Source organism: Acinetobacter sp. GWC1_38_13, from assembly GCF_001767535.1.
Classification (GTDB): domain Bacteria; phylum Pseudomonadota; class Gammaproteobacteria; order Pseudomonadales; family Moraxellaceae; genus Acinetobacter; species Acinetobacter junii.
Window position 1 is genome coordinate 966 of the sequence record NZ_MELG01000046.1, and the last position, 45,864, is coordinate 46,829.

Annotated in this window: 41 protein-coding genes and 1 pseudogene; 14 read left to right on the forward strand and 28 right to left on the reverse strand. The window is 38.4% G+C overall.

What is annotated here, in order from left to right:
• On the forward strand, window positions 1-623 hold a 623-nt coding region (locus A2003_RS04500), incomplete at its 5' end, for an RnfABCDGE type electron transport complex subunit B (protein ID WP_286686873.1).
• Window positions 624-1,310 carry an endonuclease III gene (gene nth, locus A2003_RS04505; protein ID WP_039048254.1) on the forward strand — a complete coding sequence of 229 codons (687 nt, stop codon included), beginning with the start codon at window positions 624-626 and terminating at the stop codon, window positions 1,308-1,310.
• Here nth and A2003_RS04510 read toward each other — a convergent pair.
• The 4 genes from A2003_RS04510 to A2003_RS04525 all read right to left on the reverse strand — a co-directional run bounded on the left by A2003_RS04510 (window position 1,307) and on the right by A2003_RS04525 (window position 4,178).
• Window positions 1,307-1,489, reverse strand: coding sequence for a hypothetical protein (locus tag A2003_RS04510; protein ID WP_004956301.1), 183 nt, complete (start codon window positions 1,487-1,489; stop codon window positions 1,307-1,309). The genes nth and A2003_RS04510 overlap by 4 nt on opposite strands.
• Before the next feature lie 60 nt (window positions 1,490-1,549).
• Window positions 1,550-2,203 carry an adenylate kinase gene (adk, locus tag A2003_RS04515; protein WP_004912504.1) on the reverse strand — a complete coding sequence of 218 codons (654 nt, stop codon included), beginning with the start codon at window positions 2,201-2,203 and terminating at the stop codon, window positions 1,550-1,552.
• An 82-nt stretch (window positions 2,204-2,285) separates the two neighbouring features.
• Complete coding sequence (locus A2003_RS04520; protein ID WP_004912505.1) at window positions 2,286-3,599, reverse strand: DUF445 domain-containing protein; 1,314 nt, start codon at window positions 3,597-3,599, stop codon at window positions 2,286-2,288.
• Between the two features lie 60 nt (window positions 3,600-3,659).
• Window positions 3,660-4,178: a hypothetical protein gene (locus A2003_RS04525; protein ID WP_004956295.1), complete on the reverse strand. Its 519-nt coding sequence runs from the start codon at window positions 4,176-4,178 to the stop codon at window positions 3,660-3,662.
• Window positions 4,179-4,419: 241 nt separating this feature from the next.
• Between A2003_RS04525 and mrdA the strand changes: the two genes are divergently transcribed.
• Window positions 4,420-6,417, forward strand: a complete 1,998-nt coding sequence (gene mrdA / locus A2003_RS04530) for a penicillin-binding protein 2 (protein ID WP_112987196.1) — start codon at window positions 4,420-4,422, stop codon at window positions 6,415-6,417.
• Window positions 6,417-6,965, forward strand: a complete 549-nt coding sequence (rsmD, locus tag A2003_RS04535) for a 16S rRNA (guanine(966)-N(2))-methyltransferase RsmD (protein WP_004912511.1) — start codon at window positions 6,417-6,419, stop codon at window positions 6,963-6,965. The genes mrdA and rsmD overlap by 1 nt, the downstream gene beginning before the upstream one ends.
• Here rsmD and A2003_RS04540 read toward each other — a convergent pair.
• A pseudogene (locus A2003_RS04540) lies at window positions 6,962-7,369 on the reverse strand (hypothetical protein). The gene rsmD and the pseudogene A2003_RS04540 overlap by 4 nt on opposite strands.
• A 276-nt stretch (window positions 7,370-7,645) precedes the next feature.
• Here A2003_RS04540 and A2003_RS04545 point away from each other — a divergent pair.
• Both A2003_RS04545 and A2003_RS04550 read left to right on the forward strand, forming a co-directional pair.
• The gene (locus tag A2003_RS04545; protein ID WP_004963179.1) at window positions 7,646-8,014 is read left to right on the forward strand and encodes a hypothetical protein; all 369 of its coding nucleotides are present in this window, start codon (window positions 7,646-7,648) and stop codon (window positions 8,012-8,014) included.
• A gap of 21 nt (window positions 8,015-8,035) precedes the next feature.
• Window positions 8,036-8,677: a DUF2238 domain-containing protein gene (locus A2003_RS04550; protein WP_286686874.1), complete on the forward strand. Its 642-nt coding sequence runs from the start codon at window positions 8,036-8,038 to the stop codon at window positions 8,675-8,677.
• 15 nt (window positions 8,678-8,692) lie between these two features.
• Here the strand turns inward: A2003_RS04550 and A2003_RS04555 are convergent, their stop codons facing one another.
• The 6 genes from A2003_RS04555 to A2003_RS04580 all read right to left on the reverse strand — a co-directional run bounded on the left by A2003_RS04555 (window position 8,693) and on the right by A2003_RS04580 (window position 16,522).
• On the reverse strand, window positions 8,693-10,369 hold the full coding sequence (locus A2003_RS04555) for an Ig-like domain-containing protein (protein WP_039048251.1): 1,677 nt from the start codon (window positions 10,367-10,369) through the stop codon (window positions 8,693-8,695).
• Between the two features lie 210 nt (window positions 10,370-10,579).
• Window positions 10,580-11,542 (reverse strand): protease SohB, encoded by a 963-nt coding sequence (gene sohB, locus A2003_RS04560; RefSeq protein ID WP_004912525.1) that lies wholly within the window; start codon window positions 11,540-11,542, stop codon window positions 10,580-10,582.
• 147 nt (window positions 11,543-11,689) lie between these two features.
• Window positions 11,690-12,604: a phosphate ABC transporter ATP-binding protein PstB gene (gene pstB / locus A2003_RS04565; RefSeq protein ID WP_004912527.1), complete on the reverse strand. Its 915-nt coding sequence runs from the start codon at window positions 12,602-12,604 to the stop codon at window positions 11,690-11,692.
• Between the two features lie 14 nt (window positions 12,605-12,618).
• On the reverse strand, window positions 12,619-14,013 hold the full coding sequence (gene pstA, locus A2003_RS04570) for a phosphate ABC transporter permease PstA (protein ID WP_005402278.1): 1,395 nt from the start codon (window positions 14,011-14,013) through the stop codon (window positions 12,619-12,621).
• Entirely contained in the window at window positions 14,010-15,389 is a 1,380-nt protein-coding gene (gene pstC / locus A2003_RS04575) for a phosphate ABC transporter permease subunit PstC (RefSeq protein WP_004912533.1), read from the reverse strand. The genes pstA and pstC overlap by 4 nt, the downstream gene beginning before the upstream one ends.
• Before the next feature lie 101 nt (window positions 15,390-15,490).
• Window positions 15,491-16,522 carry a substrate-binding domain-containing protein gene (locus A2003_RS04580; RefSeq protein ID WP_004912535.1) on the reverse strand — a complete coding sequence of 344 codons (1,032 nt, stop codon included), beginning with the start codon at window positions 16,520-16,522 and terminating at the stop codon, window positions 15,491-15,493.
• 567 nt (window positions 16,523-17,089) lie between these two features.
• Here A2003_RS04580 and A2003_RS04585 point away from each other — a divergent pair.
• Complete coding sequence (locus A2003_RS04585; RefSeq protein ID WP_286686875.1) at window positions 17,090-18,142, forward strand: Rieske 2Fe-2S domain-containing protein; 1,053 nt, start codon at window positions 17,090-17,092, stop codon at window positions 18,140-18,142.
• Window positions 18,143-18,223: 81 nt separating this feature from the next.
• Here the strand turns inward: A2003_RS04585 and A2003_RS04590 are convergent, their stop codons facing one another.
• Together A2003_RS04590 and A2003_RS04595 are read right to left on the reverse strand one after the other, a co-directional pair.
• Window positions 18,224-19,756 carry a pyridoxal phosphate-dependent decarboxylase family protein gene (locus A2003_RS04590; RefSeq protein ID WP_005402276.1) on the reverse strand — a complete coding sequence of 511 codons (1,533 nt, stop codon included), beginning with the start codon at window positions 19,754-19,756 and terminating at the stop codon, window positions 18,224-18,226.
• A gap of 3 nt (window positions 19,757-19,759) precedes the next feature.
• Complete coding sequence (locus A2003_RS04595) at window positions 19,760-21,130, reverse strand: diaminobutyrate--2-oxoglutarate transaminase (protein ID WP_042891120.1); 1,371 nt, start codon at window positions 21,128-21,130, stop codon at window positions 19,760-19,762.
• A 466-nt stretch (window positions 21,131-21,596) separates the two neighbouring features.
• Here A2003_RS04595 and A2003_RS04600 point away from each other — a divergent pair, with 466 nt between their 5' ends.
• Window positions 21,597-22,298 carry an SIMPL domain-containing protein gene (locus A2003_RS04600; protein WP_004956273.1) on the forward strand — a complete coding sequence of 234 codons (702 nt, stop codon included), beginning with the start codon at window positions 21,597-21,599 and terminating at the stop codon, window positions 22,296-22,298.
• A gap of 47 nt (window positions 22,299-22,345) precedes the next feature.
• Here A2003_RS04600 and A2003_RS04605 read toward each other — a convergent pair whose 3' ends face one another.
• Window positions 22,346-22,978 (reverse strand): TetR/AcrR family transcriptional regulator, encoded by a 633-nt coding sequence (locus A2003_RS04605; RefSeq protein WP_286686878.1) that lies wholly within the window; start codon window positions 22,976-22,978, stop codon window positions 22,346-22,348.
• Between the two features lie 115 nt (window positions 22,979-23,093).
• Between A2003_RS04605 and A2003_RS04610 the strand changes: the two genes are divergently transcribed.
• Complete coding sequence (locus A2003_RS04610; protein ID WP_004912553.1) at window positions 23,094-23,558, forward strand: hotdog fold domain-containing protein; 465 nt, start codon at window positions 23,094-23,096, stop codon at window positions 23,556-23,558.
• 48 nt (window positions 23,559-23,606) lie between these two features.
• Here the strand turns inward: A2003_RS04610 and A2003_RS04615 are convergent, their stop codons facing one another.
• Both A2003_RS04615 and A2003_RS04620 read right to left on the reverse strand, forming a co-directional pair.
• Window positions 23,607-24,701, reverse strand: a complete 1,095-nt coding sequence (locus A2003_RS04615; protein WP_112986983.1) for a fatty acid desaturase family protein — start codon at window positions 24,699-24,701, stop codon at window positions 23,607-23,609.
• A 14-nt stretch (window positions 24,702-24,715) separates the two neighbouring features.
• Window positions 24,716-25,783 carry a ferredoxin reductase gene (locus A2003_RS04620; RefSeq protein WP_112986982.1) on the reverse strand — a complete coding sequence of 356 codons (1,068 nt, stop codon included), beginning with the start codon at window positions 25,781-25,783 and terminating at the stop codon, window positions 24,716-24,718.
• A gap of 138 nt (window positions 25,784-25,921) precedes the next feature.
• Between A2003_RS04620 and fabR the strand changes: the two genes are divergently transcribed.
• Complete coding sequence (gene fabR / locus A2003_RS04625; protein ID WP_004912559.1) at window positions 25,922-26,617, forward strand: HTH-type transcriptional repressor FabR; 696 nt, start codon at window positions 25,922-25,924, stop codon at window positions 26,615-26,617.
• A 10-nt stretch (window positions 26,618-26,627) separates the two neighbouring features.
• Here the strand turns inward: fabR and A2003_RS04630 are convergent, their stop codons facing one another.
• Entirely contained in the window at window positions 26,628-27,761 is a 1,134-nt protein-coding gene (locus A2003_RS04630; RefSeq protein ID WP_112986981.1) for a TIGR00341 family protein, read from the reverse strand.
• A 261-nt stretch (window positions 27,762-28,022) separates the two neighbouring features.
• Between A2003_RS04630 and dps the strand changes: the two genes are divergently transcribed.
• Window positions 28,023-28,514: a DNA starvation/stationary phase protection protein Dps gene (dps, locus tag A2003_RS04635; RefSeq protein WP_112986980.1), complete on the forward strand. Its 492-nt coding sequence runs from the start codon at window positions 28,023-28,025 to the stop codon at window positions 28,512-28,514.
• Between the two features lie 60 nt (window positions 28,515-28,574).
• On the opposite strand, the gene rapA is transcribed toward dps, so the two are convergent.
• From rapA to A2003_RS04660, 5 genes are all read right to left on the reverse strand, one after another.
• A complete protein-coding gene (rapA, locus tag A2003_RS04640) occupies window positions 28,575-31,412 on the reverse strand; it encodes an RNA polymerase-associated protein RapA (protein WP_112986979.1) in 2,838 nt (945 codons plus the stop codon).
• A gap of 145 nt (window positions 31,413-31,557) precedes the next feature.
• Complete coding sequence (locus tag A2003_RS04645) at window positions 31,558-32,202, reverse strand: RluA family pseudouridine synthase (RefSeq protein WP_171293774.1); 645 nt, start codon at window positions 32,200-32,202, stop codon at window positions 31,558-31,560.
• Window positions 32,203-32,354: 152 nt separating this feature from the next.
• Window positions 32,355-33,662, reverse strand: coding sequence for a glutamate-1-semialdehyde 2,1-aminomutase (gene hemL, locus A2003_RS04650; RefSeq protein WP_112986977.1), 1,308 nt, complete (start codon window positions 33,660-33,662; stop codon window positions 32,355-32,357).
• Window positions 33,663-33,727: 65 nt separating this feature from the next.
• Window positions 33,728-34,339, reverse strand: a complete 612-nt coding sequence (gene thiE / locus A2003_RS04655; RefSeq protein ID WP_042891131.1) for a thiamine phosphate synthase — start codon at window positions 34,337-34,339, stop codon at window positions 33,728-33,730.
• Between the two features lie 151 nt (window positions 34,340-34,490).
• The gene (locus A2003_RS04660; protein ID WP_112986976.1) at window positions 34,491-34,862 is read right to left on the reverse strand and encodes an Mpo1-like protein; all 372 of its coding nucleotides are present in this window, start codon (window positions 34,860-34,862) and stop codon (window positions 34,491-34,493) included.
• A gap of 174 nt (window positions 34,863-35,036) precedes the next feature.
• On the opposite strand from A2003_RS04660, the gene A2003_RS04665 reads away from it, so the two are divergent.
• Window positions 35,037-36,491, forward strand: a complete 1,455-nt coding sequence (locus tag A2003_RS04665; protein ID WP_112986975.1) for a CYTH and CHAD domain-containing protein — start codon at window positions 35,037-35,039, stop codon at window positions 36,489-36,491.
• 333 nt (window positions 36,492-36,824) lie between these two features.
• Here the strand turns inward: A2003_RS04665 and A2003_RS04670 are convergent, their stop codons facing one another.
• Complete coding sequence (locus A2003_RS04670; RefSeq protein WP_112986974.1) at window positions 36,825-37,457, reverse strand: hypothetical protein; 633 nt, start codon at window positions 37,455-37,457, stop codon at window positions 36,825-36,827.
• A gap of 104 nt (window positions 37,458-37,561) precedes the next feature.
• On the opposite strand from A2003_RS04670, the gene A2003_RS04675 reads away from it, so the two are divergent.
• Window positions 37,562-37,945 (forward strand): DUF3144 domain-containing protein, encoded by a 384-nt coding sequence (locus A2003_RS04675; RefSeq protein WP_004912579.1) that lies wholly within the window; start codon window positions 37,562-37,564, stop codon window positions 37,943-37,945.
• 87 nt (window positions 37,946-38,032) lie between these two features.
• On the opposite strand, the gene A2003_RS04680 is transcribed toward A2003_RS04675, so the two are convergent.
• From A2003_RS04680 to icd, 4 genes are all read right to left on the reverse strand, one after another.
• Window positions 38,033-38,998, reverse strand: coding sequence for a calcium/sodium antiporter (locus tag A2003_RS04680; protein ID WP_112986973.1), 966 nt, complete (start codon window positions 38,996-38,998; stop codon window positions 38,033-38,035).
• Between the two features lie 134 nt (window positions 38,999-39,132).
• A complete protein-coding gene (locus A2003_RS04685; protein WP_112986972.1) occupies window positions 39,133-41,895 on the reverse strand; it encodes a M16 family metallopeptidase in 2,763 nt (920 codons plus the stop codon).
• 144 nt (window positions 41,896-42,039) lie between these two features.
• Window positions 42,040-42,861, reverse strand: coding sequence for a PhzF family phenazine biosynthesis protein (locus tag A2003_RS04690; RefSeq protein WP_112986971.1), 822 nt, complete (start codon window positions 42,859-42,861; stop codon window positions 42,040-42,042).
• Between the two features lie 171 nt (window positions 42,862-43,032).
• Window positions 43,033-44,289, reverse strand: a complete 1,257-nt coding sequence (icd, locus tag A2003_RS04695) for an NADP-dependent isocitrate dehydrogenase (protein WP_087540023.1) — start codon at window positions 44,287-44,289, stop codon at window positions 43,033-43,035.
• Between the two features lie 193 nt (window positions 44,290-44,482).
• Here icd and A2003_RS04700 point away from each other — a divergent pair, with 193 nt between their 5' ends.
• Window positions 44,483-45,286 (forward strand): rRNA large subunit pseudouridine synthase E, encoded by an 804-nt coding sequence (locus tag A2003_RS04700; RefSeq protein WP_004912587.1) that lies wholly within the window; start codon window positions 44,483-44,485, stop codon window positions 45,284-45,286.
• Between the two features lie 60 nt (window positions 45,287-45,346).
• Here the strand turns inward: A2003_RS04700 and A2003_RS04705 are convergent.
• On the reverse strand, window positions 45,347-45,864 hold a 518-nt coding region (locus A2003_RS04705), incomplete at its 5' end, for a hypothetical protein (RefSeq protein WP_286686876.1).

Consider the following 45,864-nt stretch of genomic DNA (forward strand, 5'->3'; position numbering starts at 1 on the left):
CTCAATTACTTGATCGACCGCGTTTAATAGCTGAATCGAGTGTTTGGGATATCCAAGCTGATGGTCGCCCACAACAAATGAAAGCCATTATTCGCGAAGATGAATGCATTGGTTGTACCAAGTGCATTAGTGCTTGTCCTGTTGATGCAATTATCGGAAGTGGTAAGCTCATGCACACGATTCTGACAGATTTGTGCACAGGCTGTGAGCTCTGTATCCCTCCTTGCCCTGTTGATTGTATTGACCTCGTCCCTGATAACAATCCCATCCCCACTGAGGATCAACGTATTAACGAGCAGGACAATCTTCGTCAGCGTTACTACGCACATATTCAACGTGAAGAAAAACGTCGTATCGACCGCAAAGGTCCTGTAGTTAGAGCCGAAATTGACACTGAATTTTTCGCACAATTTTCACAGGCTTTGAAAAATGTTCCGACTATAACATTAGCTGAAAAAGCAAAAGACCATAGCGCACAAGATGCTAAAACTACTATTGAGCTCGCCAAAATACGAACTCAAATCAAAAAACTGGAGAAACAATTAAGTGTTCGACTTGATCCGCAAAAGCAAGCACAACTTGATGCCCTTCAAACACAATTAAAAGAATTACAGGAGGTCTAAATGTCGAGTAAAAATATGACTAAGAAGCAAGTTCAGACTTTCTTCGAGCGCTTACGAGAACAAAGACCGACTCCACAAACTGAACTCAATTACTCATCTCCTTTTGAGCTATTGATTGCAGTTATGCTTTCAGCCCAAGCCACTGATGTGAGTGTCAATAAGGCAACTGATAAACTTTTCCCTATTGCCAATACAGCACAATCCATTCTAAATCTCGGTATTGAAGGATTAAAGAGTTATATTAAAACCATCGGTCTCTATAACTCTAAAGCTGAAAACGTCATTAAAACCTGTCAAATTTTAGTTGATCAATATCAAGGAAATATTCCAGAAACACGTAAAGAACTCGAAGCACTTCCTGGTGTGGGTCGAAAAACAGCGAATGTTGTTTTGAATACAGCTTTCGGTCATCCAACTATGGCGGTCGATACGCATATCTTTCGTGTCGGTAATCGCACTGGACTTGCGATAGGAAAAAATGTTCTAGAAGTAGAACATCGACTCATCAAAGTTATTCCAAAAGAATTCATTGTTGATGCACATCATTGGCTTATTTTACATGGTCGTTACTGTTGCATCGCACGTAAACCGAAATGTGGTGAATGTATCGTAGCCGATGTCTGTAATTGGAAAGATCGTTTTGAGTTTGGAGCGACAAAGCCCATCAAACTCAAAGAAATACATTAATCCTGATCTTTTTTAGTCTGCTGTAATTTTGGGTGTAACTGGCGTGGCTTGCCATATTTTTTATTTTCAATCGCCTGCTGTTTCTGCACATGACGTAGCATTTTTTGACTTTGGTATAATAGAAAAAGTAACAGTAAAACACTTAAAATAACGACAAGGATAAGAACAAACTTCAACATTTACCTCTCCAAAATAAAAAGAGCCCTATTTAAAGAGCTCTTTTAAATTTGCTGTTTAGATTATTTATCCAAAATAGCAAAAAGATCTTTTTGAACTTCATCAATCGCACGCAAGCCATTCAACTTATCGTAAGTCGGTGCATTTTCGCCTGAAGCAGCACGACCTTGATAGAAGCCAACCAATTGCTCAGTTTCACTATGGTAAGAAGCTAAACGCTTACGGATTGTTTCTTCTTGATCATCAGGACGTTGTACTAGGTCTTCGCCAGTTTCATCATCCTTACCTTCCACTTTAGGTGGATTGTAAACTAAGTGATATACGCGGCCAGATGCTGGGTGCTGACGACGACCAGAAAGTCGTTGAACAATTTCCTCATCAGGAACATCAATTTCAATCACGTGATCAATAGAGATTCCTGCTGTTTCTAATGCCTCAGCTTGTGGAATCGTACGTGGAAAACCGTCAAAAATACAACCGTTAGCGCAATCAGGTTGAGCAATACGCTCTTTCACCAGACCAATGATCAATTCATCGGATACTAAACCACCTGACTCCATAACGCTTTTCGCTTTTAAGCCAAGTTCAGTACCTTCACGAATTGCAGCACGGAGCATATCACCGGTTGAAATTTGTGGGATATTGTAGCGCTTACAGATCAACTGAGCTTGAGTACCTTTTCCTGCCCCAGGTGGTCCGAGTAAAATAATGCGCATAAAGAACATCCTCATTTAAAAACAATAAATCTTAAATTGAGCAATATCATACAGACTTATTGCTCAACCAACATCAAATTAATTATAAGAAAGCAACAAATAAATGGATTAAACCTGCTAAAAAACCAGTCACACCACCCAACACAATTAAAATCCACTCATCTTCCTGAAACGCAGGACGCAATAAGTTTTGGAACTCTTTCGGTGTTAGCTCACGAATACGATCTCTAAACATTTGAAAGATTTTCTGTGCACGGCTTGCATTTAATGCAGGATCACATACAGGCCCCATGGTAATTTCAATTGAGCGATCAATCAAGTCGGTCTTGAGTCTAGCATATTCTCTTGGACCTAATGATAACTGTAATGATGTTCTGACTAATGGGGTTTCCATGATTTCATTGATATGACGCTTGACAATTCGACGAGTTTTATCTTTCTTCGTCCCATACATCATTTCTGTCATGATCGATTTAAGCGTAATAAGGTCTTCCGTCACCACACTAGCAAACACATCAGAAACTTCTTCTTGACGTTTCATAAATGCACCTTGAACGTTATATGTACCGATCTTCAAGACTGGAACAATCCAAGGGAATTTACGATCTTTAGTCAGGCGGAAAATCTGAGGATATCGAATATAGTGAGGTTCAATAGGATTGAAAACCATCCAAATTGCAATCCAGTTGGTTAGGAAACCCCATATTGCAGCCCAAAATGGTACAGTCCAATGCCATGGCACCACAAACCAAACGATCATTTGGAAAATACCAAAGAACATACCAATCAATGCGCTGATGTGCCAAATAAAATTGATTTCTTTTTGACCAACTTTTAGGAACATTCGTACCATCAAACGGCGATCACCTTCCATTTGGCGAACAACCATTTCTCGCATATCAACAAGTGACTCGACGTTCATGGTCAGCTCAGTCACAAGTTCTTTTAAGGTATTTGGTAATTGTTTATGTGCTTGAGCATAAATACGACGTTTAATCGAATAAGGTAGGTTTTCCCATAAAACCGCATTACGATCAATCATGACTTCGTCAATGAGGTGTTCAAGCTCGAAACCGACTTGCTCACCAATGATCATCGCCATGTCTTCGGGGTCCATTGCCTCTAAAAACTCTCGCAATGAGCCTAACTTAGATAATGTATTGTCAGTAATGATGCCTGAAATACGCCCTGCTTTACGAGGTACAATTCCTTGCCAGCCTACGGGTAATGGACCTAAATGGAATCCCCAAAAAGTAATTGGGTAAAATACCATTTTTAAAGCCATCCACACATGCGCCCATGTCACAAAAGCAGTTACTGGAATAATACTCAGAACTGCCCAAAAATCTGGGCGAGCGAGGAAAATCTGCCACAATTCATTGACGTAATCAAACATGCATGACTCTCAAAATTATTAGTAGATTATGGCTTGTGGGCTAAACAATCAGTACAGCACTTACAAACCAAAACTTAATGTATAAGAGAATTGAATCGTTGGTTCAGTTTTTTCAATTACCTCTCCACGACCATTTTTCATTCTCTCACCAGCACCAATTCCTACACTAAATGTGCTGATGCGTTCAGGGTTTAGCCAAACATAGGCTAAATCTACGCCTGCACCGAGACGTGCTTTTTCTTTTCCATTAATTTGTTTGCTTTCAATGTGCCCCGCATAAGCACCAATGTAATATCCGTTTTTGTCTGTACCAGTTAAATGATATGGATAACGAAACCCAACCTGACCACCTGCAGGATTGTCATCATTCAAAAACACACCTGCTTTGGCATAAGCAATCCCATATGGATTAACCCATTCAACATTGCCATGTAATAACTTTTTAGTGAAACCTGCACCAACATTCCATGTTGAAACTTTAGCGTCTTTTAATTTTGGCTCAGGTAAATAAGGATTTTCGTCTGCGTAAGCAACAGTGTTCAACGACATAACCGCTAATAAAAGATAAAGTTTTTTCATTATTTTCTCCATTTTCCCTAAGAGTGTGTCTTAGACATTCCTATTTCAAACAGTTTCAGACTTTAACAGAATTATTTTGCTTCTAATATACAAGACCCTACAATTTTCATGTCTGCAAAGTCAAAAACTGTCGCACCATCATTTATATGATCAGTTGAAAAATCTACAGTAAGATCGTTCAACTTACGTTAAAATAGTCCACTTTCGTTCTCTGCCATCCTGCAATTTAAGTCGATACCCTATGAAACAGCACTTTCCTTTAAAAAATATGCAACAAGAGAAGCGCATTTATAAGGGTCGAATTTTTTTTGCGATTTCAGTCGTCGTTGTTTTCCTACTTTTATTGATTTGTCGTTATGCATATTTACAGATTATTCATTACGATGACTTTACAACGGCTTCTGACAAAAACCGTATTCGCTTGCAGCCCCTCCCTCCAGCACGTGGTTATATCTACGATCGTAATGGTGTATTGCTCGCAGACAATTATCCAGTATTCAGTGCCACATTAAGTAAAACTGATGTTAGCGACATAGACGGAACCCTAGCACGTCTTATTCCAATTTTAAGTCTCACTGAAGAAGATATTGAGCGTTTTAAAAGCCGGGTCAAAACTGCTCGAAAAACAGAACGAATCGCGATTAAGTTAAATCTCACAGAAGCAGATATTGCCAAATTTAGTGAGGTTAAATACGCATTTCCTGGTGTAAAAATTGAGACTCAAATGACTCGCTACTATCCACATGGCGAGTTGTTTGCTCATGTGATTGGATACGTTGGACGAATCAATGACAAAGAACTCAAATCGATTGATAAAGATTTATATGCTGGAACAAACCTGATCGGGAAAATTGGTGCGGAGAAAAGTTACGAAGAATTATTACATGGCACTCCAGGTTATGAATCTGTAGAAGCTGATGCACACGGTAACGTTCTTAGACATCTTGGTCGACAAGACCCTGTACGTGGAAATGACCTTTATTTGTCTATTGATTATGGTTTACAGACTATTGCAGCACAACAGTTAGTTGATCGTCGTGGTGCAATCGTTGCAATGGACCCTCGTACAGGGGAAATTCTAGCTTTAGTTTCAAGTCCAAGTTTTAATCCAAACTTATTCGTTACAGGGATTAGTACTAAAGACTATAGTGGTTTACGGGATAATCCTGATCAACCTCTTTACAATCGTGCTGTTCAAGGTGCTTATCCTCCAGGATCAACGATCAAGCCAATGTTTGGTCTTGGTGGGATTCATTACGGATTGGTCGATTGGAGTACCGCGATCTCAGACCCAGGTTACTTCTCTTTACCAGGTGATAGTCATCGTTTCCGTGACCATAAAAAAAGTGGGCATGGTGCAGTGAATTTACATAAAGCCCAAGTAGTTTCTTGTGATACCTACTTTTATATTTTGTCGTATCGTATGGGAATCGACAAAATGAATACTTGGATGCGCCAATTCGGTTTCGGTGAGAAAACTGGTGTTGATTTACCAAGTGAAAGCTCAGGCTTATATCCAAGTCCAGAATGGAAAATGCGAACTCGAAATACAAAATGGTTAAAAGGTGAAACCATTTCAGTGAGTATCGGTCAAGGTGCATTTACAGCGACACCATTACAGCTCGCTATGGCAACGGCAATTACAGCCAACAAAGGCTCACATGTCACACCACATGTTTTGAGAGATCATAAAGGCGCCAAGAAGCTTCCTGTTCACAATGCTCCTGATGGAAAAATTCAGTTTAATGGGACAGATGAAGATTGGATCAATATGCACGCTGCCATGATTGATGTCATTCAATCTGGTACAGGTCGCGGGATCAAAGGCGGTCTGCGTTATTCTATTGCAGGTAAAACAGGTACAGCACAAGTAAAAAGTATTGCTCAGGGCAAAAGATATAACGAAGCAGCATTGTCCTCTAGACAGTGGGATCATGGTCTATTTGTCGGATTTGCACCTGCAGAAAATCCAGAAATTGCGATCGCCGTAGTTTGGGAAAATGGTAAGCATGGTGGTTCCGCCGCTCAACTTGCGCGTCCAGTATTTGATTATTGGTTGGTTAATCGTAAGAAAAACCCAATTCGTCCTTTGAACCATCAAGTCAGTGGTGGGTTAATGACAGCTGGCATCAAACCTGCAGAACTTCCAAGCGGTAGTGGTACATTTAGTTCAACAAATGCTCCTGCTTCAACTCCTGCTGTAAGCTCAACAGCACATGCCGATGGAGTATCTGAATAATGAAAAATCAGTTACGCATTATCGGAGGAGAATGGAAACGTCGAACATTACCGTTCGCATCTATTGAAGGATTAAGACCAACACCTGATCGTGTACGTGAAACATTATTCAATTGGTTAATGTGGGATATCCAAAATAGTAAGGTATTAGATTTATGTAGTGGTTCAGGAGCTTTAGCTTTTGAAGCGCTTTCTCGTGGTGCAGCTGAAGTTATCATGATTGAACCCGATGTCACTCAATCTGGATTTCTAAAACAAAATATTCAGCTATTAAAAACCAATAAATGTCAGCTCTACGTGACCACAGCACAGAAAGCTTTACAGAAAATTAACCAACAATTTGATCTTGTTTTTCTTGATCCGCCCTATGGCTTGAATTTATGGCAAGAGTTAGCTGAGTCTGTGGATACAAAGATCGTAGCGAATGGTTTTATTTATGTAGAAGCTGATCGTGAGTTATCTGAACTAAAACTGCCTGCTTCTTGGAAAAAGATTAAAGAAACCAAAGCAGGAATAGTAAAAGCAGGTTTATATCAGAAAATGCCTTAAAGGACTCTTAACCAAAACAATCGAACCATTTGTCCTCGATCAAACGGAAAACTCGACAAATATTCATATCCTATTCGATTGTCTTGGTTAATCTGATAAACGATGCCATAACCCAGTGAAATGGATAAATCATTGAGACCAAAACTCATCGTGTCTCCCGTCAAGACTTTTTGGTTCAGCTAGTCAGTTTGATAAGCCGTATAGTTATAAATTCTTAGACGTTCATCATGATAAAATTGATTGTGTAAAATTGAATAGTCCGTTTTAATTTCTGGATAAGCAGATTCAAACATCTCTTCAGTATGTTGATCCTCAAATCCAGCAAAAAAGTCGTATTGCTGTGCTGCTAAAAATTGTAAAGGCATCAAAAGACAAGTAAGTAAACATAGACGTCTGGCTAACATAGCATTCAATAAAAGTTTCTTGAGCATAAGCAACATAGAGTTTAAAAGTATGTGATAGTAATCAACGGATTTGGCAAATAACAACTCAACAAGCTCTCAAACCCAATTTTATAGAATCAAGTATATGTCTAAGTGAATTTCGGAATGTAGAAATTGCTAATGATGTCTAAAAAGATTATTTAATTTCATTTGTGTCTGACATAAACTATTAATTTATAGATTGAATTCTATATACAATAACCCCAATCTCATCATCTAATTCAACTCCAAAAAATTATGAAACGTTTTATCTTGTTAACGATAATCTTGAATTTAACAGGTTGTATCTTTGGTCAATCCAATGAAGTGAAACGTGCAGAAAAAGTTTTGCAGAGTTTTGAATGTAATAATATTGAAACCAACCAAATTGCAACCTCATCAATTACCAATTTTCATCAGCAAACTTTGGCTGCAAACAAGTCAAAAGCATCAACATATGTTGAGCAATACAAAAATGGCGAAGATCTCTTTGACATACCACTCGATGAAGTAGTACAACAAAAATATCAACTTTATAAACAAGCATGTCAAGCACTTGGTGGTGTTGCACCTAGAACTGAGCCTGTAATAGTAACCAATAATCATGAGGATACTAGCGGGGCTTGATAGCAAATTGGATCGCTTCACATGATAGAACAACAAATAACTTTAAAACATTATATTGCCTTCGGTTTTATATGCCTCGCAGTCATCATCGCTAGTATTCACCCACTTGAGTTTGAATCGTATCTGTTGCATCAAGCTGGCACGGTACTCATGTTGATTGCATTAATTATTGTAATTAAGAAAATTGGTATCGATTTCTATAGTTTTTGCTTATACCTTGCTTTTTTATTCATTCATATTGTTGGTGCACACTATTTATATTCATACGTACCTTACAATGAGTGGTTTCAAACGCTATTCCACATTGATTTGAATCAAACAATGGGATGGTCGAGGAACATGTATGATCGTTTTGTACATTTCGCTTATGGGCTACTACTCTACCCATTCTTCTACCGCTGTTTTGAGTTCTTCTTTCCCAAATCTAAACCCGTTGCAATATTTTTATTAGTTGTCCAATTTGTCATGGCATCGAGTTTAGTCTATGAGTTGATTGAATGGTGGATCGCAATCGGTTTATCGCCAGAAGATGCCGAAAATTACAATGGGCAACAAGGAGATATTTGGGATGCACATAAAGATATGTTTCTAGCAACTCTTGGTTCGATTTTGATTGGTTTACTATATCTATATAAAGAAAAAACTCTTATTCAGAACAAATAAGAGTTTTCCCCATGTTTAGAACATCCAATTTGAAGAGACATCTAAATCATTGAATAATTCTTTGAAAGATGTCTCAGCTAAGTCAGTTTGCACAGAAATCGTCTCCACAGTGCCTAATAGCGAGTTTTGACTCACAAGATTCTGATCAAACTCATTTAATAATTGATCTATCACATCTGTTTCCAACTTTTCTGCACTTAATAAATGCTCTAGCGGAATTGATAATTGTTCCTCATCTACAAAGCTATCCGATATGTTTGGAGCTCTTAAAAGACGATCTAAATTAACAGAGTCCACAAAAGAAGTTTGAACCTCCTCAATGATTAAGGAATCACTCAACATCAGCGCACTAGGTTGAGCTGGAGCTACAATTGTGAAATTAAAGGCATCACTGAGTTCACTGGTATTACCAGCTACATCTGTTTGAGTTAAAGTAATTTTGTGTGAGCCTAAAACTAAATCATTCGTTACGGTGTAACTCCATTTACCATTATCTCCAACTGTAACAGTCCCAATCGGATAGCCATTATCAAATATTGTGAGTACTGCTTTTGCTTCACCAATTCCTGATAATGTTGGCTTGGTATCATCGGTACTTCCACCTGAACTAACAGCGCCTTTAACTGCGCCAATATCATCCATTACCGTTTGTAGCAGAGGCTTAGTCGGTGCAATTGTATCTTTAGCACCAAATATATCTGTAGGTTCAGAACGATTTCCTGAAGAATCGATAATATAAATTTTGGCAATATTTTTATCTGTTAAAGCAGGTGACAAACTCAGACTGAACTTACCATCCGCACCAACTGTTCCAGAGCCAATAGTTGTTTGACCATCTGCACTTTTAACTTCTATTTTTGCATTTGCTTCAGCTTTGCCTGTCACAATAGTGCCATCTTGATTAAGCTGTGCCAAAGGTGAATCAGGTGCAATTGTATCTTTAGTTCCAGTCACAACTGTTGATTTCGAAACATTACCAGCACTATCAATTGCAGAGACAGCCACTTTGCTTCCATTCACTAAAGGTTCGTTTAGTTTTACTGTATAGTTTCCATCCTGATCCGCTAGACCAGTGGCAATGACTTTTCCTGTTGAGTCTTTAATCTCAATTTTTGCTTTGGCTTCAGTTTTACCTGTAATCGTTTGTGTATCCGAACTGAGTACTGCCGTTGGTGTTATCGGAGCAATCATATCCGTCGAATCATTTTTATCATTATTATTGTCGTCATCATCATTCACTGCCAACAAATAAAGACCTTCAGCAGCCAGAGCTATCAGTCCGCCTTTAATCAATTGCGATTTAGTGATCCCAAGATCATCTGCGGGTTCTGATACTGAAGAGACTTGTGTAGGTAACTCTGTCGAAACTTGAGGTACAGCTTGACTTGATGATGTGTAACGAACAAATTTGCCCGAATCATCAAATTCGGCAATCGAGTAGCTACCATCATCATTGCTAAGCGCCAATGTATGCTCACTGGCATTCATTTCATTGTAAAAATCACGAATGATTATTTTCTCGCCATTTTTTAAAGTAATGACTAAATCATCGCCTTGCTTGATGATGGATTTTATACTCTCTTGGTTGATACCTAATTGAATAATAGATGGCTGACTTAATATGACATCCTTGATTTGTCCATCTTGTAAAATGTTTAGGCTCGTCTTTGAAGAAACGATAACTCTTGTCATTATTATACCCACTGATCAATTTTATTTTAAAAACTTTAGATTAATGAATAATTAAGTACTTAATCTGTTCGTTAAAATATCAAATGCAATCATTTAGAATAATCTATTCAAAGCTGAGTTTTGTCATTTTATTTAATTGACCATCAATTAAAATCAGATGTCATAAAACAAAAAACCAGCCGAAGCTGGTTTAAAGATTTCTTTGTTAACTTAGAATTTAGGATCGCGCATTTGAACGAGCGTATTGTTTGCTTTTACTAGAGTATCAGTCATTTTCCCAAGTACTGCTGGAATTAAACTTTCTGCCATTTGCGCTGCTTGTAATCCAAGTTTCTCACCAAATGTCGGGCGTTTGCGAGTATTGATCACGTATACATCATGTTTTGGTAACAAGCTAAGTAAATACTCATCCGAAGTCTGTAACTTATCCACCAAATTTAATGCGAGAGCATCTTCACCATACCAATGCTCACCTGTTGCCACTTTTGAAATATCTAATTGAGGACGATATTTTTCAACAAAGTGCTTGAATAAAGAATGCGTTTGTTGCAATTCTTCTTCAAATTTCGCCTTGCCTTCAGGTGTATTTTCTCCGAACATTGTCACAGTACGTTTATACTCACCAGCCGTATACAATTCAAAATCAACGTTATGTTGTTTTAAAAGACGGTTGAAGTTTGGAACCTGTGCAACCACACCAATTGAACCGACCACAGCAAATGGTGCTGTAATGATTTCATTGGCAATACAAGCCATCATATAGCCACCGCTTGCAGCTACTTTGTCTACACAGATCGTCACATTAAAACCCGCATCACGTAAACGAACTAACTGAGCAGCAGCCAAACCATAACCGTGTACCATTCCACCAGGACTTTCTAAACGAACTACAACGCGGTCGTGCCCTGCTTTTGCGGTTGCTAGAATAAGGGTAATTTCCTCACGAATCGTATCTACAGCAGAGGCTTGTACATCACCTTTGAAATCGAGCACATAAATTTTCTGATCATTTTTTTTACGAATTTTCGCTTCTTTTGCAAGCTGTTGCACCAGTTGTAAAAGTTCCAAACGAGATGCTGTTGTTTGCGCAATTCTTTTTCTTTGCTCATTCACGCGCGCATTTAAATGACTTATACGAATCTCAGCAGGAAATTTAGGTAAATGGAATAACATAAAATAAGTGCTCTTAAGTTCGGCTTTTATCCGTCTAAGATGTGGTCAGTTGAGTTAAAATTCAATAGTGATTTTGAAAAATAGATTCTTTTTCATCTGCCTATACAAAAAAAGAGCCCGAAGGCTCTTCTTTTCACTGTAAAAATATCAACCGAAACGACCTGTAATATATGCTTCAGTTAATTGATGATCTGGCTGAGTAAATATTTTCTCAGTTGAGTTCACTTCGATCAAATCACCTAAATGGAAGTAAGCAGTACGATCAGATACACGAGCTGCTTGTTGCATTGAGTGCGTTACAATGGCAATCGTATATTGCTCAGAAAGTTCAGAAATTAATTCTTCAATCTTCGCAGTTGCAATTGGATCAAGTGCTGAACACGGCTCATCCATTAAGATCACTTCAGGGCTTACTGCGATTGTACGTGCAATACATAAGCGTTGTTGCTGACCACCTGACAAACCTGTTCCTGGCTGACTCAAACGATCTTTCACTTCTTCCCACAGACCAGCTTTACGTAAACTGTTTTCAACGATTTCTTCCAAATCGTATTTATCACGAGCTAAGCCATGTAGCTTAGGACCATAAGCTACGTTATCGAAAATTGATTTAGGAAATGGATTCGGTTTTTGGAATACCATACCAACTTGCGCACGTAGTAGAACCACATCAAGATTTGGATCATAAATATCTTGATTATCTAGAGTGACTTTACCTGTTACGCGACAAGTATCAATCGTATCATTCATGCGATTCAAAGTACGCAAGAAAGTCGATTTACCACATCCTGATGGACCAATAAAAGCAATCACTTCATTTTGATAGATATCAAGATCAATACCTTTAATCGCTTCAGTTTCACCATAGTAAACATGAACATCTTTGGTCATGATTTTTACTTCATTGCTTTTAGGCTTTTTATTTGATGAAGCCGTTTCAAACTGAGAAACAAAAGCAGTATTAGATTGCTGAACTTGTGCTTCAGATGAATTCGATTCTGTTTGCTGTGGATTCACTGACTTATCCTTTTCTAATGCGTTCATAATTTCAATCGTATTCATTGTACTCTCCTCAATTACCAACGCACTTCAAATTTCTTACGTAGCCAAATAGCAAGGCTGTTTAAACCAATCATCAATGCTAGAAGCACAATAATCGCTGCTGCTGTACGTCCTTCAAAGAAGTTACGTAGTTCATTACCTTGCCACAAATATACTTGTACAGGCAATGCTGTTGCTTGATCAAGTGGTGATGTCGGAACACTTGCAACGAAGGCACTCATACCAATCAGGAGTAATGGCGCTGTTTCACCCAATGCGTGTGCTACACCAATAATCGAACCTGTCATAATGCCAGGAAGCGCGAGTGGCAATACATGATGGAAGACTGTTTGTACTTTCGATGCACCTAAACCTAATGCAGCTTGACGGATAGATGGTGGTACTGCCTTCAATGATGCACGTGTGGTAATGATTACAGTTGGCAGTGTCATTAGACTTAAAACCAAACCACCCACCAACGGAGCTGAAAGTGGCAGTTGCATCCATCCGATAAAGATAGCAGCACCTAACAAACCAAACACAATCGAAGGAACAGCAGCCAAGTTATTAATATTTACTTCGATGATGTCTGTCATCATATTCTTCGGCGCAAATTCTTCCAAGTAAATGGCACTTGCAACCCCAATTGGAATAGAGATCACGATCACGATGAGCATCATGAACAATGAACCCATGAATGCACCAGCCAAACCACTGATTGCAGGAGAACTACGAGAGTCAGGGCTAACAAATAAGTTGGTATTAAACGTACTTTCAATGATCCCTTTTGCTTCTAACTGATCAGCGAGTTGACGTACTTCTGGATCAAGTTGTTGCTGATCATCAGGCAATGAACGATCAATATTTCCAGATAACCATACATCGACATTGGCATCTGCCAAGAATTTAAGTTCTTGCTTAGTGCCAATTAATGCTGGATTTGCAAGAACCATATCACGTAAACGGTATGCTTCAGAGCTAGTATACATACCAGTCAAATAATCACGTTGCGACTCAAGTGCTGGGTCTTTAGCAACAATACCATTTACGATCAATGCATCCCAATCCACCATACCCATTTCAGTTTGCCAAGCAACAAAGCGCTCTTCAAAATGAGCTGGCGATTCACCCGCAGTTGGTTTTGGTTTCGGTCCTGCATTAATGATCGTAGGATCAAAATAAACAGGAACAGTCATACTACTCTGCCAGAAAGCTGGTAAGCCTCTCGCTAAAATACTTCCGAATAGTAAAGCAACAAATGCCAAACCAATCACGACTGCAGAGAAACCACCCAAGCGGAACATTTTTTCTTTGCGATGACGTTTTGCCAACGAGCTTTGGATAACTTTTTTGCGCTGTTCACGTTGTTCAGCAGCCACTTGAGGATCAAACGCATTTGGATCCAAAGGAGATGTCTTTGATGAACTCATTCGTATTGCTCACGATATTTGCGCACGATATACAGTGCAATAATGTTTAGACCCAAAGTAATCACAAACAACGTTAAACCTAGGGCAAATGCAACCAATGCTTGTGGACTTGCGAAATCTGTATCGCCAGTTAACTGTTTTACAATCGTTACCGTCACTGTTGAAACCGCTTCTAATGGGTTTGCATGCAGTAATGGACTATTCCCTGCTGCGAGTACCACAATCATGGTCTCACCAACAGCACGAGAAACAGCAAGTAAAAATGCGCCTGTAATACCAGGAAGTGCAGCAGGTAAAACAACTTGTCTAATCGTTTCAGATTTTGTAGCACCCAAACCTAAAGAACCATCACGGAGTGAACGTGGAACTTGAGTAATGATGTCATCTGATAATGATGATACGAATGGGATAATCATAATTCCCATAACAAAGCCAGCAGTCAAAGCACTTGTCGCATTGATATTGATACCAACACTTTCACCTACCATTTTAAAGAATGGTCCGATGACCATAAGTGCAAATACACCGTAAACAATAGTAGGAATACCTGCTAATACTTCTATAATTGGTTTTGCCCAAGCACGCAGCTTTGGAGATGCATATTCTGCCAAGTAAATTGCAATCATTAAGCCAATCGGAACCGCAACAAGTAATGCGATACCACTGACCATTAATGTCCCCCAAAGTAATGGCAAAATACCATAACTGCCTTCAGCATTTCCTGTTGTGCTGAAACCTGGGTTCCATTCTGTACCGAAGAAGAAATCAGTAGGACTGACAAATTTAAAGAAATGTAATGCTTCTGTCAGCATCGAAAGAACGATACCAATAGTTGTTAAAATCGCAACACCAGAACATAGAATCAAGGCAACGTTAATTGTTTTTTCAACCTGATTTCGTGCACGATATTGCTCACTAACTTTACGCTTTGCCCAAACTAAACCAGCTAACGCGACACTGATAACTACAGCTAACTTAGCAAAAGTCCCAATCGTTTGAAATTTTGCTAATTGTTGTGCAGCAGCAACTTCATAAGCCGCAGCTTGATCCGTGACACCAAAACCTGAAGCAATGGCTTGAACACGATCAATTAATACATCACGCCCTGCTTCATCTAAAGTTGCACTGACGGATGCTGGGATATTATTAAAAATAATATGTTGTAAAACACTCGGCTCAACCAAGTTCCAAATTATCAAAATTAAAAAAGCAGGAATACCACACCACAAGGCAACCAAAGCCCCGTAATACACAGGACGAGAATGTAGTGCTACTGAGTTATTCCCCTTACCTGCTAGGTTACGGCTTTTGCTCAGCCCGATTTGATATGCGATTGCCACAAGGGCTAATAACACACCGATAAGTAGCAGATTCATGTAATCTCCACTGTTTTCTCAATTTTCATCATTTGAAAAAACTTAGCTAGACAAAAAGGCCGATGAACCTAAGTCTCACCAGCCTCCGTTATTAAGTAAACTTATTTAACTGTTTTACCAGCTTTAAAATCAGCAAGGATTTTTGCACGTTCTTTGTCATTCAATGCGATCAAACCAGCTTTTTCTAACTTAGAGCCTTTACCAGATACTTTCTTGTTTAAGAAGTATTCTACGTATTGTGGTAAACCTTTGATTGACTTCAAGTGTTCGCCTTTCACATAGAAGAACAATGGGCGAGAAACTGGGTACTGACCACTTAAAATTGTCTTCTCAGAAGGAACAACGTTGTTTACAGTTGCAACACGTAACTTGTCACGGTTCAAGTCATAGAAGCCAAGACCAAATACACCTACAGCGCTTGGTGAAGTCTTTAAGCGAGCAAGAGTTTCTGTATAGTCACCAGCGATTTCGATTACGCGACCATCTTTACGGAATGTAGAGCACGCTTTTTTCTGAGCTTCTTTGTCTAAGTTTTTGAAGTAATCATAAGCTTCACAACCTGCTTCAACCATTTTCTCTTGGAATACTTCACGAGTACCGTGGTTAGATGCAGGAATAACTAAAGTAATCGGCTCATTTGGTAAAGATTTATCAATTTGGTTCCAAGTTGTATATGGGTTTGGAACTAATTTACCATTTGAAGGTAATTGAGCAGATAATGCTGTGAATACGTGATAAGGTTTTAATTTATACGCAGCTTTTTTTACATTTGATGCAAATACGATACCGTCATAACCAATTTTGATTTCTTGGATTTGGTTTACGCCAGCTTTTTTACATGCAGCGATTTCAGTATCTTTGATAGCACGTGAAGAGTTCGCGATATCAATTGTGTTGTCGCCAACACCTTGACAGAATTGTTTCAAACCACCTGAAGAACCGCCTGAACCAACAACTGGTGCTTTGAATTGTGGGAAAGTATTACCAAATTCTTCTGCAACAATACTTGCATAAGGTAATACAGTTGATGAACCAGCAATTTGAATCGTATCACGAGCTGCGTTAGCAGTTCCTGCTACAGTTGCCCCAGATACAGCTAATGCAAGTGCGATATAACGTGGATTTAAGCGCATTCTGTCTTCTCTCATTTATACAATTTGATTTACAACTCTTTTAACTTCAAGTGTTGTACTTTGGTTAACTGCATTTTGATCAGATAATATGACAAATAGGTTACAACTTTGTGACTCTTTGATGATAATTGATGTGATGTGTGATAATTAATTAAATATTTATCAATATCAATTATATAAACGAATAATTTTATTGTTAAAAAATTGCTATTTTCAGCAGAGCTGCAATATTTCATTGAATTATTACACCCTCTGCTCGATTTTTAAAGGAAATATGCATCCATTAATTGAAAAAATATTGCGACTAAGATTTAAAGCATTTTTCCCACTCTAAAATAGTATGACAATTTTATTAATTCAAATATGGTCTAAAAACCAAACAATTCCAACATTTTTGAATTTAAAAGTATGTTTTTAGATTTCTTTAAACTCATCGAATGATCAAAAAATAGTACATTTAAATAAAGACTGTGTTCTAAAAAAATCAACAATCTATTCAGTTTATTGAAATTTCTTAGAACGGTGTATTGATCTATATTCATTTTAAATGAATAGAAAACTGAGATCATGAATACCAAAGCCATTGCGACATTTAACCCAGATTTACCGATCCATATGACCTTTCCTGAGCATGACTGGCACTTGCTTTCCCAACACTGGTATCCGATTGCCTTAGCACGTGATATTACAGAACAGCCAACTGCTACAATGCTATTGGATATGCCATTAGTAATTTATAAAATAGCCGATCAAGTTATTGTTGCAAAGGATGCTTGTCCTCACCGTGGTGTTCCTCTAAGTCTAGGGCGTAATGATGGTCTTGGAGTAGTTTGTCGCTATCATGGTTTACGTTTTGGCGAAGATGGAAAATGCAATCGAATTCCTACGTACCCAGAGCATAAAATATCTGATCGCTTCCATTTAAAAACATATGCTGCTGCTGAAAAATATGGGTTGATCTGGTGTTGCTTAACCGCTCCATTAAATGAAAAACCCAATATTCCACATATGCCCTATTGGGATGATTCAAATTTTCAACAACTGGTTTGTCCATTTGTAGATTTAAATTGTTTTGCTGGTCGTCAGCTAGAAGGCTTCATTGATGTGGCTCATTTTGCTTGGGTACATCCTGATACTTTTGGTGATCCTGACAATGTTGAAGTTCCTGATTACATAACAACCGAGACCAATTATGGTTTTGATGCAGACTATCTCAGCAGTGTTGGTCGTTATCCAATTGGGATTGACCAACGTGGCAAAGAAGGTTTTCAATGGCTAAGACATTTCGAAATCAGTCTTCCTTTCACTGCAACACTAACGATCCATTTTCCCCACAATAGTAAGCAAGTAATTATGAATGCAGCGAGTCCTGTATCTGCTCGTCAAACGCGCTTATTTGCTCCAATCTGTCGGAATTATGATAAATATCTCCCTGTTGAAGATGCTTATAAATTTAACTTAGCTATATTTGAAGAAGACAGACTAATTGTCGAGACGCAAAAACCTAAATATCTTCCATTAGATCTTTCTATGGAAGCTCATTTTCCAGCCGATCGCAGTTCAAGCATGTATCGAAAACTATTGCGAAAAATGGGATTCAGTCCAATTTTTGCAGCTTAATATTACTTTATATAAATTTATAAATAAAAAAGAGGTCTTTCAAAGACCTCTTTTTTATTGGCATATCAAATTAAATTGCAATTAATCGATCGCAGGAACATAAGTACCAGCAACGATTGCATCTTTAATACGATCAGCTTCTGCAAGCACAAGTGCAAGAAGATTTTGAACGTTTTCAAGCGTTGCAACTGGACTTAAAGTTGTCATTTTCAATGATTGAACCTGACCAACTTTAGTCACACCAATATTCGCCTCACCACGTGCAAATAATTCATCTGCAACATTTTGGTTCAAACTATCGATAAACTCAGTTGGATAGCCTTCTGGAACAACACGGAACAGAACAGAAGCAAATTGTGGTTCAACCAACAATTCTAGACCTGCGGTTGCTTTGATATAGTCTGCAACTTCACGTGTTAATTTCACACCATGGTCGATCATTGAACCATAAAGCTCTTCACCTAATGCTTCAACCGTCATCCACAATTTCAATGCATCAAAACGACGAGTCGTTTGCAATGATTTAGACACAAGGTTAGGTACACCATGCTCTTCATCATAAGCAGAGTTTAAATACTCAGCTTCATAATGCATAAAGCGATAGTTAGCCTCGTCTTTCAACAAGAAAGCGCCACAACTAATGCTTTGGAAATAATGCTTATGGAAATCAAGTGTGATTGAGTCTGACAATTCAATTCCATCAAGCATTGCACGATGATCATTAGAAAGAATCAGCGCACCACCCCAAGCAGCATCAATATGCATCCAAGAACCAAATTTATTGGTAATTTCACGGATTTTCTTGAGTGGATCGATTGCACCAGCATCTGTCGTACCCGCTGTAGCAACAACACAAGCAACAATTTTGCCTTCAGACTGAAGATGTGCCATGGTTTTTTCGAGTGCATCGACATCCATTTGCGCATTTTCATTGACAGGAACAGTCACGACCGACTGGAAGCCCATCCCCATCATTGCCATATTCTTTTGCACAGAGAAGTGTGCATTTTCAGAACAAATGACTTTGACGTTTTTCATTGCTTCTGCAGGAATACCATCACGCTGAACAGACCATGGATTACCATTTTCATCTTTCCAGTTTTTCGAGATACACCAGTCACGTGCAAGCAATACACCCATCAAGTTAGACTGTGTTCCACCCGAAGTGAATACACCTGCTTGACCTGCGCCATAGCCCACTTTTTGGCGTAACCAATCAATAAGCTGAACTTCCATCAATGAACCCGCTGGGCTTTGATCCCATGAATCCATAGATTGGTTCGTTGCATTGATTAACACTTCCGCAATTTGGCTCATCACCATCGTTGGGCAATGCAAATGTGCAAGTGAGTGTGGATGATGTACTTTTAAACTTTTGTTGAGGAAAAGCTCAACCATACGTTGTAATGATTGTTGTACACCTAAACCTTCTTTTGATGGATTAAAAGAAATTGCTGCTCGCAAATCTTTAATGCTTCCACCTGTGTACATTTTATCATTTTGCAACCATGCTGAAACGGCTTTAACCGCTTCGCCCATTGCTGACTGATAGTCAGCAATGGATTGTGCATCATTGCAGAGTAACGCTTTACGATGTTCTGCAAAATCAACCATGGATTAGCCTCGTACTGCTTTTAAAGCTTCTGCAATCGCTTTTTTGAAGCGTGCAACTACTTCAACACATTCGTCTTGATTGATGATAAGTGGGCAAAGTAAACGAATTACAGTACCGTTACGACCACCTTTCTCTAGTAAAAGTTTATTGTTGAAACAAGCGGTTTGAATTGCCGCAGCTAATTGTGCATCAGCAGGAAGTGAACCCATATGATCAGCTGGTTTACGCTCATCAACGATTTCAACGCCGATCATCAAACCACGACCACGGACATTACCAATACATGGGAACTCTTGAGCTAACTTTTTGAATTCAGCTTGTAAGAAGTCACCACGCTGTTGCGCATTTTGAGCAAGGTTTTGTTCAGAAATAGTTTTTAGAACCATTAAACCTGTACCCATTGCCAACTGGTTGCCACGGAAAGTACCCGTGTGACCTGCTGGCTGCCAAGCATCAAACTTACGCTTAATACCAAGCACGGCTAATGGTAAACCACCACCTACAGCTTTTGACATCACCACAACATCAGGCTCGATACCGGCATGTTCAAAGGCAAACATTTTACCTGAACGTGCAAAACCAGCTTGAACTTCGTCCAAAATTAAAACGATGTTGTGCTTTTCAGTCACTTCACGAATTTTTTGTAACCACTTAACAGGTGCAGTTACGACACCGCCTTCACCTTGAATTGCTTCAAGAATCACAGCAGCAGGTTTCGTTACACCACTTTCAACGTCTTCGATGAAATTTTCAAAGAAGTAAGTCAAAGCATCAACACCCGCTTCACCACCTAAACCAAGTGGGCAACGATATTCATGTGGATATGGCATAAACTGAACGCCAGGCATAAGACCATTCACGGCATTTTTAGCACTCAAGTTACCTGTCATCGACAGTGAACCATGAGTCATACCGTGGTATCCACCTGAAAAACTGATCACAGAACTACGACCAGTATATGTTTTAGCAAGTTTAATCGCCGCTTCTGTAGCATCTGCACCAGATGGTCCACAGAACTGTAAGCAATATTCTTCTTTACCGCCTGGCAAGTAAGCCAAAAGTGCTTCAGTAAAAGCATCTTTTAAAGGAGTCGTTAAGTCTAAAGTATGCAAAGGCAAGCCACTTGCCAATGTATCTTGAATACTTTGAATCACCGCAGGATGATTATGACCTAAAGCCAATGTTCCTGCCCCAGCTAAACAGTCGAGGTATTGAGTACCCTCAACATCTGTAACCCAGCAGCCCTGTGCTTTCGCTATCGCTAACGGTAATTTACGTGGATAACTACGAACATTTGATTCCATCTGACTTTGGCGAGTCAAATAATATTCGTTGGATGCATTAGCGGCAGGGTTTACGGAAGTAACGCTCATATCGAATTACCATCTCTGATATGGGTAAAAGAAATAAGTCTGGTGACTTGCGGTCGTTTGACTCGGTGCTTTTTAGAATCTAGTGCAGACAAAATGTTTTATATCTTTCAACTAGGTGCGAGATGATACCTAATTTTGAAATAAAATAAACTCTTTTTATGCCTGACATTCATCTAATATTATTGAAAAAATGTTTCTTTCAATTAACTATGATGAATTATCATCATACTATGTGACAAGCGAAAGAAAGTATGCTTTTTTTATCTACATATTAATTTTTAGATAAATGGTCAAAATCACCATCATAACTATTTATTATTTAAATACTTTTATTTAATTTTCTTATTGCAAAACATCTCAAATTTATTACAAAGACACCACAAAATCTGCAGAAGTTCAACATCAGTTCTTTTTAATATGAAAGTTGTAAAAATAATTTGTTAATCGTCACTTTAAGGAAAAATTTATGCGTACTTTAGCACTCGCTTCGATGATGTTAGGTGCAGCTCTCAGTTCAAGCGCATTTGCCCAAGATTCCAACCAATTAAACTATAATATCGTCAATATCCAAGCTGATGCATCACGCCAAGTTGCCAATGATCAAATGCAGGCAGTTCTGTACATCGAAAAGAGTCATAAGCAACCTGCCGAACTCTCCAATCAAATCAATCAACTGATGAATCAAGCTCAAGCTCTTTCTCGGAAATATCCTCAAGTCAAAGTCGAAACGGGTGCTCAAAGCACTTATCCTGTTTATGACAATGACAACAATAAATTAAAAGAATGGCGTGCCCGTGCAGAAATCCAGTTAGAAAGTAAGGACTTCAAAGCGGCAAGTCAGTTAATCAGTGAACTGCAACAAAATTTTCAAACTCAATCTATTAACTTTACCGTCTCTGATGAGCAACGAAAGAAAGTTGAAAATGAGTTAATGATCGAGGCTTCTAAAAACTTTCAACAGCGTGCTCAATCAATCACGCAAGCGTGGAACAAAGCACAATATAATCTTGTCAGTTTAAATTTAAATACGAGCAATTACTTCCCTCAACCCATGATGCGTGGTGGAGTTGCAAAATTTGCAATGGCAGAAGCTGCTCCTGCTCAAGATATGGCTGCGGGTGAGTCAAAAATTATCGTAAATGCTAATGGTTCGATTCAATTCAAATAATTTGAATGGGCATAAATACAAGAAAAGGCATGTAATATGCCTTTTCTTCACTCTATCTCAGCTAAATTTTGTAAAGAATCCCATGCAGCTTTAGCCAACAATTCTCGATAAATTTTCGGATTAGTATCAACCTTTTCAAACAAACAAGCACGGCAATAGTTTTCTGTTGCACCAATCACTAAAGACATCATTAACTCTGCTGGAGCTGATTTCAATAAAGATGCTTCAGAATACTGTGAAATGTAGTTGCGTAGCGTTTTATTTCGGAGCTTATTCTTTTCAATTAGAACCGAACGGTGTTCACCTTTCATCACACTGTAATGTGCAAGTAATAAAAATTTAGCGAACTCTGGCTGATCAGCAACCCAATCAACATAACTATAAATCAAGCTATAGATCAGTTCTTTTAAAGATTGCGTCTGCTCTAAGTATTGATCTCTTAATCTTGATTGATCATCTAAAGCTGCAAACATTAAAGCGGCAATTACACCCTCTTTATTTTTGAAATGATGATAGATCCCTCCTACACTGCTGTCTGAACGTTCTCTAATCATCTCAATGCTAGTGGCATCTAATCCAAACTCTAAAAAACACGATAACGCATCAAATAATATTTGACGCTTTAATAAAGATCTTCGTTGAGGATACAACCTTTCTAATAATTGTTGAGCCGTTTGCATATTCAATTTGAGTTCACCGATTGTCGGAACTATTGTGAATGACTTGACCATAACTTGTAAACAGAATTATATTCTGTAAAAGAATTAAATTCTGTTTTCATCAAGGTAATTTAACATAGCTTCAACTCTAGAATTGTGGAACAAAGCTTCTGCTTTACCCGCAGGCAAATGGACATTTACACGCATGCTTTGCCTAAAAGCACCATATTTCAGTAGTATTTCTCCGCTATTTGAAGAACTAAAGCCGAATTCGTGCAAAATTTCGATTAAGAAAAAACGTTCAGTGCTCAACCATATAGGAACTGTACACGCGATCGCGATGTGTAATATGGCTGAACTTGCTGGAGGAACAATGACAGAAGTTACCGTTCCTGCAACACATCGTTGGATTCCTAAAGGAATGACTGTTGAATATTTGAAAAAAGCAGAAACTGATTTGATCGCAATTGCCTCACCTGTTGAACAAAATTATGATTGGGATAAAGCAGGTGAATATCTTGTCAATGTCGATGTTTTCGACAAAGCCAATGAAAAAGTTTTCCACGCAAAAATTACAATGTGGATTTCTAAAAAGAAATAAAAAAAGCCCCGATATAAAAACATATCGGGGCTTTTTTTGAATCAGAGATTACTTTTTAAAAGGTAATGCATATTTGAAGATACGTCCCACAACTTCGCCGAATTGCTTTACAAAGCTTGCGTTGTTGTAATTCAAACCATATTTTTTACATACCGCTTCAACTTTAGGTGCGATTTCACGGTAACGGCGTGCTGGAATATCAGGAAATAAGTGGTGCTCAATTTGATGACTCAAATGACCCGTCAAAATATGAAAAGCCTCCGATCCTGTTAAATTTGACGAACCGCGTATTTGTCGCATATACCAATGACCACGGCTTTCATTTTGTAAAACTGCTTTAGGGAAAACTTCTGCATCCTTAGTAAAATGTCCGCAGAAAATAATACTGAATGTCCAGATATTACGAAGACCATTGGCAACAAGATTACCCGTGAAAACAGGAATCGCCGATGGACCCGCGATCAATGGAAAGAAAACATAATCTTTAAACAGTTGCTTCGCGATTTTCTTTTGCACAGGTTTCCATTCCTGCTTAAACTCGTCCATGGTCTTACGCTTGTAGACAACTTTACCTAATTCAAGATTTTGAATCGCAACACCCCATTGGAACAATAGGCTAAATGGCACGATATAAATTGGTTGAATTAAAGTAAATTTAGTCCAACGTTGTTCTGGAAATAAACGAAATACCCCATAACCCACATCATCATCCATTCCCTTAACATTGGTATAAGTATGATGCTTATAATTATGAGTTTGACGCCAGTTATCCGACGTCCCAACTGTATCCCACTCGTAGGTTTGACCGTTAAATTTTGGATCATTCATCCAGTCATATTGTCCATGCATCACATTATGACCTAATTCCATATTTTCCATGATTTTGGCATAGCCCAATAAGCCAGTACCTAATAGCCAAGCTGGTGGAAACCATCCAGCAAAGAGTAATGCACGACCTAAGAAACTACTATATCGAATAGACGCATAAACTCGACGAATATACTTCGCGTCTTTCTCGCCTAAATCATTCAGTACTTCTTGTTTGATTTGGTCTAATTCACGGGCAAAAGCATCTAACTCAGCAGCAGTTAAATCACGGTTTTTTGGATTTTTAAAATATTGAACTTTAACAGACATGTTCATAATCTTTATCTCTCTTATAGATCAATCACAAGATCTGATTGAGCTGAATTCACACAAATTTTTAATAACTGAGTCGGTTCTTGATTTGCAGCACCATTCAGCAAGTTCTTTGTCGCACCTTGGGCTTTAGTACAAGCACATTTGTTGCAAATTCCCATACGACAACCATGATTTGGCTTGATACCTTGCTGTTCTAAGCTCGATAAAATCGACTGACCTTTAGGAATGGCGACTGTTTTATTGGACTTAGTCAACGTGACATTAATGAAGCCAATATCTGTTTGCTCAGCACTAAATTGACTTAAGCTAAAAGCCTCAGTCTGTACGACGGCAGCCTCAACAAATAAAGATTCTGCTGTTGAAGCAAATCCTGAGGGACCACATGCGTAAACGGTAATTTCATTTAACGCACCCAAAGTTTCGACATGATTTTGGTTTAGGCGTTGATCTTGTTCTTGGGTATAGAAAATCTGATAACTGAAATTTGGAAAGTTTTCTGCGATCTCTTTTAAATAATCTGTGTATGCAGCGTCCTGATGAGTTTTGACCCAGTACATAAGTTGTACAGGTGTTTTGTTCAATTGCTTGGTCTGACTCAAACTTTCGATCAAGCTCAACATCGGTGTAATACCACTGCCCGCAGCGAGTAAAAGTAACTTTGGTGTCTGAATACTCTGTTGCATATCACCATATGGTTGTCCCAAACGGAGGATATCTCCAACTTGGCTTTTTTCGACCAACCATGAACTGACCAAACCTTGATCAACTTTTTTGACTGTTAAGCACAGATGATCAGCATCTAACTGCATCAGACTATATGTCCGTTCGTAATGACGACCTGCAATTTCAACCGTCACAGGATGGTGTTGCCCTGCAAGTCCACGTGCTACATGACGATTACATTCTAAAATAAGGCTAACTGTATCTTTTGCTACAACTTGTTTTTTTACGACTCGTGCTAGGGACTGATTGATTGACCATAAAGGATTAACTTTTTGCAACCAAAAATCAGCATCGTGATGTGCTATTACGCTTTGAACCAATGAATTAAATAATGAAGTTCTCTTTTGGAGTGCTTGCATGATCGGGAACTCTGATCGTTTTTTAATTATTATACATATGTATATATATTTGTATATACACTCGTATAAAAATTTACATTTCACAAGTCTTTGTACAACAGCTATAATCCTGACTAGCTAACTTATATTTTGAAAACAATGGTTCATTCTTCTTTTTTACCGCTTGGCAATGACACAGTAAATGAACAAGATGTCATCCAAATGAAATCTCAAGTACGTTCGGTTGGTAGAAAAGCAACGATTACGCGTGAGGAATTGTTCCAAGCCACCTTAAACTTGATCGGTCCTCAAAAAAGTATCGCTTCTCTTAGTCTGCGTGAGATAGCCCGTGAAGCAGGGATTGCACCAAATAGCTTTTATCGTCATTTCAAAGACATTGATGAACTTGCGATTGCATTGATAGACCGCTCTGGTTTGGTATTGCGCCGTATCATTCGTGAAGCTCGACTGCAAGCCTCTAAACAACAAAGTATTATTCGCAGTTCTGTTGAAGTCTTTATCCAGCAATTGGATGCAGATGAAGGCAACTTAAGTTTATTGTTGCGTGAAGGCTATACAGGTTCAACCTCCTACAAAGCTGCTGTTGATCGCCAACTCAATTTTTTCCAACAAGAACTCCAAGAAGATTTAATCCGCTTAGAACAAATGAATAATGGCAAAATTAGTCATGCTGATATTGCCGCGAAAGCGATTACACAACTCGTATTTAATATGGGTGCAAAAGTTATTGAGATACCTGCTGAACAGCGCACCGAAGTTGCTGAACAAACCATGATTATGATTCGTATGATCTTGGAAGGTGCACGTCATTTAGATGAATCAAGTATTCGATAATACTTGTTCATCACTGCACGACAAGCCGCTTCGCCTCATCGGGTGAAATCTCAGTATTAAAGCGAATTTGCTCTTCAATAATTTCTACAGGAATAAATCGAACCTGCACGACAGTCGGATTACTTCGATCATCTGCTGCCATCATCTGATTCAGTTGCTTGATTTGACTGAGCGTAGGTACCGTATCCCCTCGCACGACAACTCGAATTAAGGTGTATTGCTTTTGCTGCTCGAACTGAATAGTGTCAATAATATTATTTTTTTGATTTAGTAATTGCTCAATCGCAGTTTTAGATTTAGTTTCATACATTTGTTTTTGCAACATATGTATGAAATTAGCAGATAAATAAATTGCGAGTATCAAAAGGAAAATTAAGCTGATTGCATTTCTTTTGATAAATTCCAAAACATTACTTTGTACTTGTTCATTTGAACCACGTCTGAAACCTGCAATCCACAACACGAGTGAAGAACTAATCTGAATAGCAACCATATTGGTTAAAGCCAATAAAAATGCATTTGCTGAATGACGTAATTCCGCATGGGCTAACAATATGCCACTTGCCACTAATGGTGGAACCAATGCAGTCGCCACAGCAACACCAACCACCGCTACAGACAATCTTGGTGAAATTGAAGCAAACGCCCCTGCTGCACCGCCTGCTAAGGCAATCATCAAATCAATTACTGTCGGCTGAGTTCGAGATAAAATTTCACTGGTTAAAGGCATATTGAAGTTAATCAAACCCAATACGACACCAATACTAAAAATCATCACCACGCCCAGTGCTAGGGTTTTCAGAGCGGTTTGTAATAGAATCCACCGATTATCAATAAATGCTAGTGCAATGCCTGAAATGGGTCCCAACATCATTGCAACCAGCATTGCTCCTATTACAACTGCGGCTGAGTCTGCCAACAATCCATAACCAGCAATCACTGCAGCTAAGGCATTCATAATAAAATACGTTTTGGTTGGTAAAGCATCTGCCTGAATATTTAGTCGTACATGCTTGTGATCAATTTTCCTAGAATTTTCTCTTAAGGCTTGTTTATATCTAAGCTTTTCCTTTAAACGTTCTATATGAGCCTGTTCAGGATGATCATTAATGACGATTGTAGGTCTATCTTTTTCATTTTCCATTGTTTTTATACTCATCTCATAAACAGAAGTTTCATGCAAAGTCCTAATTTACTTTTTGGTTGATTATTTAAATCATGCTTAGTTCAACCTTACTCTAACACCATGTAATTACAATAGAAAAAATATTTAAACTCACCATAATTTACAAAAGGGTTAAGAATTAAAACACTCCTTCTGCACAGCGCGGGTTAAGCTGAAACTTGAAATAGATCATTCGTTTAATTCATCAAATTTCACATACAATAATTGAATGAGGTAACTATGAATTCTTCAGCAGCTCTAAAAGTATATACACGTAATAATTTAGATGATTCTATTAAAGAAGCAACGGTCAAAATTCTAAATCAAATTCTTGCGAATCTGATTGATTTATCACTACTTACTAAACAAGCACATTGGAATATGCGTGGTAGTAATTTTATTGCAGTCCATGAAATGTTAGATATGTTCCGCACCTCAATCATTACCCATCTAGACAATGTCGCTGAGCGTGCTGTGCAAATTGGTGGAACAGCTTTCGGTACAACCCAAACAGTTGCTGAAAGTTCACATCTTAAACCGTATCCTGTCGCGATTCATGCTGTACAAGACCATTTGAAAGAATTGGCAGATCGTTATGGTGTAGTCGCAAATCACCTTCGTGATACGATCGAAGATATTAAAGACCCAATTTCTGAAGATATTATTCATGCAGCTTTAGAAGACTTAGATCAGTATTTATGGTTCTTAGAAGCCAATATTGACCAAAACTAAGTTTAGTTTATTCAAGACGAAAAAAGAGGACAATTCAGTCCTCTTTTTTATTAGCGCTAATTATGGTTTAACCACAACCAGTACCTGAATCGCTTCTGGGGTAACAGAAAGTCCATCAAGTAGTCCTAAACCTTCTTTTTGGAATTTTTGTAAGCGCTCAATTTCATCTTGGCGAATACTTGGATTGAATTGCTTCAGATAAGTTAAACGGTCAATTTCATATTGCCATTTACTACTGTAATGCTCTTTCGCTTGCTGCATCAATTCAGGTAACGATGTTTTAGCAATATCCAAAGCTTGAGCATAACGTGTCTCAATCACATCACGGCGCGCTTTCACCACCTGACGGCAGCTATTACCATCTAAATGGTGCAAGTATGGACGTAAAATACTTGGATCAATCTTGGCAGATAAATCTTGACCATTTTCGCTCAATAAAACACGGATCAACTGCTTTGGAAGGCTTGATGGTAAGTTCAGGGCTTTTGGTGCAACCACATCCACCTTAAACCAAACTTCCAACAGAACTGAACCTTGTTTTAATGCATTTGATTTTAACAACGCAACATTGGTACTACCAAATGATTGTGTGCGGATCATTTCCATCACACTTTCAATAAATGGATGCTCAAGTGTCAAATACTGCGCATCTTCACGAATCTGAGCCTGATCACGGTAGAAAGTCGCTGTCATACCTTCTTCGTCTAAGGTCAAACCTTGAACTTGCATTTGATCAGTAGGCTTGATGATTACAGTACCATTGCTTTGCTCATCAAAATCGATATTGGTAGATGACATAAAACGTTTAACAAACATCGGCAAAGTCGTATTGTCATCATAATCTTCGAGTGCTTGTACAATACCTTGTGCAACCACTGGACGACATGAATTGTATTCTAGCAATCTGTCGCGACCAGCTTGTAATTCAGCTTCCAAAGCTTGACGTTGTACATTCACCTCTTCAAGTAAATCTTCAAAAGTCTGACCTTGATCAGCAAGCAAACAATCTTTCAACTCAACAATAAAGTTCTCTTGCAAGGTTTGCGCAGTTGGAGAGATATTGCTGAAAATATTAAGTGCTTCGTTGTACCAACGGAACATACGCTCTTGAGCGGTGCCTACCAAATATGGCACATGAATTTGGATACGGTTTTCTTGACCAATACGATCTAGTCGACCAATACGCTGTTCGAGCACATCAGGGTTTGCAGGCAAATCAAATAAAATTAAATCACTGGCAAACTGGAAGTTACGCCCTTCTGAACCAATTTCAGAGCACAGTAAAATCTGAGCACCATAACTATCTTCAGCAAAATATGCGGCGGCTTGGTCACGCTCTAATAAGCTCATGCCCTCATGGAACATTGCTGTACGAATACCTGCATGTAAACGTAGGGCATTTTCTAAAGCTTCAACTACAGGTCCACTACGTGCGATCAACAATACTTTTTTGTGCTTGAGATCTTTACGCAGTACTTCCATCAACCACGGCACACGAGGATCGGTTTCCATCCAAGAACCATCGAGCTGTCCCTCTTCAGGCCACATTTGTTCTCGCATTTTGCCGTCAAAAGACCAGTCTTCTGGTGCAGGCAATGGTGCAGGTTGACAGTCACGACCTGGGAAACCTTGAATCGCTTCACGCGTGTTACGGAATAAAATACGACCTGTACCATGACGGTCTAATAACTCATGGATCGCTCGCATACGCTGTTCTGGCTGATCATCAATACGATGACCCAATAGGCCATCTAGTACGACCAAATGCTCTTCAGTCAATGCCTCATCAGACATCAATACTTCTGCTATTTTCGCAGTATGCTGATATTGTTCTTCTTCGTCGAGGAAGCGATCTAAACTGCTAAAACGTTGTGGATCCAGTAAACGAAGTCGCGCAAAGTGACTTTCTACACCTAGTTGCTCTGGTGTGGCAGTAAGCAAAAGCACACCTGCTGTTTGTTCAGCGAGTTCTTCTACTAAATCATACCGATCATTACCGCCGTCTTCTTCACTCCACATTAAGTGATGTGCTTCATCTACGACGAGTAAGTCAAAGCCAGCTTCTACGGCTTGCTCACGTAAGTCTTCATGGTCAACCATCAAATCAACACTGGCAATAATACATTGCTCAGTTAAAAATGGATTGAGATCAGGATCGTGTTCTTTGATCGAAGCAGTACGTGTTAAATCGAAAAGTGAAAATTGCAAATTGAAACGACGGCGCATTTCAATCATCCATTGATACTGCAATGAATCAGGAACCAAAATCAGAATACGTTCTGAGCGACCCGTTTTTAATTGTTGATGGATGATTAAACCAGCTTCAATGGTTTTACCTAGCCCCACTTCATCTGCTAACAAAACACGTGGGGCAAAACGCTTACCGACTTCGTGAGCGATATAAAGTTGATGTGGAATCAATCCAACACGAGCACCAAGGAAACCACGTAAAGGACTAGTATGCATTTGCGCTTGTAATAGCATCGCTTCGATACGAAGGTCATACCATTCTTTATAATCAATTTGACTAGCAAGCAAACGCTCTAAAGGTTTTGAAAGCTGAATTTGCGCACCAATACGTGTTTCATTCAATGATTTTCGTTCTTGCTCGCCATTTTCTAAAGTACGAACAACATCATAACGAAGCACTCCATGACGATCTTCGATTGCTTCAACAATCCATTTTGAGCCTTCTTGATCTTGCACTTCATCGTTTACATTGAAAATGATACGAGATAAAGGTGCATTGTTACGTGCATACACACGTGTTTCATCACTTTTGGGGAATAAAATGCTGATAGAACGTTCATCCACATCAATAAGAACGCCTAAACCTAGTTCAGTTTCTGTATCTGATAACCAACGTTGACCAATAGCAAACTGCTGCAATTTTTCCACCTTTATCTCAAGTTAGCCTACATATTGTAGTGCCTAATTCAACGAAGAATTAATGCATTTTATGTAGTTTTCAACGATATGTATTTTGACACAAAGCGCGTTCAGATAGCGCGCATCACATCATGTTTCATAAAAAAGTTTTGGGCTAAAACGGTACAGGACAATTGAATGTCAACTGCTGAGCTGTTTTAGGATGAGTGAAGCTTAGTTCTGTCGCATGTAAACACAAACGATCATAAAGCTGTTGTTGTTCTGGCGTAGCGTACAAAGTATCACCTAAGATCGGGTGACCTAAATACTGCATATGCACACGAAGCTGATGCGAACGACCTGTAATCGGAACGAGTTGAACTCGGGTTACAGGATGTCCTTTAATTTCTAAATGTTCGATGACTTGCCATTCTGTTAATGCTGGTTTGTGATGCGATGCATCAACGATATGCAATGGCGGACGGCTTGGATCATAAATCACGGGTATATCGACGATGCCTTCATCTTCGAGATGTCCAGCAACCAAAGCTTGGTAAATTTTTGAGGTTTGACGATCTTGGAATTGGCGAGAAATATGACTCTGCCCAAATTTAGATAAACCAAAAACGAGTATTCCTGAAGTATCCCGATCTAAACGGTGAATCAGTAAAGTTTTTGGCTCTAGTTTTAATAAGCGATTGATTAAACAATCTTGCAAATCAGGTGTTTTTCCAGGTACGGTGAGTAGCCCTGCGGGTTTATGGATGACCATAAAATCTTCATCACGATGAATCAAATGTTCACTTAGAAAATCACTCAAGATAGCCTTCCAACGACTCGATGAAAACAAGCGGGCAATCATAAAAAGCTTAGACTAGAAATACAATGAAAAAATCGATTTAATTCTAATTTTTTATTCCATATCTAAAAAAACACCACAACAATAGTCATGGTGTTTCCTGATATCTGAAATTAAGCAGAAGCTTTCATTTCAGCAAATGTTTCTTTTGCTGCTTGAATGGTCTCTGCAATATCTTGATCAGAGTGTACTGAAGAAATAAAACCAGCCTCAAATGCTGAAGGTGCAAGGTAAACACCGCGTTTAAGCATACCATGGAAGAATTTCTTAAACGCACCCACATCACAGGCTAACATCGAATCAAAACTTGTGATGTCATCTTGATCTGTGAAGTACAAACCAAACATTCCTCCCACTTGCTGAGTTTTGAATGGAATACCAGCTTCATCTGCTGCAACTTGTAAACCAGCAAGCAGTTTTTCTAATTGGGCAGCTAATTTGTCATAGAATTCAGGTTCACGTAGATGCTTAAACATCGCAATACCCGCACGCATTGCCAAAGGATTTCCTGACAATGTCCCTGCCTGATACACGCCGCCTAGCGGTGCGATACACTCCATGATTTCACGTTTACCACCAAAAGCACCCACTGGTAATCCTGCACCAATGATTTTACCTAAAGTCGTTAAATCTGGTTTTACCTTATAGACTGATTGCGCTCCACCAAGAGCAACACGAAAACCTGTCATTACTTCATCAATAATGAAGACTGATTGATATTCATCACAAACATCACGAATGGCTTGCAAGAATCCTTCAATCGGCGTTACTAAATTCATGTTGCCTGCTACAGGTTCAATGATTACGCCTGCAATCTCATGACCAAACTTACTAAAACATTCTTTTAATGCTTCAATATTGTTATATGGCAAAGTTAAAGTATGTTTTGCAAAATCAACAGGTACTCCTTTAGAAGTCGGCTCCCCCTCACCCAAAGTAAGTAAACCTGAACCTGCTTTAACTAATAATGAATCAGAGTGACCATGATAACAGCCCTCAAATTTCACAATCTTGTCACGTCCTGTATAACCACGTGCCAAGCGAATTGCAGTCATCGTCGCTTCAGTTCCTGAACTGGTCATACGAACCATTTCGATCGAAGGCATAATTTCGCAAATCGTGTCTGCCAAAGTGGTTTCATGCACGGTTGGCGCACCAAAACTTAAGCCATCCTCAGCTGCGATTTGCACCGCTTTAATAATATCAGGATGTGCATGACCTAAGATCATCGGTCCCCATGAACCTACATAGTCAATATATCGTTTGCCATCAACATCCCACAGGTACGCACCTTTCGCTTTCTCAATAAAAACTGGCGTACCACCTACACCGTTAAATGCACGTACAGGTGAATTTACGCCACCTGGAATATGTTTATTCGCCTGTTTAAATAACTGTTCTTGCTTTGGAGATAAACTCATATGAGGCTCAACCTAAATCGAAATAATGGGGAGTGACTAAAGTCCCAACTTGTGAACACACAGAATTATGCAAATAATTTCGCCCATGCGCTGACACGAGCAGGAATTTCGGCTGTTGATCGTCCTAATATATCACTAATTACTGCACAAAGGCTTGCTCCAGCCTCTATCACGACTTGAGAATTTTCAACAGTTAAACCTCCAATCGCACAAATTGGCACATCATATTTTTGTTGAGCCTGTTTGATGACTTCGATTCCCACATTGCCCGCTTCTGGTTTAGTTGATGTCGCATAGACAGCACCAAATGCTACATAAGTCGCGCCTTCGGAAATTGCTTTTGCTGCCAAGTCTAAAGAGTTTAAGCAAGTACGTCCGATAATTACTCCTTGGGGTAAACGCTTAATCGCATCAGTAATTTCACCATCGGACTGCCCTAGATGCACACCTAAACCAAATTGTTCTGCTAACGCCAAATCATCATTAATGACAAAAGGGACTTGATATTTTTCACACAGGACTTTGATCAACTCCACTTCAGATGGTTGATTTATTTTTTCTATTTTTTTTCGACGATATTGCAAAATAGCTATATGACCAGTAGCTAGTGCAGTCTCTAACTTTTCTAAAAGAAGTTGAATGGGATCATCATTGGTGATGAGGTATAAACCGCGCATGAAAATTTCACTAAAAAAACGTTGGTTTCAGGGTATATTTTCTTATTTAAAAATTAAAGAGAGTGTGCACATTTACATTACTAAAAATAAACCTTAGAACAAAAAAGCTGCTATGACGCAGCTTTAGACATTTCTAATTTTAATATCTTGTTTAAGACTCAATCTTGTCAAACTTGCGATCAATTAAACTGAGACGACCACGTACAACATCAGACAACATACGCCAATCTGAAATAAAACTATAAAGCGGTTGTTTAAAACTCGCTGGTTTATTGTGTTCAAAGAAAAAGTGTCCAACCCATGCACACGCATATCCAGACAATAAACCATAAGCTAAATACTTTGCTTTACGCTGGCTAATTGCTTTACTCCAAAAATACAAACCCAGTGTACTACCTGCTACATGCAAACGTCGGCTCGCAATACTACGATGTTCAGTTAAATAAAAGCGGTAAAATTCATTATAGTCTTTAATTGGCAATGTGAATTCTACTGGCTTGTCGATCTTCGCTGGTGCATTCATGTGGATCATCCTAATCTTTAAACTCCCCACAACTTAAAGTATTTTTTGCTCAAAATAAAGTCATTGTGAGCCATCCTCAACGAGACTTAAAAGATCTTTACAATAATTTTTGAGATCAACACGTTATACTAAATTTTAGAATATTTATCAAAAATGGTCAGGAGTTATAACATCATGGAAATAGAGCTTAAATTTCAGCTACCTGAATCTAAGAAAAAAAGTGTCCTGCAATTTTTAAATAAACAATCGGCTCAGAAAATTCGTTTGCAAGCAAAATACTATGATACTGCTGATCGTCTATTAGCAAAAAATTATGTGGCTATTCGTCTGCGTCAAGAGGGTGATCATTGGGTACAAACCTTTAAAGCTGCGACTAAAAATCATTTGCAACGTATTGAAGAAGACATCTATTTAGGTAAATGTGAACAAGAACCTGAATTGGACCTTACACTTTATAAACATAATCAAACCGTTCAAAGTGTACTACGTGATGTATTAGGTGACTCGCCTACTGAACTACTACTTCAGTTCCAAACAGATGTGCAACGTACATTTCATGTTTTTGAATTTGAAAATTCGCTAATTGAAGTTTGTTTAGATGATGGTGAAATTCGTACACCTAACGATCAAGCCCAAATATGTGAAGTTGAATTTGAACTGAAACAAGGCTCACCCCAAGACCTAATTACATTCGCACATACATGGGTGAAGAAATATCAATTATGGCTAGATGTTCGCAGTAAGGCTGAACGTGGTAATTTGCTTGCCGTAACTAAACGTGTCTCTCCTGCTACTAAAGCAAAAACGCTCAAATTAGAATCTGATATTAGTGCTGATCAAGCAATCAAACAAATTGTCGAAAATACGTTAAATCATATTTTACCTAATGCAGCAGCGATTGCTGATGGTGTTGCAGAAGCGGATCATATTCACCAAGCACGTGTGGGAATAAGACGTTTGCGTTCTGCCTTAAAACATTTTTCAAACTGGTCAACTCAAGTTGATGAGTCTTGGGAAAGTCAGTTAGCTGAAATTTTTAGAGCTTTGGGTAAATCGCGTGACAATGATGCAATCCAAGATTCGGTCATTCCTTTAATTCAGAAAGTGTGTGATTTTGAATTTAAGCTTACAGCCTCTGACGCAACTAATATTGCTCAGATTTTCAGTCGGACTCAAACTACTGAGCTATTTTTATCACTACTCAACTTTAGCTATCGTGAATCTGAATCAAAGCCTAAAGTCACTAAACAAGCTGCAAAAAGTTTAACCAAGCTCTATCAAAAAATCCTCAAGGATGCAGAACATTTTTCATCACTTGCTGTAGAAGAACAGCATCGAACCCGCAAACGAGTAAAACAATTGCGTTATTGCATCGACTTTATTTCTGATCTTTATCCTGAGAAAGATGTTCAACAATTCCTAGATAAATTACAGCCAATTCAGGAATATTTAGGTTTTTATAATGATTTGTTTGTCGCTGAACATATTTTCGAGGAACAAGCTACAGAGCACCCACAATTTTTATTTGCTTTAGGTTGGGTAAAAGCACAACAACCACATGTTGCTAAGAAGGCTGCAAAGAAACTAGAGGATTTATCGATCAAAGACATTTTTTGGGATGAGGAGTGATTGCTCTGCAAGGGAAAATCACCTCACTCTGTTATCGTGCTGGTGGCATGGATGCCGCCACAAATAATCTAAATCTTAACAAAAAAAGCGGATACTCTGAAACGTCATCAGCAACCTGCGTGATATAAGCAAAGTAATGTTTCTGCGATGCATTTTAATAAATCCAAGAAATAAACAGGTTTTGCTGATGACAATGGCTTTGCCTACTTTGTCCGAAAACAAAGTAGGAAATCGTCTGCGCGAAAACATCCAAACTTTATATAGCACTTGTGGCTGTGCTATTATTTTTTAATGAAAATTAGAGTGTTAAACTATTTATTCCACTTAAATCATTTACCGATACTTCCCAAAAATCTTCCATGTTCCATTATCTGCAATCGGATCACTATAACTATCATTACGTTGCTTACGTAGTTTATCCCGTGCATCCACCAATTTAAAATGTGGTTCGACGCTTAAAATTACACCATTCATATAAAAACGGGTTCGTGTATATTCACTTTGCCCATGCTGAAAGACGTAAGTACGTAAATCTATAAACTCACGATGAGCCACCAAAGCAGCAGTGTCATCACTCCCTAACCATTCTTGCATCGCAAAAATCTGATCTGTGTCAAATTGCCCACACTTTTCGATCAATGCCGCAACACCACGAAAAGTTTTAGACTCTTTAGCGCGAGTTTTATTGATTCGAATACGATCGACGTGAAAGAAAAACAATGGCAGATTCAGATGGCTGGGTAAATGAATCGCATCCACAGGCTCATCTTCCATAAAAGGCTGACAAAGTTCCTGCGCCCTTTCAATCAATGGTTGCCATTGACGATAATACTCATCGACCTGATCTTTTAGACCATAATAAATCGGTAAACCTTCAACATGTTCCAAATATTGAGGTGGATAAATATGTTGACGAAGTAAAGCGATATCTGTTTTTAAGCTTTGAATGGCGATAGCATCTTGCATGATGATAATTCGATTTGCTTAGGCTATTTTAGATTAAGGCAAAGGTTTAGTTTCGACAAGGCTTTGACTATAATAAGACGTCTTATTTTTGTTGGAAAATGATCATGTCTCAAAAAATCAACGCCACCGATGTGACGGAAGAAGAAGCGTTAAATGCGGTGTTTTTTGAGCGTGCAGATGAATTCATCAAACTCGCCAATGAGTATTGCCGCCCACCGAAAGGTCAACCAGCAAAACCAGAGGAATTACGCGGACAAGTGAGCGCTGCTATGCTATTTGCGACTGCTCGTTTTAATACATGGGTTGCTGCAAATAACTTTAAAGATGGCAATGAAATGCGCGACGCTAAAGAGCAAGTGATGACTTATTTGCTTCAACAATTTCAAATGATGCTCGAAGATAATTTTGACGAATATTGCGAGCAGTTTGAAAACTATTTACGCTTCCGTAAAAATGAAGATTTTCATGCTCATAAACATGATCATTGACGAGTAAATTAGTCTTTAGAGATTAAATATTTATCTTCATCAGAACAAGGCATTCATTAGTTTAATGCCTTGTTCTGATTCAATAAATTAAAAAGCTGTATTAATTAGATAAGCTGTATAAGCGATAAAACTGAATAACCAAGTTCCACCTTTTAAACGCCCGATACGTCCATGCCCTTTCAAGCTGATAGTGAAAAAAAGTAGACTCAAGGTGAGTATACCCATTACCACCATATCACGCTGTAAAACCTCATGGGGTACTGTAGTAGGATGAATCATTCCAGCAAGTCCAACCACTGCCAAAGTATTGAACATATTTGAACCAATTACATTTCCTATCGCGATATCAAGTTCACCCTTTCTAGCAGCAGCGATGGATGAGGCTAACTCTGGTAATGAAGTTCCAATAGCTACAACAGTTAAACCAATAATTAATTCACTTACACCAAAGGATTGAGCAATCTCAACAGCTCCCCACACCAATAGACGTGAGCTTATAACTAATACAATTAACCCAAATATTAGTAGTGGAATAGCCTTTTTAAGAGGCATTTGATGTGTTTGTAATTCAAAATCAAATTCATGGCTTAAAACATCACTTTTACTGCGCATACCTTGCCAAATTGTCCATCCCATATAAACAAATAAAAGCAAGAACAGTAACAATGCATCATTCCGACTCAGTTCGCCATCCATGATTTGCATAATCGCTACCACTGTCACGGCTAATAAAAGAGGTAGCTCCTTACGAACTATTGTTGAATGCACCACGATGGGGTGAATGATAGCCGTCAGCCCTAGTATTAATGCAATATTAACAATGTTTGAACCATAAGCATTACCTAACGCAATACCAGGATTACCATCTAGTGCAGCCATGACCGAGACAACAAGTTCAGGAGCAGACGTACCAAATCCGACAACGATCATGCCAACCAATAATGAAGGCATTCCTAGATGATGAGCAGTTGCAGAAGCACCATCAATAAACTTGTCAGCACTCCACACTAATAAAACAATTCCAGCAAGAACAGCGATTAAAGCTAAAAGCATATTATTCCCCGCACTTTAGTTTGAAATGAGGTTTATGAATCATAAAATCTCATTTCATGCAAAAAAAATAAAGCACTTAAGTATTATTTTATTGATGACTAAAAATTAGCTTAGTCCGAAACTATTGATGCCAATTATTGTTGCGCTTTTCCATACTGATCTGCCATAACCTCAACAAACTGATCAAGCTTAATATATTTCTTAATCACAGTATCAATGTCAGATTTCGTTAGTTTAGCAATTTCCTGATCACGTTTTGCTCGATCCAGCAGTGTTTTATTGCGCTCAAGTTGACCCGTCAACATGCCATGAATCGAACGTTCATCTTCTAATGAAGTCACACGTTTCTTCATAATGTCAGCTTTTGCAGCTTCAACTTCTTGCTGAGTTACACCTTTATCAAGTAAGTCATTCAATACTTTATGCACAGACTGTGAGACTTGATCTGAGCGGCCAGCTGTATAATTTGCTGAAATACTCAGTGAACCACTTTCTGTATCTGAATCTAAATCTACACTACTACCAAATCCATAAACCAATGCATTTTTCTCTCTTAGCTCTTGTGCTAAACGAGACGAAAGCTGAGAGTTCCCCATAATGTGACTTAAAATCATCAATGCAGCAGCATCTGGATGATAAGCACCTACTGGAATTGTGAGCACACTTTGATAACTTCCAAACTCACGTTGCTCAGATAAGGCATGAACTTTTTGAGCTTTAAATGCTACAAATGGAGTGACTATCTTTTGATATGGCTGTTTCGTCTTCCATTTTCCAAATGCATTTTCTAGAGTTTTCTGTATTTTTATAGCATCAAAATCACCAGTCACTGCAATTTGCGCATGATTGGTCATGAAGAATTGATCATAAAATTGCTTAACCTGTGACTGAGTGGCATCTTTAAGCTGTTGTTTAGTCAACTCAGGTTCAAAATGATAACGCAAGTCACCTGGTTGATAGGTTTCAAGTAGCCTTGCTAAAGTCATTGATGATACGATCGCTGGTTCTGTATAAGGACGATCTAAAGCAGATAAACTCTGATTTTTAGCCAAATCGAATTCAGACTGAGAAAACTTAGGTTGTTTAATGACATCAATGATAAAACTTAAAAAGTCTTCAAATTTGTCTTTTTTAGCCTGAACCACAATGGTCATTCCATTACCATTCGAACTCACCGATGCTCCCCCACTTGCAGCAATCGCCTTATCGGTAATTTCTTGTAAAGTATGTTTTTCTGAACCACGTAGCATCAAATAACTGGTTAAATCTAAAATAACACCTTTACCGAATAAAGATTTCTCATTACCAAAATCTAAACTAATCGTGGCATAGGTTTTATCATCACGAGTTGGGGTTGGGAATAAAGCATAACGAATGCCATTCTTTAATTCGCCTCGTTGAATCTTCTTTTCATTCTTTTGTAACTGCTGGGCAGATTGTTCGATGAACTGTTTGACCTCTTGCTGATAAACACTTGGATCTTTCAGCGGTTCAGCTTGCTCAGTATTTTGATCTAAGGTTTTTGGTTTATCTTCAGCTTTTAAAGTCATCGCTTTTTTCTGATCTTCTGGAGTAGGCAAAATGTCCCCAGAAATTCGATGTGAAGCGACTAAAAATTGTTTTAAAGTTTGATTAGCATCTTCAAGTTTTAGGTTCTGAATCGCCTCTAAGTCTCTAAAGTATTCATCCCACTGACCGTGTGAAGACACAGCATAATCACTCAAACGTGAGCCTAAAGCGACTGCATCATTTGCAATCGTATCGGCTGTATTTTGAGTAATATTTTTTATACGTTGTAATTCTGCATCAGTAAAAGTTTTACTATTTTCAACCCCATCAACTAGAGCATCACCCACTTTTTTCGCATCATGATTAGGTGCGTAAATCGCCCCCATAAATACGACATTAAAGTCTTGATCTAACCAAGTGGTTGATTGGACTGCTGTACTAATTCCTGTTTCAACCATACTTTTATATAAAGTTCCACTCGGTTGCATCGTAAATAATGCTGGAGCGAGCGCTAAAGCTGGCTGTAATTTTTCATTCTTGCCATTCATATAAATATTAAACTTGGCAAGATCACTTCCCTTTTGTACCGTAAACTGGCGTTGTTCAATTTTACTTGAATCTAAAACAGGGACTTGTACTGGGTTTGGAATTTTACGTGCTGGAATAGGGCTAAAATACTGATCAATTTTCTGTAAAACTTCTGTTTTATCGAATTTACCAGAGATCACCATGACCGCATTATTAGGTGCATACCAAGTTTTATAAAACTGGTTCAGCTCATTCATTTTGATCGATTTCAATTCAGGTAGATCACCAATCGGCAAACGCCCTAAATATTGATTTCCGTAGGCAGCTTTCCACATTTGATCCATCAATACCGCAAATGGCTGATCCATACGGATTTCACGTTCACGTTTCACAATTTCAATTTCTGATGGAACAAATTTCTCCTGAAGCACCAATTTATCCATGCGTTCAGATTCTAAATACAGAATCTCATTGAGCGCATTTTTCTCTGGACGAACAATATTCAAATACTTAGTTGAATAATAATCCGTGCTTGCATTTGTCATTAAGGTATATTGATCAAGGCGACGTTGAAATTCCTCACCTTTTACATTTTGTGTTCCTTTAAAAGCCAAATGTTCAAGCAGGTGAGCCAAACCACCTTTGCCCTTTGGATCATTCAAAGAACCTGTCATATAAACTGTATTTACAAAGACTTTATTTTCTTTTTCATTTGGGGCGAGAATAACTCTAAAGCCGTTGTCTAATTTATATTCTTCGATATTTTTTTCAGTTTTTACGAGTACAGCCTGAGACCATGAAGCTGCGCTCACCCCAAGTAAACAAAGAGAGAGTGTAAGTTGCTTAAACCGCATTAACATAGATTATCCGAATATTTTTGATGATTTAAATAAATACAAGCGTCCATACTAGTAAACAGCATAGTTTTTTAATAGTTATATTTTGAAAAAAGCTGTTCACTTAAACAGCTTTTTTCATTGTTTTTATTCGTTTTTTGTTACAAGCTAAATAGATAGTTCAGCCTGCATATATAACTTTGCATATCCCGAAATTTCAATACGCTCTGCTGACTCAATGAAGCATTCCAAAATGCCACCACGTGCTGATGCTTGATATGCAACTAATCGTTGTTTGTTCAGTTTTTCTGCCCAAAGTGGAACAATTGCCGTATGAATCGAACCTGTTACAGGATCTTCATCTATCCCAATCGCAGGAGCAAAATAACGTGACACGCAATCGAACTTTCCATCCTCACCCTTTGCAGTTATTGCAATATCAGGTTGAGATGCAGTAATTGCTGTACGTACCTGTCCTAATTGTTTTAATTTCTCTAGGTTCGGTTGCTCATCCAATACATCTTGGACAGACTCATATTCAACAATATAGGCTTGAGCATTTAAATAAACTGCCTTAAATGGCTTGGTTAAGCCATCACGTAAAGCTTGTGGATAATCAGAAACCTGTTCAGCTTTACGAATCGGAAAATTCATTTTGATTTTCCCATCAGCATCTTGAGTAACTACAAAAATTCCAAGTTGACGGACATGAAACTGTATGGTCTTCGCTTCTGTAAAATCTTTAAATAAAACATAAGCACTAGCTAAAGTTGCATGTCCACAAAAGGCAACCTCATCTGTCGGTGAAAACCAGCGTATTTCGTAATTAGCATCATCTATTTTTCGGACAAAAGCTGTTTCTGATAGATTATTTTCTAATGCGATATTTTGCATTAAATGCTCATCTAACCAATTATCCAAAACTATAACCGCTGCAGGATTGCCCTTGAATAATTCTTTGGTGAAAGCATCAACTTGATACATTTTCATAACAGCAAACTCTTCATAATTTTCAGCATATTTTGAACAAATGATCTAAAAATACTAGATACAGTTTTTTTAAAATTTACGATACAACTAAAAAGGTCAACACAGAATTAATATGAAATATATAGAACAAAAAAAGAGCGGTTTAACCGCTCTTTTAAAATCATGAATAGATTAATCACCCATATGTTCAATAATTGCTTGACCAAATTCAGAGCAACGTACCAAGGTTGCACCAGGCATTAAACGCTCGAAATCATAGGTCACTGTTTTTGCTTCAATCGCACCTGATACACCTTTAATAATCAGATCAGCAGCTTCAATCCATCCCATATCACGCAGCATCATCTCAGCAGAAAGGATAATCGAACCTGGATTTACCTTATCTTGTCCCGCATATTTTGGTGCTGTACCATGTGTCGCTTCATACACCGCAATCGCACCACCAATATTTGCACCTGGCGCAATACCAATACCACCAACTTCTGCTGCAAGCGCATCAGAAATATAGTCACCATTTAAATTAAGCGTGGCAATAACTGAATAATCCGCTGGACGCATAAGAATTTGCTGTAAAAATGCATCTGCAATCACATCTTTAATAATGATGTCTTTGCCTGTTTTTGGATTTTTAATTTTAACCCAAGGACCACCATCTAATAGTTCTCCGCCAAAACGCTCCATCGCTAGCTCATAGCCCCACTCTTTGAAGGCACCTTCGGTGTACTTCATGATATTGCCTTTATGGACAAGCGTCACTGAAGGTTTATCATTATCAATTGCAAACTGAATGGCTTTACGGACAAGACGTTGAGTACCCTCTTTTGAAACAGGTTTAATCCCAATACCACAACCTTCATCAAAACGGATTTTTGTTACGCCCATTTCTTCTTTTAGAAATTTGATAACTTTTTTAGCTTCATCCGAATCTGCTTTCCATTCAATCCCTGCATAAATATCTTCAGAGTTCTCACGAAAAATAACCATGTCTGTTAACTCAGGATGTTGCACAGGTGATGGTACACCTTCAAACCAACGCACTGGTCTAACACAGACATACAAATCAAGTTCTTGTCTGAGCGCAACATTTAATGAACGGATACCACCACCAACAGGAGTGGTTAAAGGACCTTTGATTGAAACAATAAATTCACGTAATGCTTCGAAAGTCTCTTCTGGCATATAAGTGCCATATATTTTATCTGCTTTTTCGCCGCAATATACTTCCATCCACTCAATTGAACGTTTACCACCATACGCTTTTAGAACAGCAGCATCTACTACTGCCTTCATAGCTGGTGTAATATCCACACCAATACCATCACCTTCTATAAAAGGAATGATTGGATGATTTGGAACATTCAGTGACAGGTCTGCGTTTACTGTGATTTTGTCACCGTCAGCAGGAACCACGATCTTCTGATAACCCATTTTACAGGTTCTCCCTCATGTGTATCTTGCGAGTAAATGTATGCCTTCTATGGCATACTTTCGTTGTTATTACATGAAACAGTTTAATCCATAAGCAAGGTTTTTGAGATTTATAGGAGAAATACAAACATTTCTCTCTTAAATAAAAAGCTTTATGTCATGGTGCCACTTAAAGCCAAAGTAGTATATTCATATGAAAATAGTTGTATTTAATAAACCTTTTGACGTGTTGTCACAGTTTCGTGAGGATGAGGCGCATTTAACGCTGTCACATTTTATCCACGATCCTGATTTACGTCTTGCGGGTCGCCTTGACCTCGATTCTGAAGGCCTCATGTTCCTGACTGATCACGGCGGTTTAAACCAGTACATCACCAATCCAACCAATAAAAAATTTAAAACTTATCTCGCACAAGTTGATGGTGATGTCACAGAAGAAGCGCTAGAACAGCTACGTAAAGGTGTTGAGCTTGCTGATGGTATGACACTCCCTGCAAAAGCAATTAAGGTTGATCAACCTGAGTGGTTGTGGGATCGTGATCCACCTGTTCGCTTCCGTGCCAACATCCCAACGAGTTGGATTGAACTTCAGATTTGTGAAGGTCGTAACCGTCAAGTTCGTCGTATGACAGCTGCTGTTGGTTTTCCGACATTACGTTTAATTCGTACTAAGATTGGTGCCATCGACCTTGTACGTTTAGGTTTACAACCTGGTGAACAAAAAGAGATCGAACCTTTACTTTATCCTGATTTTAAAGATCTTCCTGAAGATAAGCCTTATCGTTCTCGCTCATACGTGAAAAAACCAGGCGGCACTGGTGGTAAACCAATGCATCAGAAAAAGAAAGAAGGCGATAAAAAAGACCCAAATAAGAAGAAGTCTGGTACTAAGCGTATTTGGCAAATGGATGAAAGTGAGAAACCACGTCGCAAGACTAATGGCACAACACGACCAAATACCAAAGCTCCACGCGGACGTAGCCGAAATAGTCGTTAGAATTTAGATGTTTTAAAGCCCACGGAAGTGGGCTTTTTAAATTTGTATAGTTTGTATTTTCTATAAATCAGCTTTCTTCAAAAAGAGATTTACACCATAAAATGGATGGTTGGTTTGATATACATGAATAAGTAATTCATATTTTACTGAACGCCCATTTATACTTTCATAAAAAAAATCTAATGAATCTTCCAATTCTTTTTTTTGATTTAATTGATCTATTTGAAATTGTGCCAATTCAAATCTAATTTCCTCTGATGTAGATGCTTTTACGGTACTAAGTTTTTTTAAAATCTCCTTACTCTTCGGGTGTGTTATTCTCAAATTAAAAGCATCTCCTCCCAAATTTTCTAGAGTGTAATTGATCACAAGAAATACTATATTATGGTTAATATCTATCTTAGGATCTGTGCTACTGCCATAAACGGGAGAATTTACTTTAGATTGAGAAATAATAAATCTTGGTTCGAGCATCTTATGCTGTTCATCGAGTTGTTGTCTTTGAAGTTGCACTAATTCAACTTGCTGTTTTATCCCTTCTCTCATCTCATCAATCTGAAGTTGAAGCGCTCTTTCTT

Coding starts and splice junctions, on each gene's coding strand:
- A2003_RS04600 (WP_004956273.1), top strand. CDS start 21,597: ATGCGTACTTTAGCACTCGCTTCGATGATGTTAGGTGCAGCTCTCAGT.
- nth (WP_039048254.1), top strand. CDS start 624: ATGTCGAGTAAAAATATGACTAAGAAGCAAGTTCAGACTTTCTTCGAG.
- A2003_RS04660 (WP_112986976.1), bottom strand. CDS start 34,862: ATGAATGCACCAGCGAAGATCGACAAGCCAGTAGAATTCACATTGCCA.
- A2003_RS04670 (WP_112986974.1), bottom strand. CDS start 37,457: ATGCAAGATGCTATCGCCATTCAAAGCTTAAAAACAGATATCGCTTTA.
- A2003_RS04550 (WP_286686874.1), top strand. CDS start 8,036: ATGATAGAACAACAAATAACTTTAAAACATTATATTGCCTTCGGTTTT.
- A2003_RS04605 (WP_286686878.1), bottom strand. CDS start 22,978: ATGCAAACGGCTCAACAATTATTAGAAAGGTTGTATCCTCAACGAAGA.
- A2003_RS04680 (WP_112986973.1), bottom strand. CDS start 38,998: ATGCTTTTAGCTTTAATCGCTGTTCTTGCTGGAATTGTTTTATTAGTG.
- A2003_RS04630 (WP_112986981.1), bottom strand. CDS start 27,761: ATGGAAAATGAAAAAGATAGACCTACAATCGTCATTAATGATCATCCT.
- A2003_RS04595 (WP_042891120.1), bottom strand. CDS start 21,130: ATGAGCGTTACTTCCGTAAACCCTGCCGCTAATGCATCCAACGAATAT.
- A2003_RS04700 (WP_004912587.1), top strand. CDS start 44,483: ATGAAAATAGTTGTATTTAATAAACCTTTTGACGTGTTGTCACAGTTT.
- A2003_RS04545 (WP_004963179.1), top strand. CDS start 7,646: ATGAAACGTTTTATCTTGTTAACGATAATCTTGAATTTAACAGGTTGT.
- pstB (WP_004912527.1), bottom strand. CDS start 12,604: ATGAATACGATTGAAATTATGAACGCATTAGAAAAGGATAAGTCAGTG.
- A2003_RS04510 (WP_004956301.1), bottom strand. CDS start 1,489: ATGTTGAAGTTTGTTCTTATCCTTGTCGTTATTTTAAGTGTTTTACTG.
- adk (WP_004912504.1), bottom strand. CDS start 2,203: ATGCGCATTATTTTACTCGGACCACCTGGGGCAGGAAAAGGTACTCAA.
- mrdA (WP_112987196.1), top strand. CDS start 4,420: ATGAAACAGCACTTTCCTTTAAAAAATATGCAACAAGAGAAGCGCATT.
- A2003_RS04590 (WP_005402276.1), bottom strand. CDS start 19,756: ATGGTTGATTTTGCAGAACATCGTAAAGCGTTACTCTGCAATGATGCA.
- A2003_RS04525 (WP_004956295.1), bottom strand. CDS start 4,178: ATGAAAAAACTTTATCTTTTATTAGCGGTTATGTCGTTGAACACTGTT.
- icd (WP_087540023.1), bottom strand. CDS start 44,289: ATGGGTTATCAGAAGATCGTGGTTCCTGCTGACGGTGACAAAATCACA.
- hemL (WP_112986977.1), bottom strand. CDS start 33,662: ATGAGTTTATCTCCAAAGCAAGAACAGTTATTTAAACAGGCGAATAAA.
- A2003_RS04520 (WP_004912505.1), bottom strand. CDS start 3,599: ATGTTTGATTACGTCAATGAATTGTGGCAGATTTTCCTCGCTCGCCCA.
- A2003_RS04675 (WP_004912579.1), top strand. CDS start 37,562: ATGTCTCAAAAAATCAACGCCACCGATGTGACGGAAGAAGAAGCGTTA.
- dps (WP_112986980.1), top strand. CDS start 28,023: ATGAATTCTTCAGCAGCTCTAAAAGTATATACACGTAATAATTTAGAT.
- A2003_RS04615 (WP_112986983.1), bottom strand. CDS start 24,701: ATGAACATGTCTGTTAAAGTTCAATATTTTAAAAATCCAAAAAACCGT.
- A2003_RS04685 (WP_112986972.1), bottom strand. CDS start 41,895: ATGTTAATGCGGTTTAAGCAACTTACACTCTCTCTTTGTTTACTTGGG.
- rsmD (WP_004912511.1), top strand. CDS start 6,417: ATGAAAAATCAGTTACGCATTATCGGAGGAGAATGGAAACGTCGAACA.
- pstC (WP_004912533.1), bottom strand. CDS start 15,389: ATGAATCTGCTACTTATCGGTGTGTTATTAGCCCTTGTGGCAATCGCA.
- pstA (WP_005402278.1), bottom strand. CDS start 14,013: ATGAGTTCATCAAAGACATCTCCTTTGGATCCAAATGCGTTTGATCCT.
- A2003_RS04585 (WP_286686875.1), top strand. CDS start 17,090: ATGAATACCAAAGCCATTGCGACATTTAACCCAGATTTACCGATCCAT.
- A2003_RS04620 (WP_112986982.1), bottom strand. CDS start 25,783: ATGCAAGCACTCCAAAAGAGAACTTCATTATTTAATTCATTGGTTCAA.
- fabR (WP_004912559.1), top strand. CDS start 25,922: ATGGTTCATTCTTCTTTTTTACCGCTTGGCAATGACACAGTAAATGAA.
- A2003_RS04665 (WP_112986975.1), top strand. CDS start 35,037: ATGGAAATAGAGCTTAAATTTCAGCTACCTGAATCTAAGAAAAAAAGT.
- A2003_RS04555 (WP_039048251.1), bottom strand. CDS start 10,369: ATGACAAGAGTTATCGTTTCTTCAAAGACGAGCCTAAACATTTTACAA.
- thiE (WP_042891131.1), bottom strand. CDS start 34,339: ATGCGCGGTTTATACCTCATCACCAATGATGATCCCATTCAACTTCTT.
- A2003_RS04580 (WP_004912535.1), bottom strand. CDS start 16,522: ATGCGCTTAAATCCACGTTATATCGCACTTGCATTAGCTGTATCTGGG.
- sohB (WP_004912525.1), bottom strand. CDS start 11,542: ATGTTATTCCATTTACCTAAATTTCCTGCTGAGATTCGTATAAGTCAT.
- A2003_RS04690 (WP_112986971.1), bottom strand. CDS start 42,861: ATGAAAATGTATCAAGTTGATGCTTTCACCAAAGAATTATTCAAGGGC.